This is a genomic window from Streptomyces sp. SID9727, assembly GCF_010550605.1.
In the GTDB taxonomy this organism is placed as follows: Bacteria; Actinomycetota; Actinomycetes; order Streptomycetales; family Streptomycetaceae; genus Streptomyces.
In genome coordinates this window covers 112,444-170,114 of sequence record NZ_JAAGNI010000435.1, presented here as the reverse complement: position 1 = coordinate 170,114, position 57,671 = coordinate 112,444, and the positions used below count along the sequence as shown (strand labels likewise).

The following is a 57,671-nucleotide window of genomic DNA, read 5'->3' as shown; positions in this document are numbered from 1 at the left end:
AGCGCAACGACATGGTGCGGTACTTCGCCGAGCAGCTGACCGGATACCTCGCCACCCGGCACGGCTGGGTGCAGTCGTACGGCACCCGGTACGTGCGTCCGCCGGTCCTCGCCGGGGACATCTCCCGCCCCGAGCCGATGACGGTGCACTGGACCTCGTACGCCCAGTCGCTGAGCGACCGCCCGGTCAAGGGCATGCTCACGGGTCCGGTCACCATGCTCGCCTGGTCGTTCGTCCGCGACGACCTTCCGCTCGGGGACACCGCCCGTCAGGTCGCCCTCGCGCTCCGCGACGAGGTCGACGACCTGGAAGCGAGCGGCACTTCGGTGATCCAGGTGGACGAACCCGCACTGCGCGAGACACTGCCGCTGCGGGCAGCCGACCGCGCGGACTACCTGGCCCGGGCCACCGAGGCGTTCCGGCTCACCACCAGCGGGGTGCGGCCGGCCACCCAGATCCACACCCACATGTGCTACGCGGAGTTCGGCGACATCGTCCAGGCCATCGACGACCTGGACGCCGACGTCATCAGCCTGGAGGCCGCCCGCTCCCACATGCAGGTGGCCCGCGAGCTGGCCGCCCACGGCTACCCCCGCGAGGCGGGTCCGGGGGTCTACGCCATCCACTCGCCCCGCGTCCCGAGCGCCGAGGAAGCCGCCGAGCTGCTGCGTACGGGGCTGAAGGCGATCCCTGCCGAACGGCTCTGGGTGAATCCCGACTGCGGGCTCAAGACCCGCGGCTGGCCCGAGACCCGGGCCTCGCTGGAGAACCTGGTCGCCGCCGCCCGTACCGTCCGGGCGGAACTGGCCTTCCCCTGAACAGTGTTGCCGGGGGCCGGGACGTCACACGCGTCCCGGCCCCCGGCCGGGCGCGCGCTCCGTTCCCTGGTGCGGGACGAACGCGTACAGGTCGAGGATCTCCGGCATCGGGGCCACGCCAGGGCCTCCCGCGCTCACCCAGGCTATGACGTCCTCGGTCGCCTCGGGGTCGTTGACCAGGCCCAGCCACACCGCCCGGGCACCGGCGCGACGGGCTTCGGCCGACGGCTGCACGACGATGACGTTGGCCTGTTCGCACACGTCCAGGCACTCGGAGACGCGCACCGGGACGGCCGAGCGCAGCCGCGCGGTCTGGGCCGTGTGGTCGCCCGGTACCTTGACCGTGCCGCAGCAGCAGTCCCGGCACACCGTCACCCTGCTGGGTGCGGAAGCCGTGGTGGTAGGGCCAGCTGATTCCGGCATGGCGCCGTCCGCCTCTCACCGGGGAGATCCGCCCCGGACGTCGTGAGGAGGCGACGGTGTGAGTGTCTGGCTCCCGGGTCGTGCCCGGTCACAGTGGCGGGACCGCGCCGGATTCACACCGGCTTCCTCAGCTCCCGTCGCCCAGGTCGGCGGCCATCGTCTCATGGCCGCCGGGACGGTCATCCGGCTGAGGTGCGGTGAAGCGGGCCGGGGCGCGGAAGCGGGCCCGGCGGGCGGCGCGGCGGAACGTCGTGAGCACGGCGGGCCCCGCGAGCACGACGCACACGAAGTTCGTCACGGCGCGGCCGGTGTCCCAGCCGAGGGAGGTGGCCAGGTCGAAGGCCACGTAACGGTGCCACTGCTCGGTAAGGGGCAGGCCGGGGAGATAGCCGATGGAGCTGTTCGGGTCGAGGGAGAACGGCCAGAAGGAAAGGTTCGGGAGGAACCCGAAGAGGTAACCGGAAAGCGAGCCGTAGACGGCGAGCAGCAGCACCTCGCGGCGGCCGGTGGCACGCGGCCAGGAACCCGACGAGCATGCCGACGAAGGCGCGACCGGACATCTGGTACGGCATCCAGGGGCCGACGCCCCCGGTGACGAGGGCGGAGGCGAACAGCGAAGTGCAGCCGAGGGTGAAGCCGAAGCCCGGGCCGAAGACCTGGCCGGCGAGAACGAGGACGAAGAAGACGGTCTCGATGCCCGCCGTGCCCGCGCCGAGGGGGGGGCGCAGCGCCGCGTTGACGGCGGACAGCACGCCCAGCATGGCCAGGGCTTTGGAGTCGATGCCGCCCTCGGCGATCTCGGAGAGCACGACGCACAGGATCAGAACGAGCAGCACGCCGAAGATCAGGGGCGGCGCGTAGTTCGACCCGAAGGTGCCCGTGTCACGACGAACGGCCAGAAGAAGGCCACGACTCCCAGAAGCGCCGCCATGCCGATGCCAAGGGAGACGCGCGGGGTGAGACGGATCGCAGCCACCGTGCGTGTGTTCGGCATGGTCACGGTTGATCGCCCTCCGGTCGTGGTGCGGCCAGCGCGGTGGGGACCTGATTGACGATGAGGAAGGGCAGCGGGGCGAGGAGCTTCGCCGTCTGGGGTGCGAAGACCGGGGAGGAGACGATGACGTCCGCGGTGGGCCCGTCGGCGACGATCTCGCCCTCGGCCATGACGACGACCCGGTCGGCGGCGCGGGCGGCGAACTCGACGTCGTGGGTGGAGACGACGATCGCGCGCCCTTCGGCGGCCAGTGCCTCGACCGTCTTCAGTGGCTGGAGCGGCTGGAAGAGCCGGCCACCTGGGCGCAGCTCGCGCCCGAGCAGCAGGAGCGGCTGGCAAAGCTGGGTGCGCAGCCCGCCGCGGCGCCCGCTTCCGTGGCGGGAGCCCCTCCCAGGCCGCCCCAGACAGCCCCTGATCACTCCCAAGTACAGCAGCCATCCCACGGGGTTGTTGTCCACCCGGTCGCCGGCGGACCGCATGGCACGGCCGAGGCTGATTTCCTCCGTTCCGTCGGCCACCTCGAAGCCGACGCGGGGCCCCGATCCCTGCAGATTCCCCGGCCCGCCCACCGACCGGAGCAGTGAACGGTTCTCGCCGTTCCCCGGCCGGCTACAACGTGCCGGGGCAGGACACGTCCGCCCTGACGTCATGCAGGTACGTCTATTTCCTCTGCCAGGTCGGCCGGCGAAACCAGCCGTGGCCTCGCTCTTGCGCGCGGCCATCACTGAGCCGGCCGGACAGAGCAAGGTCCTCGATACGGTACGGCCAGGAGCCGAGGCAGCTTCCCGGGAATGCCGCACGTGCCACCCCAGCGCCGCGGAGGGGCATCAATTTCCGCGGCACAGAGCGGCCCCGGCAGCGTGCCTTGGCACAGTGGATGGAGCACGAAGGCACCGGCCGTCCCGTTCCGCGCGGTGCGGTGGTGGACGTCCTCGTCGAAGGTGAGACGGAGCGGGTGCCCCTGAAGCTCGGGGCGTGGCTTTCCCATGCCGGAGTCTGCACTTGTGCCTGCTGGCCTTGCTCGATCGTGGTGCCCGGGGCAGCCGTCGTTGTGGCGATTTGGCTGAGTGCGCCCATAGCGGCGTGAGCGGATTGGCCCCGTCCCGTCACCTCAAGGCTGTTGCTGCGCCGCGTCTTTGGCTTCGCTCTTCGCGCCGCCTGGTCCGCTGGGAGCGGTGCAGACCGCCCCGCCGGGTGATGAGCCCGGCGGGGCGGGTGCGTGGGTGTGGGTGGTCAGCTGGCTGGTGCTGTGACCAGGTGGTCCGCGATGCCTGCCGCATCCGGCCGGTAGTACTCCTTGATGGCCTCGGTCCAGGCCGGGACCGCCGCCTGCTCAGTGCCAGTCGGTTCGAGACTGTCGAACAGGGCGTGGATATTCGGCTCGTCGAAGCCGATGGCGGTCATGACCGCCGCGAACTCCGACCGCTCGACCAGCCCGTCGCCATCCGGGTCCGCGACCGCGGTGAGGGCGTCGGCGAACTCCCCGACTGCTTCAGAGAACCGCTCCGGTGCGAGGACGACGCTCTGGAACTCGGCGTAGTCGACCCGGCCGTCCCTATTGCTGTCCAGCTCTTCGGCGAGGGTCGCCCAGTAGTTCCGGAAAGCGGCCACCATCGCGGAACGCCTGCCCGCGTCGGCTCCTGGGGCTGCCGCCACCACCCTTTTGGCCATCAGCTCGAAATCGTCTGCCTCGAGAACCCCGTTCTCATCAGCGTCGAACAACTTGAACACCAGTTGGGCCCGAGCGATCGCTTCTTCCCGCATGGACACCTCGCCTCTCCGTCTCTGATATCGCACTGGGCACTCTAGGAAGGGCAGGTCCGGGCCGCGGTGTATCGCAGGGAGTTCATACGCACGAGTGATCCGCACCAACACCGGTGTCGTGCTGAACCGGCGGGTTCGCCCGGGACCTCGGGCGGGCTGTGCGGGTGCAGAAGGCTCGCCCGCGGGCGGGGCGAGGACTGCTGGGTCCGGAAATGCCTCCGAAGCCTTTCCAGCAAGGCGCAGAAGTCCTCTGGCAGTGCATTGGCCGCTACCAGCGGCGCGGGATGGTGACCCAGACCTCCGCCAGGACGAGGCCGGTCGCCGGGTCGCGGTGAACCGGCTCGCACAGGGGCGCACTGTCGCCGACCGTGAACCCGTCGCCGAACCCGGGCCGTGCGAACGGACAAGCTCGCGATTGCCTACCAGGCCGCACTCCACCTCGTGGCCGTTCTCATCCGGGTCCGGAGATGGCCCACAGGAGAAGCTCTAGGGCTGGTCGTCGGAGTCGAGGGCGTGTTCTTTGAGGAATGCGCCCGCGTGGGCTGCTGCCTCTTCCGCGGTCGCGTACGGCGCCCGCTCGGTGGCCGTGCCGGATACTCCATCAGCGCCTCGCCCAGTCCAGCCCCAACCACCTGAAGGCGCCTGCACCAGCTCGGCAGTCCCTCCGAACAGTGCAAGCGCACCCCCTGTCGCGGATGCCGGGCGGCTGACGGCATCGGGCCATTTCTTGCGGGCGCCCTGGCGAGTGATGCCCCAGACAGCTCCCAACTGCTCATAACTCGCGCCGTAGGAGCCGGCGGTCACTGCCGCCCGCTCCGTGAGCCGCTTGACCTCGCCATCCATCACCTTCCACGCGGCCAGGACGGACAGCGCCACTTCGACGGGGCTCGCATCCCACATACGGTCAGCGGGCAACCCGGTCTCCCGGGAGCGGATGGCCGAGGCCAGGGGGTTCAAGGCGTCGTACAGGGCCTTGTCGAGCTCTGCTTGCTCTTCCGGGGCGATCTCAGAGGTCGTCATACGACAACCATAGTTCCCGAAGTTGACGATGGAAACCAAAGTTTCCATTCCGTAGTCACCGCATCAGAGAGACGGGCCCCAACGAGCTCGTGATGGTGGGCGGTAGCGCGTCGAAACCTTGATCGTTGATCATGATCCGCGCGGCGGGGAACCGGACGCGTGCGTCAATCATGGGTAGCCAGCGGATCACCGGGCTGACGCCCGACGTGATCGCAGAACTCGGCACGCCCGTACCGTCCGCAGACGAACGGCAAGGTGGAGAGCCTGAATCGGACCCTGCTCGACGAGTGGGCATACCTATGCCCGCACTCCAGCAACGCTGAACGCACCGACGTCCTGGCGGATTGCGGCGCACACGATGGGCTGACGTTCCGGTCTCCGCCCGACCAACGCTTGACAGACAAATCATCGAACTCGCTTACAGGGGCGGCAAGTTGCTGGAAGACTGGGTGCCAACTGCATCAGGGGGGCCGATGACTGAGGTTGATCTCGTGGTGGCGGCGCTTGCCGCCGGCACGTCGGCGGGTTTGATGGACACTGCTAGCGCTGCTGTGCGGGATGCGTACGACGCGCTCCGTGCCGCGGTGCGCCGTCGGCTTTCTCCACGTGGCGGTCAGGTGCTGGACGCCGAGGAGAGGGAGCCAGGGGTCTGGGAGACCCAGCTTCGTGAGGAGCTGATCGCGTCCGGTGCCGACCGGGACCAGGAACTGCTCGCGGCGGTACAGGAGTTCCGGGCGCTGGTCCACTCGGAGGGCAAGTACCGGATCGACGCCCGCGGCGCCAAGGGCGTGCTGATCGGCGACCACTCCACGCAGTTCAACACGTTCAACTGAAGGCATCGCTGGTGGACAGCCGGGACGGCCGCCCTCGGCCGATCGACGCCCGGGGGGCTTCGGGGGTGCAGATCGGCAACGGCCTGCAGATCAACATTCTGGGCGGCGAATCGCTGCCTGCCCGTTCCGCCTACCTCTACCAAGTCCGGTCGATCGCACCGGAAAGGCTCCTTGGCCGGGAGGCGGAACTCGCCGAGCTGACCGATTTCTGCACCCGTCCCGGCGGCAGCGCCTACCGGTGGTGGCGGGCCAAGGCGTGGGCGGGCAAGTCAGCCTTGCTGTCCTGGTTTGTGCTGCACCCACCGGCGGGCGTGCACGTCGTCTCGTTCTTCGTCACCGCTCGATTTGCGGGGCAGAGCGACCGCGAGGCGTTCATCGACGTCGTCATGGAGCAGCTCGCGGCGCTCCTGGGCAGACGTGTGCCCGCGCACCTGACCGACGCGACCCGCGCCGCGCACCTGCTCGCGCTGCTCGACAGCGCGGCCACCGCCTGCCGGGAACAGGGGTCGCGGCTCGTCCTGGTGGTGGACGGGCTGGACGAGGATCTAGGGGTGACCACCGGTCCCGACGCCTACAGCATCGCCGCCCTGCTGCCCGCCCGCCCTCCCGCGGGGATGCGCGTCATCGTGGCGGGGCGCCTCGCACCACCGCTGCCCGGCGACGTGCCTGGACATCACCCGCTGCGCGAGTCCGATGCCGTACGCCTCCTGGAACCGTCGCCGGACGCCGAGGTCATCCGTGACGCCGCCAAACGGGAGCTCAAACGGCTGCTGATCGGCACACCCACCGAGCAGGACCTGCTGGGTCTGCTGGCGGCAGCCGGCGGCGGTCTGTCCGTCCAGGACCTGGTTGAACTCACCGGCACGCGCGATCCGTGGATGATCACGGAGACCTTGGACACGGTGTCCGGACGCACCTTCCAGCAGCGCCCGGTACTGGGCCGGCGCGGGGTGGAGCGGCCGGGGCACGTCTACCTGCTGGCCCACGAGGACTTGCAGGAGGAGGCTCTGTCCTTCCTTGCCGGTGACCGGTTGGCCGATTACCGTCGGCGCCTGCACGGCTGGGTGGACGGGCACCGGTCGCGGGGCTGGGGCGCGGACACCCCGGGCTACCTGTTGGCCGGATACTTCCGCAGTCTGCGTGCGGAAGGCGACACCCCCAGAATGCTCAGCCTCGCGCTCGACCCGGGCCGCCATGCCTGGCTCCTCGACACCACCGGCGGGGACGCCGCCGCCCTCGCGGAACTCACCGCGACCCGGGACGCCGTCCTCGGCGCCGCGGGCCCGAACCTGCCCGGTCTGGCCAAGGTCGCCCTGTGCCGCATGCGCCTGTCGGAGCGAAACGCCTCGTTGCCGCTGGACGTGCCCGTCGTCTGGGTGTTGCTCGGTCGCGTCGACCGGGCCCGGGCACTGGCCGAGTCGATGCGGGGCGCAAGCTCGGCGAGGGCCCTTGCCGGGGTCGCCAGAGAGACGGCCGCAGCCGGCGAGCGGGAGCTCTCCGAGTCGATCGCCCGGAGCATCACCGAACCGGACGAGAGGGCCAGAGCACTGTCGGCGGTCGCCGCGGCAGCGGCCAGGGACGGGGACGTGCACCGGGCCGCTGAGCTCGCCGACGCTGCCGATCGAGCGGCCGAGCGTATCGACAACGTCTTTATCCGGGCGTCGTGCTGGGCCCTGATGGCGACGGACGCGGGCGGTGATCGGCGGCGCGCCGCCGCACTGGCACGCGCGATCAGGGCGCTTGCGGACGATCCGCAGGCCCCTACCGGTCGGTCGTGGCTCGAAGCCGATCTGGCCGCCGCACTGGCCTCGGCCGGCGAGCACGCCGAGGCCCTGGCGGTGGCCCGCGCCATAGACGACCCCGAGCGGCGGGCGAGGGCCCTGTCCGCCTTGGCACGAACGGTGGCCCGCAGCGGCGACCTGACCTCCGCATACCGGGCGGCTGCCGAGGCCGAAACAGCGGCCCGCGCGGTCAGCGGTGTGTGGCTCCAGCTTCCGATGGCAATGGTGATCGAGGCGATGGCCGCCGCTGGGGCTTCCGATCGTGCGGACGAGCTCTCGAGGGAGGCCGTCGACGGACTCGTGGGCGGTTCCGGCAGCCGCCCTGCGCTCCAGGTGAACGGTGATCTGGCCGTCCTCGCCGGCGCCGTCGCCCGAGCGGGTGACCACGACCGCGCCGAGGCACTGGCCCGGGACAACCCTGACGCGGCGTCCAGGGCGCGGGCACTGGCCGCGGTGGCCGAGGCGGTCGTGCGGTCGGGTGACCACTCACGGGGCCACGACCTGGTGTCGGAGGCCCAGGATGTGGCCAGAGCCGTCCGCTCCCCCGTGCATCACCAGGTGGAACTCGCGGCATTGGCCGGTGTGGTGGCCCGATCCGGAGACATCGACTGGGCCTTGGCCATCGCCGGTACGCTGCACGACCCCGCCCGTGCGGGGGCCGCGCAAGGAGCTGTGGCCAGAGCCGCGGCAAACGCGGGGCACTGGGATCGCGCCGAGACCATCGCCCATTCCGTCGAAGAGGTCAGCGGAGGGCGCGACGCCGCGCTGGCCCTCGTCGCCAGGGCCGCCCTCGACGCGGGTGGCGTGGAGCGGGCCGTGGAGATCATCGCCACGATCGAGACGACGCGTCCTCGGATCCTGGCCTTGGCCGCATTGGCCGGTGCGAGCGAGGCATCGGGTAACCGTGATGATGCGGTCAAAGTGATGGACTGGCTCGTGGCCGGCATGGCCGAAGCCGGCGACGAGCTGGACGAGTCGAGCGTGCTCGCCCTGGCCGAGGCGGTCGCCGACGCCGGGGGCGTCGACCAGTGCGAACGCGTCGCCCGCATGATCCAGGACTTCGCACTCAGGGCCCGGGCACTGGCCGCGGTGGCTCGGGCGGCCGCGCGCGGGGGCCATCTGGGCCGAGCCACTGCGCTCGTCGACGAGGCCGAGGCGACAGCCCGCGGCATCGGCGGCCCCCACGACAGGAAACGTACGCTGGCCTCTCTCATCGAGACGATCAACGGGACGGCGAACCAGGAGCAGGCCGTCGTGGTCCTCGGCGGCGAGACCGCACTGGCCCGACCCGTCGAGGGAACATCAGTGCGGATACGCACCCTGGCGGTGGTTTCCGAGGTCATCGCCTGGACCGGGGATCACGCAAGGGCTGCCGCGCTCGCCGCCGAGATCGAGGAGGCACTTGCGGCGGCGAGCTCGCACGGAAACGAAGAACTGCTCGCGGCGCTCGCCCGGGCAGCAGCCGGGACGGGGCACCCCGAACGCGCGGAGAAGCTGGCGGACCGGATCACCCACCCGGAGATCCGATCCCGGATCCTGGCCCACCTGGCCGGTACCGCCGGTCCCGGGGCGGCCCAACGCCTCACGGCACGGGCTTTCGCCATCGACTTGTGGACGGCCGTGGAGGAGCTGGAACAGCTGGACCTGGACGTGCAGCTCTTGCTCGCGGAAGACTTGGCCGTCGCTGGGCTGCGCACCTCTCCCCCGGGCGCCGGCGCCCCTCCGCCGGTGAAGCCGACGTCGCGCCGCCGCCGGTTGCGCGCCATCCTCCACTGGCTCCGCCGCTCCAGCCGGAGACCGTGATCACACGTGGGACGAGCACCGCAGGCGGCCCCTCGTCGAAGCGGTCGACGGCGTGACGCTTCTCGAAGCACAGCTGCGGCCCGTGGTCCGTGTGGATCTGCCGCGTCGGCCCCGTGTGTCGGCCGGCCGTGGTGGTTGCTGAGGCTACCCGGAGGCGTTGTGACGGCTTCAGCAAGTGCTGACGCCAGATGGGTGGGGCCCGGCGCAGCGGTTGTGATTCCCGCGTATCGGCGATCACTGGCTGCTGATGCGCGCCGGATGTTTCAGTACGTCACTCCGACAGTGGGTGATCGCCGCTTAGGGGCAACTCGGCTGCCGCCGCAGAGCCTGTCGGCGCAGAAGACCCTGCGGGTTGAGCCGATTCCATGGGGTTCTGAGCCAGATGGCGAGGGCTGCGAGGGTGATGGTCCCGAGGTAGATGGAGGCGCGTTTCTCGTAGCGGGTGGCGACAGCCCGGAAGCCATTGAGGCGGTTGATGGTGCGTTCGACGGTGCTGCGCTTCCTGTAGCGCTCGCCGTCGACGCAGGTGGGCCGACCGCCTCGGGAGCCTCGGTTCTTGCGATGTCTTTGCTGGTCGAGGCGCTCGGGGATCGTGTCCGGGATACCGCGTCGCCGCAGGTCGCGGCGGTTTCCGCGCGACGTGTACGCCCTGTCCGCCAGGGCACGGTCAGACGTACGGGGATGTGTGCACCGCTCAGGCGCGTCGGTGTCACCTTCTCTCCTGACCCTGCTCCTGTGCGGACGCGAAAGCGGGCGCAGGGGCAGCGGCCCGGCGGGGCGCTGCCGGTCGACGAGAAGACGACGTCCCCCCGGCATCGGTGTCCAAGACCTTCACGGCCATCGCGTTGATGTGCCTCGTCTCCGAGGGGAGCATGGACCTGGACGCACCAGTCTCGCAGCCGCGGATCGACCAACGACGTTCGGCCGCCCAGGCACTGATCGCCAGCGCCGCCCGACGCGGAACCGAACTCGTGGCCGAAGCACGGAGCAGCGGATTGGATCCAGAGGCCTCGAACGAGACGGCGAGGCGGTCCCTGACCGCCGTGGCCTGGAGCGCGGCAGCCAGGCTGCCTTCAGTTGCGATATCGGAGTACAGGACGGCTGGATCACGGGAGGCGGCCACGAAGGAAGAGAGCGCCCGGTCCCATCCCGTGACACGGTTTCGGGTCCGAGTGCCGCTGTGGCACCAGTATGCGCCACGATGACTCCTCAGCCTCGGCACGGTGGGCCCGCTTGTTGTCACCGGCCGCCCATCCTCGCTTTCAACCATGCTGCCGTACCCGCCCAGCCTCGAAACGGACCATCACTCGCGAACAGCACTCTGAAGGCGTACGGGCCCAGGTCCCTGTGGGCTGAGCGCGTCGTCCGGGTTGAGGAGCAGGCACGCCTTCATGGACAGGCAACCGCATCCGATACATCCGGTCAGTTCGGCCTCGAGAGCTTCGATCGCCCGACGCCTCTCTTCCAGCCGTTGCTTCCACGCCGACGAGAGGCGTTGCCAGTCCCTGTGAGTGGGCGCATGGTGGCTGGGCAGTGTATTGAAGACCGAGGCTACGTCGCTGAGCCTGATGCCGAGGCGCTTGGCCACAACGATCAATGAGATGCGACGGAGCATGTGGCGGGGGTAGCGACGTTGGTTGGTGCCGTCCCGGTCGGAGAAGATCAGGCCTTTGCGTTCGTAGAAGTGCAGGGCGGATGCTGATACGCCGGTGCGCCGGACGACGTCACCGATCGTGAGAAGGTCGTTCGGGTCGACGAGCACATCGGTCTCCTGACGTTCGCGGTGCTGGGTTCAGGCGTGCTGGTGACGCGGGCCATGGTGGCGGATGAGTGCCATGACCGTGAGGGTCAGCAGCAGACAGAGCAGCCCGATACCGAGCTGGGTCATGCGCCACGACCAAGTGAGGGCGGCGAGTTCGGCGTGCCGGTCCGTGTCGGAGAGCTGCCCGGCGCTCACCGCCGCCGCTCGCTCATCGCTGCCGAGACGACTGCCGAGAAAGCCGAGCAGCGCGGCCCCGAACGCGGCGATGACCATGGCCTCGGCAGCTCCGCGCAGCGTGTTGAGGAAGCCGGCGGCCATCCCGACGGACTCGGCCGGTACCAGAGCCATGGCCTGTCCGTCGGTGACCCCGAAGGACGTGCCCATACCGATCCCGATCGCCAGGAGTGGAGCTGTAGCGCCCAGAAGCGTGTTGTCCGGGCTGAGTGTGACGAGGGAGAGATTTCCCAGGGTGACCATCACGAGTGCGAGCACGACCAGTCGGCGTGCTGGGACCCCCCTGTTGACCAGTGCCACCGCGGCCAACGGCGTGACCAGGACCGGGGCGGTCAGGAGCAGCATTGCGGCGCCCGCGGCGGCCGGTGCGAGGTGCGCGGCCGCCTGGAGGTAGGTCGGCAGGAAGACCAGAACGCCGAGGAACCCGACCGAAGTCGTCAATGTGGCCAAGCTCCATCCGATGAAGCCGCGGTTGGTGAGCAGAGCCGGCTCCAGGACGGGGTGGGCGCTGCGCCGCTGCACAGCACCGAAGACGGCGAGCGCTATGACCCCGCTGATGGCCGCAGCGACGACGACCTCATCGGTCCAGCCCAGGGACGGTGCCTCCAGGAGGGCGAACATGAGGAGGCAGAGCGCGACGATGAAGAGAATGCTGCCGGCCCAGTCGGCTCGTCCGGTCGCGGCTCGGGACTCGTGCATCCGGGTGGCGCCCGCTGTGATCAGCGTGCCCAGGGCAGTGAAGACCACGAAGCTCCCACGCCAGCCTGTCGCGGAGATCAGCAGTCCGGACAGGGTGGGGCCGACTGCGATGCCAACTCCCGCCATAGTGCCCATGAACGCGAAGGCGCGATTGCGTGAGGTTCCTTCGTATGAGGCGGCGAGGACCGCGCCTCCGGCGGCCATGATGCCGGCGCCGCCCGCACCGGAGACGATGCGCGCCACGTCGGTGAAGAGGATCGAGGGACTCACCGCGGTAACCAGAAATCCGCAGGAGAAGACGGCCGCCGAGGCAACGAACGTTTTGCGTCGCCCCACCCGGTCCGCAGTCGAGCCCGCGACGAGAGTCATTGCCGCGAAGGCCAGGTTGTATCCGGCCACGACCCAGTTCAGGGGCGAGCCGGAGGCGTCCAGCTCCCGGCCCATGCTGGGTAGTGCCACCGCAGTCCCGGAGATGGACATGGCGACCAGGACGACACCCGTCAGTACCACGGGGAGCGTCAGGGGCGACGGACGTTGCGGCGAAGGAGAAGAGGTCATCGCTTCTGTGACGGCGTCCATGTGGGCTACTCGCTTTCCTCGGTCGAAAGGTCGCGAGCACCCCATCACTTCAACCACGGTTGAGGGCAAGTGGACGGGCACTGAGCTTTCCACCCTCATGTTGAGGCGTGGTGAAGGGCAGGTGCAGCCGTGACGAGGTCGGTGATCCGGTTGGTACTGCAGCGGATTCTCCACAGGAGGCGCCAGCCCTTCAGGACGGCCATGGCCTGCCCGCTGACACACCGGGCCTTGGCGTGACTGTTGTGGCGACATCGCTTCCATCGCTTCACCGGCGGCCGCGGAAGGAGGCTCGGATATGCCGATCGCCGCCTGGCAGAAGGACGAGGTCTTCGACCAGCTCAACGGCCTCCTGCGACGCCTGGTCCGGAAAGCCGAATGCCGAAGGCCGTGACGCCGAGCCGAGCGCCTCCGGCCTGCGAGGTAGGGGGACCCAACACGTCGCGCTGGTCGCGCAGCACGGCCCCCACGCCCGTCCCGCAGCAGCCCGCTGCCGGCGCCGGCCTGACCGCTCCAGCCGACCAGGCGCGGCCCGCTCCAGTTGATGCCGATCTTGACCGTGGCGGCCGTCGGGCACCCGCCAGCCGGTGCGCCACATCGGCCGCTCTTTGCCGTCGACGCCCTTCACCTTGCGCTGGCAGAAGCGCATGTACTTGTCGCTCTTCGCGGCGGGGACCTGAGCGGACTCGAAGCAGTTGTCGATCTCCACGAAGAGCAGCGGCACCCCGTCCTCGGGCGCGGTGATGACGATGTCCGCCTGGGCGCCGCCCTTGCCGGGAGTGAACCAGGTGCCAGTTGCAGGCAGCGCTGCCTCGGTCGCGTAGGAGGCGATGGTGCCCAGCCCGGCGGGCGCGTCGAAGGCGGCCTGGGCGGCGGCGCGGACGTCGGCCGGCTCGCTGGTGAGCTCGGACGGGTTCGGCTTCGGACGCAGCAGCGCGAGCACGGCCTCCTATCGCTTGGGCAGGACCAGCAGGGCGTCTCCGACCGGGCGTTCGCCGCTCGCGTCGGAGGGACGGTTGACAACCTGACCGTCCACGACCATGGTCGTGGAGCCACCGCCGTCGAGGTTGACGGCCTCGCGCAGGCCCAGGGAGCGGGCGACTGCGGCGCTTTCGGGGATGCTCAGGCCGAGGGATTCGGTGCTGCGGCCGTCGGCGGTGACGAGGACGGTACGTCCGGCGGCGTCGACGCCCGCGAGGGTACGCGGGTTGCGCTTGAGGACCCAGCCGTAGTCGAAGCTCGGGTTGCCTGGCTGGACCATGCCGTCGGTGGCGGCGGTGATGTGGACGCGGCCGTCACGGACGAGTTCGGGCCCGCCGTTGACGACGTCAGTGCGCCGCGAGGGAGCATACGGCCGCCCGTCGCCGTCCCGGAGCGTGCCGCGTATGTGGAGCCGTTCGCCGACATGGGCGAACACCGTGAGGTCGGTGACGGCATCGCCCGTGGCCTGAACGGAACTGCCGCCCTTCGGCAGGGCGCCGCCGCGCGGTGAGCGCAGCTCCCGTACCCGTCCCGTGTGGTCCAGGATCGCTTCGAGGCCCTCGCCGTGCGGGGTCGACACGCCGAACTGCGGTGTGAAGGCGATGAGTTCGGCGGGGTCGGTGCACGTGGTGTCGTGCAGGGGGCGGCCGGTGGGCCGGTCGTCAGCGGTGCCGCCGCAGTTGCGGATCAGGCCGGGGACGCGGTTGACGCCGTCGAGGGGGCGCACGGTGCCGTGGCCGGTGACGGTGCCCTTCCAGGTGAGGCGGGTGACGTGACTACCGCTGCCGTCGTCGCGGACGACGAGTGCAGGGCGGCCGTTGACGGCCTCGCTCAGCAGGCGGCCGTCGTAGACGCCGACGCCTGCGGGGTCGCCGGGGGCGCCGGAGCGGGGATCGAGGACGAAGAACCCGGCGTTGACGGCAGCACTCGCGCCTTGGGCGGCGGCGAGTGCGCTGGTCGTCTCGCGGCGCTCCAGATCCGGCCCGTAGGAGGCGGTCAGGGAGCCGTCAAAGGTCCGGGGGTCGATGGTCAGGACGTCGATCCGCCAGCGCCCCTTGTCGTTGCTGGCGCCGTCCCAGCCGGTGTAGACGGCGGTACCGGTGTGTCCGGCAGTCCGCAGTCGGGTGCGTGCGGTGTTCGCGGCGGCCTCGGTGTCGTACGTGCCGACGCGGACACGGCTGCCGAGGGTGCCGCCGGGGTGGTCGGCGACGGCGGGGGCGCGGACCTGCTCCGTGCGGGCGTCGAAGCCCTCGGAGCGCAACGTGGCCGTCAGTTCGCGGGCACTGGCGGTGTCCCTGATGACGGCCGGGGGCGCGTCGGGGTCCGGAGAGGCGGCGCCGCCGGGGATGGAGACTTCGACGGTCCACGGGAGCGCGGCCGTGTCGGCGCCGCGCACGATCCGGGTGAGGGTCACGCCGGGCTGGAGGGTGCGAGTGATGCGGGTCTCGGTCAGCCCCGGCGCACCGAGCGGCAGCCCCTTCCCCCGCGTCGGCCCGGCTGCCGCCCGGTCTTCCCCCGGCTGCGACGCGGCCGGAGTGGGCGCGGAGCCCAGCGTGATGAGCACGGTGAGGACGGCTGCGGCACCGAGCAGTCTGCTGTTCACAAGACCCCCTGGACATGACCTTGGCGCATACGGGCGAAGCAACCGTGCGGGGCCCAGGGCACACCGGTCAAGGCATGCGCACGACATTCACTGCGCCGTCCGGTCAGAGTCATGCGTCGGCCACGTCCCCGTACGGCTCGCGTCGCGGGGAGGATGCGGCGACCTCCGGCCCGGCGGCTCGAGGAACGCGCCGGACCCGTGCCGCGCGCCGGTCGTGCACACCTCTCCGACCCGACGAACGGACCGCAACGGGACGAAGCGTTGACGGCACTAGGTGTTCTCTCCACGGAGGTTGGGGCGGCTCCTTGCCGCCCTGTCCTTCACCTGCCGGCGGAAAAGGCGGGGGTACTTCTCCAGCTTGTCCCCGGCCGGGGCACTGGCAGGCGCGGACACGAGGTCGAGGATCGTCGTCGCGCTCACTCCCCACGGACGGGAGTGGCACGCCGCTCGCCAGTGGGCCGCCCACGCCTGAGGTCCGCCAGCGTGACAAACAGAGGCCGGGGGCCACCGCAGGCATCGGCCGGGCCCGCGCCTCGACGTCATGTGCCCCCGCCTCTTCCGTTGTTCGCCTTTGCCTGCCCCTCCGGAGCGGGTTGACTTCGTCACCTAGTGCAGATTCACTATGTACTGGCTGATGGTCTCGCACTATAGCGTGGTGGGCCGAAAGCCGGGCCCGAGGCGCTGGAAGAACCCTTCCGGGAGACGGTGCGCAGACGCGCCGCAAACACGAGCGACGAGAGATACGGGGGCGCTGTGACCGTGTATCCGTTCACATCACGTGCCGTGACCCAGCTGGATGTCGCGTGCGTGACTCTCGAGGGCGAACTCGACCTGGAGACCGCCGCCTATGTGCGCGAGTCGGTGTCCGTCTGCCTGGAACAGCAGCCGAGGAGTCTGCGTCTCGATGTGAGAGGCCTCTTCTTCTGCGACTGCGCCGGCTTGAGCGCCTTGCTGGAGGCAAGGAGGTCCGCCCTTGGCGCGGGTGTCGGGTTCTCTGTCGAGGGGATCGGTATGCAGTTGGCGCGGCTCCTGCACCTGATCGGGGCGGACGGGATCTTCGCAGAGGGCGACGCGCCGGCGGGCACGACGTCCGGTCGCTGCACCTCGGGTGCGGTCACAGCTCACAGTGACGCGGAGGCAGTGGCGGTCACAGGACGGCCGCTCCCGGATCGTCTGGCATGATCAAGCGGTCCGGCCCTTGTAAGGATCACTGATGCCCTCTCCTTCTCCGCGCGGGCGACCGGTCAGGATCCTCTTGGTTGAGGATCACGACATGGTGGCCGAGGCGATCTGCCTTGCTCTGGAGCGCTCGCCCGATCTGCAGATTGTGGGACGTTCCGCATCGGTGGGGTCGGCTCTGGCCGAAGCCGAGCGCTGCAAGCCGGATGTTGTGCTGATGGACCGGCGGCTGCCGGACGGTGATGGCGTCACCGCCATCACCGACCTGCTGGCGCTCGTGCCGGACGTGCGTGTTCTCATCCTGGCGGGTGAGGGCAGCGGTTCGGTAGCTGCGCGCGTCGCTGAGACGGGTGGGTCGGGCCTGATCCTCAAAGCTCGCGGCCTGTCCGAACTGGAGGATGCCGTTCGCCGGGTAGCGGCCGGTGAGGTGGTGTTCAGCCAGGAATTCCTGGGCGACGTACTGGGGCGTCTGACCGGCAGGACGGCGGTGCTGGGCGCGAATCTGACACCGCGGGAGCGGGAAGTCCTTCATCTGCTCGGGGAAGGGCGTACTACTGCGGAGATCAGCGCTCAGCTGGGTGTAGCCCTCAACACGGGCCGCAATCATGTCCAGCGGGTGCTTGAGAAACTGGGGGCCCGGTCGCAGCTGGAAGCTGTGACCATCGCGCGACGTGAGGGGATCCTCGAATGACGCGGGAGTCCCGGCCAGGTATGCAGCAGGCCCGAAAACACACAGCTCCACTCTCGGACGCGGCCTTCACACTGCTCGTGCAGGGCGTCCTGGACTACGGCATCTTCATGCTCGACCCGCAAGGCCACATCATCAGCTGGAACGCGGGAGCGCAGAGGATCAAGGGTTACAACGCCACCGACATCCTCGGGCAGCACTTCTCGGTCTTCTACCCGCCGGAGGACCAGGCCGCGGGCAAGCCGCAGTGGGAGCTGGAGACCGCCGTGGCCGAGGGCAGGCTCGAGGACGAGGGCTGGCGCGTCCGCCAGGACGGTTCACGGTTCTGGGCGAATGTAGTTATTACTGCCTTGTGGGATGAATCAGGCGTGCTGCAAGGCTTCGGGAAGGTCACACGCGACATGTCCGAACGTCGTGCGGCGCAGAATGCGCTCCACGAGCGGCGGCGGTTGTTCGACCACCTGGTCCAGGCGCAGGAAATGGAACGACGCCGCATCGCGTGGGATGTCCACGACGATTCCATCCAGGCGATGGTAGCTGTCGGGATGCGACTGGAACTGCTGGCGGACCGGGTGCCGGAGTCCTACTCCTCCGAACTGCGGCGTCTTGATGCGTCGGTGGCCGAAGCGATCAGTCGCCTTCGCAGTCTGACCTTCCGGCTGCATCCGCCAGGGATCGACAGGCACGGCCTGGTCGAAGGGCTCTCGGGCCATTTGGACGATGTCGTGGGCTCCTCATGGGGAATGGCCCACTCGTTCAAGCATCACCTGGAACGCACGCCCACGCCCGAAACGGCTATCACGATCTTCCGTATCGTCCAGGAAGCCCTGCTGAACGTGCACAAGCACGCGCGTGCGAGCAGAGTCGACGTCCGGGTCGAATCCGCTGACGATGGCATCCTGACTCGGGTCGTGGACGACGGCATCGGCGCGCCGATGGCCAAGGACGGCGCTCGGGATCATTTCGGGATCATCGAGATGCGGGAGAGAGCGGAGACCGCTGGAGGCTGGTGGTCCATGCACAGCCGGCCCGGAGAAGGAACGAAAGTCGAGTTCTGGGTGCCGAATCCGCTACCACTGCCCGCGTCGGAGGCGGTGCCCCCGAAGGATGCACCGTGACCGCGGCAGCACCGGGCGGCTCCCCCGGCGCCCCCTTCAGAGTGCTTCTGTGTGACGACAACCCGACGCTTCTGGAAGCCCTGCGCGAGGTCGTACAGGCGCAACCCGATCTGAAGGTGGTGGGCACCGCATGCGATGCGAAGCAGGCGGTGCAGCTCGCGGACCACCACCAACCACATCTCGTCGTTCTCGATGTCCGCTTCCCCGGCGGAGGCGACCACGCCGCCCGAGGCATCGCCCGGTGCTCTCCGACCAGCCGCATCGTGGCATTCTCCGCCTACGACGACAAAGCCTCCATTGAGCAGATGATCAGCGCCGGCGCCTGCGAGTATGTACTCAAGGGCACCGGCAACCGAGAACTCCTCGCCGCTCTGCGCCGTGCGACAGCGTCTCGCTAAGGCACTCTTGCATGGTTGGGGTGAGGGTGTATCGAAGCGTCGAGGAAGCGGTAGCGAGCGAAGTGGGGCGGCGGTGCCTGTCGGTGGTGGGGCTGTCGAGCATCGGGGCCTGCCGGGCCCGGCCGAGGGGATTGTGGCGCCGTGGCGGGCGAGGCACAGCCGGGCGAGTTCCTCGGGGGTGAGTGATGTGGTGGCGTCGTGCTCTGGCGTCAGCCGGCTACCGGCGCAGGCGCGAGAGGAGGCGGCTGACCTGGAAAGCCTCACCGCCCTCCCCGACCTCGCCGCCCCCGCCAGCAGTCTCCCGCCCGGCCAGCTGATAGCGGGAGCAGTCCGGGGGCGGGGTGACGTTTCAGGATGCTGCGACCCTCGCCCGCGAGCGGCGGCAGCACCCGCTCGGCCAGATGCTGCCGCTGTGCCCGATACGTCGCGCGCCAGGACGCACCGGAAGGAGATCGCTGGAAACCAGTTTCCCGTTCCGGGAGTGCGGCGAAGTTTCGGGGGGTAGCCGGACCCGGCCAAGGATGGTTCTTGCCGAGCACCTCAGCGAGAGCACGAATCTCGGTCCCTGAGGCCCGGCCAGGAGCGCCCGTACGGACCAGATCCAAAGCCTCCTCCGTTCCGCGGCCCGCTCGGAGCAGGATCTCGGCCTTCGCATACCAGGCGGGCCGCCATCCCGCCGCGACGAACGGCTCCATCACAGATAGCGCGCGCCCGAAGTCCCCCGCTTGGCACAGTCCCTCCAGCGCCCCCTCAGCACAGAACCACTCACCACGATCCATTGCCACCTGGGCCACCGAATTCAGGTGACCGTGCTCCAACAGGAGGCGCACCCTTCTGGGAGGTATTCCGCGATAGTTGCTCGCCTGCCACACAAGATCGTCCCTATCCGTGTCGGAAGCGTAGAAGCACCCACCGACATGTCACCGAGGCGCCGGCCGATCGGTCATCCTCGCTCCCCTCACGACGTGCGCCTGGCCTTTGACGACGACTCCTAGGCCGCCGCCCGTTCCTCGGGCCGTCGGCGCCGGAGGGCTGTACGCAGGAGGGCCGGCGGCTGGTACGCCATGTCGAGGGCGCCCACGTCCGTTCCCGGCGGCACGATCGCGTCGATGCGGTCCAGCAGGTCGTCGTCCAGGACGCGGTCGGCGCCGGCGAGCAGGTCGTCGAGCTGGGCCATGGTGCGCGGGCCGATCAGCGCGGACGTGACGCCGGGGTGGGCGATGGCGAAGGACATCGCGAGGTGGGTCAGCGGCATCCCCGCCTCCTGCGCGAGCGGGATCAGCCGCTCGACCGCGTCGAGGCGCCGGTCGTCCTTGAGGTGCTGGAAGCCGTAGTGGGCACGATGGGTGTCGGCCTCGCGGCCCTTGCGGTAGCGGCCGGTCAGCATGCCGCCGCCGAGCGGCGACCAGACCAGCGTGCCCATCCCGAACTCCTCGGTCACCGGCAGGACTTCGCGTTCGATGCCCCGGTTGAGGATCGAGTAGACCGGCTGTTCGGTGCGCGGCCGGGCCAGTCCGCGGGACTCGGCCACCCAGTGTGCCCGGACGATGTCTGAGGCCGGCAGAGCGGAGGTGCCGAAGGCCCGGATCTTGCCGGCCCGCTGCAGATCGGTCAGCGCCGACAGGGTCTCCTCGATGTCGGTGTCCGGGTCCGGGCGGTGGATCTGGTAGAGGTCGATGTAGTCGGTGCCCAGCCGGCGCAGCGAGTCCTCAACCGCCTTGAACAGCCAACGGCGGGATGCGCCTTGGTGGTTGGGCTCGTCCCCCATGGGGTTTCGCGCCTTGGTGGCGAGTACGACGTCGTCCCGGCGGCCGCCCTGGGCCAGCGCCTTGCCGACGATCTCCTCGGACTCCCCGCGCGAGTACATGTCGGCGGTGTCTACCAGGTTGATACCGGCGTCCAACGCCCGGTGGATGATCCGGATCGACTCCTCGTGGTCGGGGTTGCCGATGGCGCCGAACATCATGGCGCCGAGTGCGTACGGGCTGACCCGGATGCCGGTCCGGCCGAGGGTGCGGTAGCGCATGTCTGCTGTCTCCTGTGGATCGGGGATACCCCCAGCCTCCCCGCGCCGCCTCGTACGATGAATAGTTGTCCGTCCGGATTTTTTTAGCGAGAGTACGGGAGCGTGGGAATATGAGCGGTGGCGAGTGGCTGTCCGAGGTCTTCGACCTGGTCGAGGTGCGCGGGGTGCTGACCGGCGGGGCGGTGGCCCGGGGCGGCTGGCAGTCGCGGGGGCCGCTGTACGACCCGGTCAAGTTCTTCGCGATGGTCAACGGCCGGGCCGCGCTCTCCACCGACGGCGTCGACCGGCCGATCGAGCTGGAGACCGGCGACGTGGCGATCCTCACCGGACGCCGCTGGGTGGCGTTCGAGGCCGGGGACCCACCGCGCCGCGAAGTGCGCCCCGAGTCCGAGTTCACGGCAGCCGCCTTCGCGGGCTCCGACCGCGGCGCCGACGACATCCTGATAGGCGGCTGCATCAACCTCAACGAGGCCGGCCGCACGCTACTCGTCGACTCCCTGCCGCCGCTGGCCCACATCCGCGCCGCACAGACGGGCTCGGACCGGCTGCTCTCCTGCCTGACCCGACTCTTCGACGAGGCGACGGCCGCCCGGATCGGCTCGGCCTTCGCCGTCCGGCAGTACGGCCAACTGGTGCTCCTGGAGGTGCTGCGGGCGTACGTCGGACAGGCGCAACTGCCGCCGGGAGTCCTGCGGTTGCTCGCGGACGAGCGGCTGCGCCCGGCGCTCGACCGGATGCACGCCGACCCCGGCCGGGCCTGGAGTCTGGAGGAACTCGCCCGGGCCGCGGCGATGTCACGGACGACCTTCGCCGAGCGCTTCCGCGAAGTCGCCGGGACGCCGCCGCTGAGCTATCTGGTCCGCTGGCGGATGGTACTCGCGCAGCGCGCGCTGCGGGATGGCGACGCGCGCGTCGGAGCGCTGGCCGGCGAGTTGGGCTACGGCTCGGAGAGCGCGTTCAGCACCGCCTTCAAACGGGTCGTCGGCGAGTCCCCGCTGCGCTATCGGCTGCGCATGCGCGAGGAGTCCACCGAATCCACCGAGCCCAGCGCCACCGTCTGAGGACAACCCGCGGCTTCGCGAGCCGTACGCGCCGTCGAGGGCGAGCGCGGCCAGGTAGCGGTCGATTCGCCGCGGTGGGCTGGCACTTGCCCACCACCAGGTCCGCCGCAACGCCGGCATCGAGGAAGTTGGCCGTCAGCACGGCCAACGGCGTGACACGGTACAGACCCTCGAAGAGGCGGAACGGGCCCATGCTCAGTAAAGTCGCGAAGCGGCTCCAAGTCGTCCAGGGGAGCGGCCGGGTCGAGGTGGGAGAGGGGGGTGGCGTGGTCGTGGAGCCAGTTGGTGAAGCGAGTGCGGTCCGTGGGGCTGTACATGTGGGCAGTTCCCTTTCCGAACGCGGCGTTCAGGCGTGCGGCCGGGGCGGTGCGGCGGCTTCGAGGTCGTCCACCGTGCCGGACATGAGGGTCCGGACGTGGGCGGTGATGTGCTCGGCGGGCCAGTCCCACCAGGCCAGCGCGAGGAGGCGGGTGACGTCCTTCTCCTCGTAGCGGGTGCGCAGCAGCCGGGCCGGGTTGCCGCCGACGATCCCGTAGTCCGGCACGTCCTTGGTGACCACCGAGCCGCTGCCGATGATCGCGCCGTGCCCGATCCGCACCCCGGGCAGCACGGTCGCGCCGTGGCCGAACCAGACATCGTTGCCGACGACCGTGTCACCGCGGTTCGGCAGCCCCGCGAGCAGGTCGACGTGGTCGGCCCAGGAGCCGCCCAGGGTCGGGAACGGGAAGGTGGACGGGCCGTCCATGCGGTGGTTGGCGCCGTTCATCAGGAAGCGCACACCCGTGCCGAGCGCGCAGAACTTTCCGATGACCAACTTCTCCGGGCCGTAGTGGTACAGCACGTTGCGGCTCTCGAACGCGGTGGCGTCGTCCGGGTCGTCGTAGTACGAGTACTCCCCCACCTCGATCAGCGGCGAGGTCACCAGCGGCTTGAGCTGCACCACCCTCGGCTGGCCGGGCATGGGGTGGAGCACGGTCGGGTCTGCGGGTACGGGCATGGCAGGCATCCTCATCGTGTGCGAGTGGGTGATACGCGGTCGGTAACCGGTTGGTCGTGCGGCAGCGGGTGGGACGGCGGGCGTCCGAACCAGGTGCGCAGAGCCAGGCGGAGGGCGGGGAGGAGGGTGTCGGAGGACTCGCCGACAGGTGCGGCCCAGGCGATGTGGGCGTCCGGACGGATCAGGAGGGCGTCGGCCGGCCGGTCGGCGGTCTCTGCCCGGTGGATGTCGATCCGGTGGTGCCATGCGCCGGCGGTCTCCCGTAGTTCGTCACGGCCCGCGAGGTCGAGAAACAAGGGGCGTGCCGGGCGCATGAGTTCCGCGATGCTGGTTCTGCCCCGGCCGGTGTCCAGCGCGAGGTCGGGTGCGAAGGCCCCGGTCAGGACGTGCTCGGCGCCGTCGGTCTGGGGGGAGCGGATGTCGGACCCGGCGACCATGGCTCCGATGCGGCGCAGCGGCGCCTCGTCGCTGAGCAGTTCCTGGAACACTTGGCGGAGCGCCTCCGCGGCAGGGTCGTGTCCGCGGCGCAAGGCTGCCTGCGCGCGGGTGTGCAGCAGCGTCCGTGCCGCCGCCGCGCGCCGTTCGCCGTGGTACGTGTCCAACAGACCGGGCGGCGCCCAGCCGTGGACTTCGGCGGCCAGTTTCCACGCGAGGTTGACCGCGTCGAGCATGCCGGCGTTGAGTGCGACCCCGGTGGCGGGGAACTGGTGGGCTGCGTCGCCCGCCAGCAGGACGCGACCCTGGCGGTAGCTGTCGGCCTGCCGGTCCTGGAACTGGTAGCGCGACAGGCGAAGCGGCTCCCCCAGGGGCAGCTCCGCACCGAGCACGCGGCGGATGCTGTCCTGGAGGTCGGGCAGGGTCATCGGCGCGTCGTCCGTGTACGTCGTGCCCTCGTACTCGGTGGTGGAGATCAGCATCACCTCGGGCGTGAGCCAGCCGAATCCGAACACGCCCCGGTCGGTTCGCGTGAATCCCGTACGCACTCTGCCCAGACCGGGCACGTCGAGGTCGCCGTTCTCCTGCCTTCCGGCTCCCTTGACCGACGTGACCTCGCCCAGGCGGTTGACCTCGGGGCAGGGGGTGCCTGGGAACGGAATGCCCGCCATGTCACGCACACGGCTGTGCGAGCCGTCGCACGCGACCAGAAATGGGGCACGCACGTGGTACGCCTCGCCCGTGCACCGGATTTCTGCGGTCACCCCCTCCCGGTCCTGGTTGATGCCGACGGCCTCGTGCCCCCGGCGGACATGGACGCCGACCTCGCCGGCGCGTGCTTCCAGCAGCCGCTCAAGTCGTGGCTGCGGAATCTGGACGGCGTGCATCGGCGGATCCGTGAGTTGTGTCAGGTCCAGGTGCACGTTCCCGAAGGGGAACCGCGGGGCGGGGCGAGGATCGGTGCAGACCGCTTGCAACTCGCCCAGCAGACCCCGATAGCGCAGCAGTTCCAGGATCTGCCCTCCCAGGCCGTTCGCCCGCGGCGTTTCACGCAGTCGCGGTTGCCGCTCCACGACCAGGGGCCGCACACCGGCGGTCCTCAGCTCAATGGCCAGCATCAGGCCCGTCGGGCCTGCTCCCACGACGATCACGTCCGCGTCCACACGCTCACACTCCCCCAGACAGAACGGCACGGTCCGTGCCGTTCGCTGAAGGGTGCCTAGCTCTCGGAGCAGTTGTCAAGAACGGCACGTGCCGTGCCGCTAGCATGGGAGCATGACTACTGCCCGACGCAACGGCCCCGCCCTGACCGAAGCCATCATGCGAACCACTCTGGAACTGGGACAGGAACTGGGCTACGCGAAGCTCAGCATCGAGGCGATCGCCGCCCGGGCCGGCGTCGGCAAACACACCATCTACCGCCGATGGCCCTCGAAGAGCGCCCTTCTGCTCGACTCGCTGCTGTCGCTCAGCGAGTCGGCCCTGGACTACCCCCACACGGACGATGTCATGGCAGACCTGCGCCAGCAGATCCACGAAGCCATCGACCTCCTGGCCGGACCGACGTTCCGGCCGCTCTTCCAGGCCTTGGTCGGCGAGGCCCAGCACGACCCGGGCGTGGCCACCGCGCTCAACGAACGATTCATCAGCCCTCAGGCGAAGAAGACCGTCGCACGCCTGGAGGCAGCACGGAGCGAGGGTCGGCTCTCACCGGACTTCGACCTGGACTTGGCGATGGCCCTCCTCTCCGGCCCGCTGTACTTCCGGCTGCTGATCACGCAGGAACCACTCACCCACGCGTACGTCGACCGGATCCTCGACGCCCTCTTCACAGGGATGGCCAAGCGACAATGATCCGGGCAGACTGCGGGCCGCCCGGCCGCAGTCGCGGGCCGTCGCTGTTCCCGTACACGCCGGACAGGCGCCGAGCCGTAGCTCCAGCAGAACGAGACTGGCGACGCCCACCCGGCCCCCTCTGCCCATGGCCGCTGAAGCGGCAGCGCCGACTACGGGTACTCGACGCCGACGGCCACCTGACCCCCCGTATCGCCTCGGGCCTCACGTTCGAGGCATTACAGCCGTAAGCGCACTGTGCAGGAGAAAGAGCGCCAGGACAGCGAAAGTGGCGGCAGTGACCAGGCTCATCGTCGTCGCCGCGCGGCACCCACGCGCCAACCCTTGGCCCAGCCGGCCGGCGAACAAGCCGATCAGGCAGTCCCAGACCAGTCCCATGACAAGGAAGATCAGCCCGAGAATGAGCAGTTGAGCCCACAGAGGGCCGTTCCCGGTGCCCGTGAAGCGGGGCAGAAAGGCTGCGAAGAACAGCAGGGTCTTCGGGTTGAGCACATTGGTGAGGACGGCTCGGCGGAGCACCTGGCCTCCGGAGGGCGTCCTCGTCACCACGGTCTGCGGCTTCCTTGCCGACCGTGCGGTGGTCACCGCCAGCCATCCGAGGTAGAGCCCGCCGGCCAGCTCCATCACATGCTGAGCGGCAGGGATCGAGCGGAGCAGAGCAGCCAGCCCGAGTGCGGCTGCTGTCACGTGCGCGAGCATCCCCAGGGCCATTCCGGTGGCCGAGAGCAGGCCGGCTCGCGGGCCGCGCGCCAGTGCTGTGGCCACGATGAACGCGGAATCGGGCCCGGGAGCGACGGTAATGATCGCAACTGCCGCCAGATAGGCCGGCAGCATTGTGAGGTCTGGCATGACTACCTCCTCGCTCGAACGCCACCATCACACGTAACGCCTTATCGAGTTTGTGTACGTTACACCCCCTGGCGGGTCGCCGCAACGCTCAACTGCCGCTCTACGCGTTACTCTTGAGAGATGCCAGTCACCTTCACCGAGCTCCCGCTGGTGGCACTGACGGAACTCGTCAACGCGTGGGGCACGCTGCCACGCGAAGCGGCCGGCCGCGGAAACGCCCCAACCCGGCCTGAACATCTCGCCACACACCTCGGCCTGCCAACGGACGTCGAAGCCGAGCTGACGCCCGAGGAATGCACCCGGGCTGCTGACCTCCTGCACCAGATCTTTTCCGCCCAGAACACGCAAACGTGCGCGCAACGGCTGGCCCACCTGCTCGTCGACGTGGGCGCCCGCCCCGCCTTGGAGGCCACCGCCAACGACTCGCTGAGTGCCGTATGGCGCGTCGACGACCCCGGACAAGTACTCCTCGCGGCATCGGCCCTCGCCCTGCGCCAGTACGTCACCACCCACGGGATCGAACGCATCGGCACCTGCACCGGTGATCACTGCGCCGACGTCTACATCGATCGCTCACCAGGCGGCCGGCGCCGCTTCTGCTCGATCACCTGCCAAAACCGCACACGCGTGGCCACGTTCCGCAGACGCAAAGCAGCCGGCACCGACTGAGCCGAGCTCAGTCCGGCGAACAGCACATCTGGGCGCACAGGGTGGCGACATACTTGCGTACCTCCGCGGTCCTTCCGTCGCAGATCGTGAAGGTCGCCCGGCCCTGCTGGTTGTGGACACGGTATCGCTGATCGTCCCTGACGACGAGCAGCGATCTGCGGTGCGCGGACGGCCGTCGGTTCCAGCCGATCGCCGAGTACCAGTTCTTCACCCCGACCATCGAGACCTCGCACGGACTGCTCGTGGCAACCGAGATCGACGACAACTGGTGGATCGAGCCGGCCTGGTGCGAGGACCTGACCGTCCCCGGCCACCGCTGGTCCAAAGGTCAGTTCAACGGCGGGCCGAAGGAGCCAGCCCAGCATGGAGTGCAGCGGGACGAACGCGCCGGAGATCAGCGGCGGCAGGATCAACGGGTGGCGTTGTCGCTGCCCGCTTCGGCGTTGGGGCTGCCCAGGCCCATCCCGACAGTGCTCCAGTGAACGCGAGAGCGAACAGCGTCGGCATCCCGAAGGCGGCCGCCCATGCCCGTTGCCATCGCCGTCGGCACCCCCGGCCATGCTCCCCACTCCGAGCCGCGGCCCTCGAAGTCCTTGGGGGTGGTCCGGTTGCCAGTGTTCAGGACGTACACGTTGAGGAACGACAGGCCCGCGTCCTACTGGTGCAGGTAGCACGGGACCGGGCACTGGGACGGGCACCGGTTCTGGCGCAGCAACCGCCTTCTCGGCATCGGCGGCGTTACATCGGCGGCGCCACCGACTGCACCGTTCTCGGCAAGCTCGAGAACGCCACCGACTGCAAGATGTACGCCATGGCCACTGCGAGCCGCGACGGGGCCTTTCGCACCTGTCGGCAACATCCGTCCGGGCGGCTCGGCAACAGGTGAGGCTCCTGGCAGGAAGCGTCACGAGCAAGGACCGCCGTGCTCCACCAGGAGACTCGTGTGCTCGCCCACCAGTCGTCGACCGATCTGCTCAGCCGCACCCTCTCGGTACCCGAGCGCTCGGCTGCATGCCCTACGGCAGGAGAACGCGACGCGCCAGCGGTCTCTTCCCGCAGGCCGAAGGAGAACGGAGACGTCGGTATCTGCCATGCAGGGCACACCACATCAACCCTGAACTGCACTTATGCCCTCGTGGTCTGGGTCTGGAACGAGCAGATCTTTCCCTTCCCCCATGGCGGCTTCCTAGTGTTCTGGCCGGCTCGCAGAGCTGACCCGCACCGCGCGGCGGCGGCCCGCACCAGGGTCGCCGCCGCGCGGGGGATCAGTACAGGGCCTTGTACTTGTTGAAGTCGGAGTCGATCAGTACGCGCTTGCTCAGCTCACCCGTCCCGGTCGACGCGTAGCGGTAGAGATCGCCGTAGCCGTTGACCCCGACCAGGCCCGTTCTGCCGTCCCCGTTGAGGTTGTCCACGGCGGCGAACTTGTTGTAGATGTCGAAGCCGGAACCGATCTTGACGCGCGCCTTCAGCGGTGCGGACGCCTTCCCCGTGCCCTCGTACCGGTACAGCGTGCCGTCCTTGGCGATCGCCACCACGTCCGCCCGGCCGTCACCGGTGAGGTCCCCGGCGCCGACGATGAAGCGGTAGGTGCCGTAGCCGTAGCCCACCTTGACCTTCGCCGCGAGCGCGGTGCCCTGCCCGTTCCCCTGGTACAGGAACAGGTCGCCCTTGGTGTCGCGGGCGAGGAGGTCACCCGCGCCGTCACCGCTCAGGTCGCCCGGGCCGACGATGTCGTCGTAGACGCCCCAACCGGCACTGATCTTGTTGTACCCGAGGTACAGGTCGTCGTCCTCCACCCGGAGGACGTCGGATTTCCCGTCGTCGTTGAGGGAGGAGGCGTTCCGACTGAGGCCGTCGCGGGAGAGGGACGGCCCCTCACTCGCCCCGTAGAGCTCGCCGTTGTTCAGGGATTCGTACACATACCCGGTGCCCTCGGGAGCGGCGGCTATGACGTTGCGCTTGCCGGAGTCCGGGTTACCGCCCGCCCCGGCGAACAGGGACGCCTTCTGCCACCCCGACTTGCCGGTGATCCTCGCCTGTACCCGGCCGTCGCCCAGGGAGTGGTAGATGTACGTGTCACCGTTCGTCTTGCGGCCCATGAGGTCACCGCGGCCATCGCCGTTGACGTCGTCCAGTCCCACGAGTTGGTTGTACGTGTCGTACCCGTAGCCGATTTTGAACGGTGCCTTGAAGGGCTCCGACGGGTCCCCGGTGCCCTCGTGGAAATAGAGATCGCCGGCGGGCGTCCGAGTGACGACGTCGCCGATGCCGTCGTCGGTGGCGTCATTCATGCCGACGATCTGGTCGTAGGCCTGCCAGCCCGAGGCCACCTTGACGCCGGGCTCGAAGGGCTGGCCCTCGATGCGCCCGGTGGAGACGTAGAGATAGAGGTCGCCGGAGGGTGTGCGCGCGACCAGGTCGTTGTGACCGTCACCGGTCAGGTCGCCGGGCGCAACGACCTTGTTGTACTTCTGCCAGCCGTTGCCGGACCAGGTGGGAGGACCGGCGTTCCTGTCCGGGCTGAAGCAGGTGCGCAGCGTGAGTGTCCCGGAGGCCGTCAGCGTAAGGATCTCGGGCTCACCATCGCCTTGCAGGTCGCCTGGCGCGATGACGTCCTTGTAGACGACGTAGTTGGCCGGATCATCGGGGTTGTTGATCACGAAGGGGTAGTCCGGCGCCTTCGTACCCGGCGACAGATACAGATAGCCTTCCCGGTTCTGGTAGAGGATGTTGTCGCTGGAGATGTTGCGCGGCGTCGAACCGACGGCCTTCGGCGCGTCGGCGCCCTTCGCGTCGTCGGCCGAGGCCGGGGCCGCCAGCAGTATGCCGGCGGAGAGGGCGAGCGCGGTGCAGGCCGCGAGCCGGCGCGCGCGCTTCGCGTGCGCGCGGCCGGTGTGGCCGGATTTCAGTGCAAACGGGTGCAAAGCCCCCCCCAGGGGTAGTCCATGAGTAGGTGACCAGCGGCACGGAAGTGGTTCAGTCGTACATCAGCTGGCGTTCATATGACTGGCACTGGACCCCTTTGGAGGGGTCTGGTTTGAGCCATCGAATCCGTGACTTACAGGCCAGTCATGCCGCTTCGGTACGTTCCACCACCCGTCCGCCGTCCAGTTCCAGCCGCCTGCCGCCTGCCGCCTGCCGCGGAGACGGTCCCGCAGCCGCCGGTCGTGCGTGACGACGACCACCGCACCGCCGAACCCGGCCAGCGCGCCCTCCAGCTCCTCCACCAGTGCCGGGGAGAGGTGGTTCGTCGGCTCGTCCAGCAGCAGCAGGTCGACGGGTTCGCCGACCAGGCGGGCCAGTGCGATCCGGCGCTTCCGTAGTGCCCTCTGCACCGAGGCGGGCGGGGTCGTCGTCCGTGTGCGCCTCCGGGGCCAGACCGTCGTGTGGACCGATCTCCAGTTCCCGCATCCCAGGGCAGGCTCGTGGACGAAGTCCGGTTCGATCTCGGGCAGTACCTCGGTGAGATCGAGAGGGCCTACCGGGAGTGGGGTAACTGCTGACGGCCAGGCCGACCCGACGGGAGATGACCGTCGCGATCCGTGGTCCGGTTGAACAGGCGCATGAGAAGCGCCCAGGGTCATCGGCGCGCATCGTGCCGACGGCGCCTACGTGATGGCGCGGCCCCCAACGCGTACCCCGGCAACAGGCGAGGCAGTGGCTGGGCCATCGGCTTGACTGAGCGAGCCAGGAACCCTGGCTCGAGGATGAGCATGGCCGGCTGTTGGCAATGGTCACCAACGGCACACACGCGATGGTGCTGTTGATGCACGACGACGCGGACCCCACGTCCCACTGCCCGTGGGTGCGTGGCCAACAGCGTCTCGCCGCTGGAGTCGGCGACGGTGGAGTGAAGCATGACCTGTGACTTCGTGCCCCTGATCTCCGCCGGGGGCTCCGGGCGAGGAGAAGCCACCCGCAACGACCGGACGCACAGGGCGGCGCCGCCCCTCCCCCCGGCCTTCGTCGCCCCGTACCGTACGGGGCGACGAAGGAGAGGATCATCATGACGGGACTGCACCTGGGCCCACTGCTGAGGTACACCGACGGTTCGTGCGCGACGGTCTGGGTCGAGACGAGCGGCCCCTGCACCGCCGAGGTGCGCTGCGCCGACGGGGCGCGGGGCGCGGCCGGCACCTTCCTCGTGGCCGGCCACCACTACGCCTTGGTCCCGGTGGAGGGCCTGACCCCCGGCACGTCGACGCCGTACGAGGTACTCCTCGACGGTGCGAGCGTGTGGCCGCCGCCCGACTCGCCCTTCCCGCCCTCGGTGATCGCCACGCCCGCCGACGACGACGGCCTGCACGTCGCCTTCGGCTCCTGCCGCTGGGCCGCGCCGCCGGCGGGCGGCAAGGACCCGGTGGGCCCGGACGCCCTGGACACCCTCGCCGCCCGGATGGCGGCCGACCCCGGGGGCGCCCGCCCCGACGTCCTGCTGCTGCTCGGCGACCAGGTGTACGCCGACGAGGTGTCCGACGCCACCCGCCGCTGGATCGGCGACCGTCGCGACCTGGACGAACCGCCCGGCGACCAGGTCGCCGACTACGAGGAGTACACCCGCCTCTACTTCGAGTCCTGGCTCGACCCGGAGGTGCGCTGGCTGCTGTCCACCGTGCCGAGCTGCATGATCTTCGACGACCACGACGTCATCGACGACTGGAACACCTCCGCCGCCTGGCTCACCGACATGCGGGCCACCGACTGGTGGCAGGAGCGGCTGCTGAGCGGGCTCATGTCGTACTGGGTGTACCAGCAGCTGGGCAACCTCTCTCCGGCCGAGCTGGCCGCCGACCCGCTGTACGCGGCCGTCCGCGAGGCCCCCGACGGCACCGCCGCCCTGCGCGCGTTCGCCACCCGGGCCGACGCCGACGCGGCCTCCGTCCGCTGGAGCTACCGGCGCGACTTCGGCCGCACCCGGCTTCTCATGGTGGACTCCCGCGCGGCCCGCGTCCTGGCGGAGGACCGCCGCTCGATGCTCGACCCGGAGGAGGCCGCCTGGGTACGCGAGCAGATCCTGGACGGGCGGGGCTCGTACGACCACCTGCTGATCGGCACATCCCTGCCCTGGCTGCTGCCCCACCTGGTGCACGACGTCGAAGCCTGGAACGCCGCGATGTGCGGCGGCGAGCGCGGCGAGCGCTGGGCCGAGCGCGGGGAACGGATCCGGCGCGGGGCCGACCTGGAGCACTGGGCCGCCTTCCCCTCCTCCTTCGACGCGCTGGGCGAACTGATCGCCGAGGCCGGTACGGGACCGGAAGCGCCCGCGACGGTGAGCGTGCTGTCGGGCGACGTGCACCACGCCTACATCGCCGAGCCGTCCTGGCCGGGGCGTGAGCCCGACGCGCGGGTGACCCAGCTGACCTGCTCGCCCGTCCACAACTCCGTGCCGCTCTCCATGCGCCTCGGCTTCCGCTTCGGCTGGAGCGCCCTGGCACGGGCCCTCGGCCGGCGCATCGCCCGGCACGGACGCTGCGCGCCGCCGGCGGTGAGCTGGCGCAGGACCGGCGGCCCCTGGTTCGGCAACCAGATCATGACGCTGACATTCCGGGGCCGGTCGGCGCGACTGCGCCTGGAACAGGCCCGGGCGGATCGTGCCGGGGCGAGCGGCCTGCGGACGATCACGGACCGGGAGCTCGCTTAGCGCGGGTAGCACACCAGCCCGGACCGCCCTCCCCCGGCCGGGGGCTTCACCCCTCGTCGAGGGCGGCGCGCAGGCGTTTCCCCAGGGTCGCTGCCTCGACGTCCGTGTAGAAGAGCGTGCCGTTCTCGGTCATCAGGGCGTGGAACCGCTGTTTCCTGTACGGCGTTCCCGGGGGCGGATCGGCGATGTGGCCGGCCATCCAGGCGTTGACGGCGACGTTGGCGGCATACAGGCCGCCACCGGTCTGAGCGAGGGAGTCCTGCGCGGAGACGTCGACATCGGCGACCTGGCCCCGCTCCGGGCCGCCATCGCGCTCGCCCAGCACGGTGCCGATTGCTCGCCGCCGTCACGGTGGAGACCGTACAAGGCGAGGGGGGATCAATACGGCCCGTCCGGCCTGGCTGAGGGCGCCCGCTGCCTGGACTCGGGCGCACGGCGCCCTGCTGGTGGTCCACGACAGCCAGTTGGGCTGCGGGCGCACCGGCCCGTTCTTCTCCTTCGAGATTTCTGGCATCGTCCCCGACGTCGTCTGCCTGTCCCAGTCCATCAGCGGGTACGGGGCACCCATGGCACTCACCCTGATGCGTCCCGAGTACGACGTGTGGGCGGCCCCGCGAACACAACGGCACCTTCCGCGGGTACAGCCCAGTTCGTCACGGCCGCACGCGCCCTGGAGGTGTTCTGGTCGGACGGCGCGTTCCAAGCCGGAACCACATCGATGGGCGAACGAGTACGCCGTTCCCTCACCAGGACGGCCGACCGTCACCGGCTTCCCGCCCCGCGCGGCCGGGGTTTTGCCTGGGGCCTTCCCTTCGACCGCCCGAGCGCGGCCCGCGAGGTCTGCGACGCCGCCTACCGGTAGGGGCTGCCGCTGGAGACGGTGGGCCCCGGGGACGAAGTGGTGAGACTCCCGCCGCCCACCGTGGCGGAAGAGCAGATGGAGCGGGGCCTGACGGTACTCGACGAGGCCGTCGGGGCGGTGGCCGGAACCCGGGCCCTCGCGGCCTGACCGCGAGCCGGCCAGAAGCAGTCGCCAACCTCGGTGACACGTTCCCCGGGGCAACGAACGGAGAACGCGGATGTCAGTCGATCTCATCGGCTTCCTCGGCGTGGTGCTGGTGGCGTACGTGGTGCCCGGGCCGGACTTCCTGGTGGTGTTCCGGTCAGCCGTCGAGCATCCGACCAAGGGGCGAGCCGCGGCATTGGGCGCCCAGGCAGGACTGTGCGTGCATATGCTCGCCGCCGCCATCGGGCTGTCGGTGATCGCCGCCCGCTCCCCGGCGGTCTACGACGCGATCAGGCTCCTGGGCGCCGCCTACCTTGTCTACCTGGGGGTACGGGCAGTCCTCGCCGCCCGGAAGACCTCAGCCGGCCACGAGACGGAGGAGAGCCCGGACGTCGCCCCGCAATCGACGCGGGAGGCGACGCTGTCCACCGGCGCCCAGTGGCGCTCCGGCTTCGCCCAAGGATTTCTCACCAACGTGCTCAACCCCAAGGCGGCGCTGTTCTTCCTCAGCATCCTGCCGCAGTTCGTCCACGGCGGCGGCTCGGTGACCCGGCAGATCTTCTTCCTCGGTGTCCTGGACGTTCTGATCGGCCTCGCCTACTGGTTCGCCCTCGTCGCGGTCGCCACCAGGCTGCGTGCCGTGCTGGCCCGGCCGAAGATCAGGCACCGCTGGGAACTGACCACCGGGTGGCTGTTCATCGCCATCGGCATCGGTGTCGCGGCAGTCGCCTGATACAGGACGCTCCCGTCGAGAATCCTGGCTCCGCCCTTTCGGGGAGGGGGCGAGGTGGTTGTGGCGGAGCCGGCCGAGTGGTCACAGCCAGCCTTGCGCGCCCACAGCCCGCACGGTCAGACCTTCGGTCACTCCGGCCCTCAGTGTCCGGTCGACGTGATCGGTGATCCTGGCCACCGGGCCGTCCGGGAACGCCGCTGGGCTGAACAGAGGACCCGTGACAGCGTGGGGCCCGGGAACGCGAGCGCCCAGAGGCCGCATCTCCTCGGGAAGTTCATGGAGAGGCGTTGATCAAGCTGCTACAGGCTCAGAACCCCGCTGTGGATACCTAGAGGTATTCCTGCGTCGCGGTGACACGACCGAAGCGCGGGAAAGTCTTCGCCACCGCGAAGTCGTGTTCCTCCGCGGCCGTGCCCGACATGGCGTCGGCGACGAACTCGACCTCGTAACCGAGATCGCTCGCGGCCCTGGCTGTGGACTCCACGCCCATCGTGGTGACCAGTCCGCCCAGAACGACCGTTTCCACGCCCAGTTTACGCAGCTGAGCGTCGAGGTCCGTGGTCGCGAACGCGCCGACGCTGCACTTCACCAGTACGACGTCCCCATGCTGCACCAAGCCGGGCGCGAAGTCGCTGCCCGGTGGCTGCTCGGCGACATGGGGCCGGTCGACGCGGACCTGGATCACCGGCCGACCCTGCACACGGAAGGCGTTGGCCAGATCCAGGCATCGTTTCAGCACCTCGTCGCCCGTGTACGGGGCGAGTGGTAGCGCGATGATGTGCGGCGTCAGATCGATCAGCACCAGAGCGGTTGTCATACTGCTTGACCCTGGCCTCGCCGTTTCGGTTGAGATGAGGCCGCAAGCGGGGAGAACATACGAAAGGGCCTTCTGAGCTGGGATGATGAACCCTTTCGAGGGGTTGTGTCGCTCACGCGGGCGCACGTTTGCTGACGGACCTTGCCGATGCCACCGGTCCGACCACCGCCTACTCCACTGCGCTCAGGCCGCTGCGACCGTGAGGCACCGGGCACGATCCAGGTCGGGCCGCCACCGATCTCACCGCGTTCCTCGCCAACAGCAGCCCAGCAGATCAAACCAACATGTTGATTCTCTGCAGGCCCTCAGACGAGTTGGGTGCGTGATACCGGGGCTTCATCTTCGGCGGGTGGGGCCGAACCAGTCCAGGCACAGAACCGTGGCGTCGTCCCGCACGTCACCCCCGCAGGCTTCGGTGACCGCGGCGACCATGGCGCGCACGGCTTCACGGGGATGATCCTTGGCAGTGTCGCGCAGCAGGCCGGACAGGTCGACGGCTTGCGCTTGGCGTTCCTGCATGCCGTCGGTGTAGAGGAGGATGCGGTCGCCGGGGCGCAGGTCGAGGTCCTGTACCTGATAGGTGCCCTGCGCGGAGACGCCGAAGGGGAGATTGATATGCAGGCGGATCTCCTCGACTGTGCCGTCACGCAGTCGCAGCGGCCAGAGGTGGCCGGCGTTGACCAGTTGGGTGCTGGTGCCGTCCAGGGCGATACGCAGGAGCTGGCCGGTGGCGAAGGTGCGGTGGCCGTGATCGAGGAGCGCCTGGTGCGTCTGGCGGGCCTGTTCGGCCAGGTCCAGGCCCGCGCGGCGGGCGCCGCGGGAGGCGTTGACGGCCAGGGTGGCCATGAGGGAAGCGTCGACGTCGTGACCCATCGCGTCAGTGATCGACAGGTGCAGAGTGTCCTCGTCGAGGCTGTAGTCGTAGGTGTCCCCGGCGATGTCGGAGGCGGGGACCAGGGCGCCGGCGAGAGTGAACTCGGGCGCCTCGCACGACGGCGCCGAGGGCAGGAGCTGGCGCTGGATCTCCGCAGCCAGGGTGACCGAGGTGGTGCGGTTGCCCCAGTGATAGAGATCGGTGAAGCGTCGATCGGTGACGATGACATACGCCAGCGCGTGCGCCACGTCCGCGACCTGCTCCAGCACGTCCTCGGTGGCATCGTCGAGATAGAGCTCCAGCACACCGATGGCGTCTCCGCGGTTGGTGACCGGTGCGAGCACCCGTCGTCCCTGTCCGCCCTCCAGCACCACAACCGGCTTCTGGGTGCGCAGGACATCGTCGTACATGCTGCCGGCCAGTATCACCTGGCCGGCGCCGTGCTCCCGTGTTGCCGCCTTCTCCTCATGGACTCGCAGCAGTCGCCGGCCCACGACGTCGACGAACAAGAACGACACGTGCCGCGCCCCGAACCGCTCACGCAGAATGTGCGCCACCACATCGAGTGAGCGCACCGGCGCGGCCGCCTCGGCCGCAGCGAGCACCTCTGCCAGTCCGACCCGATCCCGCTCCACAACAGCCTCCCAAGCTTGCGGACCTTCCTTCCTTCCCCCTGTAGGCCCAGGCATGACCGTATGTCTCAATCTCACAAGCCTCGGCGACGCGGGCCGGACGAGGGACGTCGGCTCGGCACGGACCGGAGGCGAGGGCCCGACTGCGGCGGCCCGAGGAGCGCGGACCGGGGCGCCGGGCGCGGGACGCGCCCCGCGTGCCAGGCCACCCGTGAGCCGCGGCACCAAGCCGCGTTGCCGGCCGCCTAGGTGCCGGCCGGGGGTGCGTGGACCTCGGCCGACGTCGGCCAAGCCGGCCCCCGATTCGATTGAGATCACGTGCGTACCGCGATGGTGGGACCGCGAAGCGAGCTTCCGTACGTGGACGGCGATGCGCCACCCGGTTCGCGGCTACCGGGTCGATGCCCTCCCGCTCGCACATCAGTAGGTGCTCGGCCAGTCCACGGCCGTAGGCATCGATCAGGCGCGGGGCAACATGATCAACGACCAAGCCCTCGACGCGCTACCGCCAACCACGCACGAGCTCGCTAGTTTCGTATGCACGTGCGATGGTCTGGTGATCATCTCTCTGTCCGTCGACGCCATCTCCGCGGCGCGCGAAAGCCGGAGGGCCGTCAGCTTCCTCCTTGGCGCTGCCCTGCTGATGGTCGTGCTCCGGTTCGCCACCGCGTCATGGCGGCGGGTCAGCCCCCTGCATTTCGGTGAGGCCGCCGACGGCATTCTCTACATCGACACCACCCAGTGGTCGCAGAAGCTGGCTGCGGAAAAACGCAGGGACTCGATCACGCAGGAGTTACGGAACTTCTTCGCCGGAGCCAGGAGCAGCGACTCCGCGAAGTACCCTGCCGGCCCGCTGGGCAGCCGTCTGGCCTGCGGGCACTGCGAGAACAAGGCCACCATGTCCCTATGTGCCTGAAGCGACGCGGGCGCCCTCGGCACGTTCGCGCAGGATGGAGTCGGAGAGCTTTCCGGGGCAGCCAGGACAACGCTCGATTGCAGGAACGCATCCGCCCAGCGCAGCTGAAGCCGCACAGGCAGACACTCCGTCGAACGCCCCGCACAGCAGCAACGAAGCTGTCGTCCCCGGCTCGTCCCCCAGCAGGCGCAGGTATGCGAGCGGCGGCGGAGACAGACGCTGCGCGTCATCGAGACACCGCTGGCCCGGCCACGGCGCCGGGTAGGGGCGGGGTCCGTCGTACACGAACCGGGAAACGCTGAGGCGGAACCGGTGCGGCGAGCCGGGAGCGGGTAGGGGTAGCACAACGATTCCACGACAGACCTTGGAAAGTAACCCACCATGACCGACGACGCCTATCTCTTCCTCGCCGACGACATCCCCGGTCCAGGCCGGCCGGGCACGCCAGTCTCCGTCGCCGGAGAGCTGGAGTGTCTGCAGACACCGGCCGTGCGCGCCTGGCTCGATGCCCACCGGACCGACGCCGCGTCTCCGGCGCTGCGCGTCGTGCCGCCCGAAGAGACCGGGATGATCCCCGAGGGAGCGGAACGGCTTCCGGTGCCGCTGACCGCCGAGGAGCTGGACGGGGTACGCCGGGCCGGGGCCACCGACCAGGTGGCAGCCGTCGAACAAGAACTGCTCTCCTACCGTGACAGCGAGGAGGGACGCGACGCCCTGCTGCACCGAGCCCTGGCCGCCGGCGTACCGGCGCACCGCATCGTGGAGCTCTCCGGAGTGGACCCCACGGTTCTGCCCACCACACCGCACTCCTGACGGACAGATCCCACACACCGGCACTGTGGGCCCCGGACCCCCGTGTTGACCGGTCACCGCAGAGCCACGGGGTGGAACAGCAACGTGGCTCAGCGAGCGGGGCGAGTGCTCCTTGGCGCACTCCGGCACGATCCGCGAGCGCCGAGCCGGTCGGACGCGCTCGCACCGCTGTCCCGGAGCTAGGCTGGCGGAGGGGCAGTCGCCTGGCCCGACAGCAAACCGAAGCGCGATCACCGGAGCACCCGTTGCCGAGGGGTGCAACCGCAGGACGCGGTCTGTCCGTCGGTATGGCCGCTGGAGGGCCGCCCCGGGTTCTTCGTGCAGGAAAGTGTCGAGGTGCGACAGGTGAGTACGTACGAGACGGCGCCCGACACGTCGTCGAGTGCGTCGCCGGCGGTAGGCCGGGCGCTGGACATGCTGGTATATCTGGCCGCGCGTCCCGGACTGGTACAGGCCGCGACCCTCGCCCGCGATCTGGGCATCCCGCGCTCCTCGGCCTACCACATCCTCACCGTGCTGGCCGACCGGGGTTTCGTCACCTACGTACCGGCAGAGAAGGCGTACGGACTCGGCGTCACCTCCTTCGAGGTGGGCTCCGCCTATCTGCGTCACGAGCCGCTGGAACGGCTCGCCAGGCCCATCCTGCGGGCCCTGGCCGGTCGGCTGGGCCAGACGACGCACCTGGGCATCCTGCACGGCGCGGAGACGGTCTACCTGCTCAAGGAACGCCCGCCCGCGGGTCGGACGGGAGCGGTGGACATCGCCCTGGTCACCGACATCGGTGTCCGTCTGCCGGCGCATCTCACGGCCAACGGCCGCGCCATCCTCGCCCACACCTCCGAGGCACAACTGCGGGCGCTCTTCCCCCGGCCAGGCGATCTGACCACGCGTACCGGGAGGGGCCCCCGCACGCTGCGTGGGCTCGTCGAAGACCTTGCCGCTGAGCGTGCGCGCGGCTGGTCGCAGGAAGTCGAGCTGGTGACCCGCGGGTTCTGCTCGATGGGAGTGGCGGCGTTCGATCACCACGGGCGTCCCATCGCCGCCATCAGTACGACGTGGCGCCTGCACCACGGCCGGCATGACAGCGACGCGGTGCGCGAAGCCCTTCGGCAGGCCGCGGCCCGTCTTACGGCGGCCGTCTCGGGCCAGGTGCCGGAATCCGGCTGAGTGCCGGCGCACGGTGAGATCCCGGCTCCGGGGTGGACGGGCGGGCAGGAAGAGTTCGGCGCCGCGCTCGCCGTGAGCGAGGAGGTGTCTCGGATACGAGAAAGCGCGCTGATGTCGCTGTTCGTGCGTCCGTCGCTGCCGTGTCATGGCAGGGAAGTTGTGCCAACCCCTTCTAAGGACCGCATATGACCAGCGTTTCTCCCGACGCGCCCGGCGCCGTCCGCGCTCCCCGCGGCACCGAACTGAACTGCCTTGGATGGCAGCAGGAAGGCGCTCTGCGCATGCTCATGAACAACCTCGACCCCGAGGTCGCCGAGCGCCCCGAGGACCTCGTCGTCTACGGCGGCACCGGCAAGGCGGCCCGCAACCGCGAGTCGTACGACGCCATCGTCCGTACGCTCAAGACGCTCAAGGACGACGAGACGCTGATGGTGCAGTCCGGCAAGCCGGTGGGTGTCATGCGGACCAACGAGTGGGCGCCTCGCGTGCTGCTGGCCAACTCCAATCTGGTCGGCGACTGGGCGAACTGGGAGGAGTTCCGTTCGCTGGAGTCCCGGGGGCTGATGATGTACGGCCAGATGACGGCCGGGTCGTGGATCTACATCGGCAGCCAGGGCATCCTCCAGGGCACCTACGAGACTTTCGGAGCCGTCGCCCGCAAGAAGTTCGGCGGCAGCCTGGCCGGCACCATCACCCTGACCGCCGGTCTCGGCGGCATGGGCGGCGCGCAGCCGCTCGCCGTCACGATGAACGACGGTGTGGCCATGTGTGTGGACGTGGACCCCACGCGCATCGAGCGCCGCATTGCCCACCGCTACCTGGATGTGGTGGCGGACGACCTCGACCACGCCCTCCGGCTCGCCGTGGAGGCCCGCGACGCCCGCGAGCCGCTTTCCATCGGCCTGTGCGGCAACGCCGCCGAAATCTACCCCGAGCTGCTTCGGCGGGGAGCACCCATCGATATCGTCACCGACCAGACGAGCGCCCACGACCCGCTCTCCTACCTGCCCGTCGGCGTGAGCCTGGAGGAGTGGCACCAGCAGGCGGACAAGGACCCGGCCGACTTCACCGAGCGTTCCCGCTCCTCCATGGCCCAGCACGTCGAGGCGATGGTCGGTTTCCTCGACGGCGGTGCCGAGGTCTTCGACTACGGCAACTCGATCCGTGACGAGGCACGCAAGGCGGGCTACCAGCGGGCGTTCGACTTCCCCGGCTTCGTGCCGGCTTACATACGCCCGCTGTTCGAGGAGGGCCTCGGCCCGTTCCGGTGGGCCGCCCTGTCCGGGGACCCGAAGGACATCGAGGCCACCGACAAGGCCGTCATGGAGCTGTTCCCCGAGAACGAGCACCTGCACCGCTGGTTGAAGATGGCGGGTGAGAGGGTGGCGTTCGAGGGCCTGCCCGCGCGCATCTGCTGGCTCGGCTACGGCGAGCGCCACAGAGCCGGTCTGCGCTTCAACGAGATGGTCGCCTCCGGTGAGCTGTCCGCCCCGGTCGCCATCGGACGCGATCATCTGGACTCCGGTTCGGTGGCCTCGCCCTACCGGGAGACCGAGGCCATGCTCGACGGCTCCGACGCCATCGCGGACTGGCCCCTGCTCAATGCCCTGGTCAACACCTCGTCCGGCGCCTCCTGGGTGTCCGTCCATCACGGCGGAGGCGTCGGCATGGGACGGTCCATCCACGCCGGTCAGGTCTGCATCGCGGACGGCACCGAGCGCGCCGCCCGCAAGCTGGAGCGCGTGCTGACCAACGACCCCGGAATGGGTGTCATCCGGCACGTGGACGCCGGTTACCAGCACGCCACGGCGGTCGCCAAGGAGCGCGGCGTACGGATTCCGATGGCGGAAGGCGGCGCCGCATGAGGTCCCCCATGTCCGAGCAGGAGGTCCGCGCGGACATACCGCCCGTCGCATGGACCGGCCGGGACGACGGCCCCGGTGCCGAGGACCTGCGCTGGCACCACGCCGTCCACCTCGACCTGGAGCGGGCGGCGCCCGACGAGATCGCCTTCGTCGGCTTCCGCAGTGACGAGGGGGTCCGCCGCAACAAGGGCCGGGCGGGCGCCGCCGACGGCCCGGCAGCCCTGCGCCGCGCCCTCGCGTCGATGGCGCTGCCGGAGCGGCTTCGAGCACTGGACGTCGGGGACGTGGAGGTTGCCGGGGGCGGCGAGGACGTTCTCGAGGCGGGGCAGGAACGGCTGGGGCGCGCGGTCGCCGCGCTTGTCGACCGCGGGCACCCGGTGATGGTGCTGGGCGGCGGGCACGAGGTGGCCTACGGCAGTTACCTCGGGCTGGCGCAGACCCGCGCCCTGCGCGAGGGCGGTCGGCTCGGGGTGCTCAACCTCGACGCGCACTTCGACCTGCGCGACGATGCCCGGCCCAGCTCCGGCACGCCCTTCCTCCAGATGGCGCGCAGCGAGGAGCGGCAGGGCCGCGGGCTCGACTACCGGGTGCTGGGCATCAGCCAGCCGAGCAACACCCAGCGGCTGTTCTCCACCGCGTCCCGGCTCGGTGTGCGCTGGCTGGCGGACACCGACTGCGGCCCGTCGGACCTTGAGCGCACCCTGGCGTTCGTGGACGACTTCTTGGCGAGCCGCGACGTCGTGCACTTGAGCATCGACCTCGACGTCCTGCCCGCCGCGGTCGCCCCGGGTGTCAGCGCGCCGGCCGCCTACGGGGTGCCGATGGAGGTCGTCGAGCGGGTCTGCGCCCGAGTGGCCGCCAGTGGCAAGCTCGCGGTCTGCGACATCGCGGAGCTGAACCCGGAGTTCGACGTGGACCAGCGCACGGCGAGAGCGGGTGCCCGCCTGATCCACCGGGTGGCGACCACCCGCGCCTGACGGCCCCCCGGGTGGGTCCGGCCGACGGCACGCCCCGGCCGCCCCTGCGGGCCCCGTAGCAGGCTGCCGGGCCGTGCGGAGAGCGGCACGAGCTGCGGCCCGGCGGCCGCGGCTCGTGCCATGGGCGGCGTCCGGTCAGCGGCCGGCTCACCACGGCCGGATCGGGCAGGTTCCCACCCGCCGTCCCTCGCCGTCCAGCAGATGCCCCATCCTCTTTTCCGTCCGCACGCCAAGGACGCGGTCGGTCACGTCGAGGCTGGGGAGCTGGGCGCAGGCTGCCGTTTCGCGTTGCTGAACGGAGCCGATGTCCCGGAGCCAGTAGGTGACCAGCACGTTGGCGGATCCTGTGACGGCGGCGAGCAGGCGGCACTCGGGCAACGTGGCCAGAGTGCGGTGCAGGCGGTTGACCTCACCCACCGGGGCACGGCCGCGGAAGGTGACGGACACCGGCAGTCCCGAAACGGCAGGGGCCATGTCGCAGCGGAACGCCAGTATTCCGCTCGCGGTGAGGCGGCCGAGCCTTCGCCGGACGGTGGCGGCGCTGCTGCCGGTGAGAGCGGCCAGGTCCGCGAGCCGGGTGCGGCCGTCCCGCACCAGCGCGTCGAGGAGCGCGTGGTCCGCCGGGCCCAGGTCGAGGGCGCTGCCGCCCGCTGCGGCCCCGCTCTCCGACCGCCCCAGCGCCGAGAGCTGGGACGGATCGAGCGACCCCAGCCGCCACCGCGTGCCCTCCGCGTACAGGGAGGTGGCGACCACCCATTCCACGTCGACGACCCCGGGCAGGGGGATCAGCTCCTCGCTCACGAACCGGTGCACACCCACGAGATCCGCAGCCAGTACGTCCAGCATGAGATCGGTGCGTGACGCGGCGACCAGTTCGACCGTCACCGCCTCGCGCAGTCGTCCGATCCGCTCAGCCAGGCGCTGCCGGGCGGCGGGAGCGCAACGGACGAAGACGAAGGCGGTGCAGCCGCCACGGGAGAACGCCGGACCGGGCACCGCCGTGACCCAGGCCAGCCCCAGTGCGGACAGCCGGTCCCAGCGCCGGGCCAGCGTGACCGGCGTGGCGCCGAGCGGAGACGCGAGATCCGTCCAGGAGGCCCGAGGACGAATCTGCAGCGCATGCACGAGCGCCAGATCCAGTTCGCTCACGATGCCCGAATCCAACAAGGGGGCCTCTCAAAATGAAGGTTCTCATCATTATTGCGCCCCCTTGGTTCTCCGGTCGCACTCTAGCCACCACGTCGTGTTCCAGCCAAGGGAAAGAAGGTGGGTCGTGAGGCAAGCCGTCAGCCAGGGCCGTGGCCTGATAGCGACGATGATCCTCGTCGTGGTCTGCAGCGGTGTCGTCCAGGGGTATCTGACTCCGTTGCTGCCTGTCGTGGGCGCCCACGTCGGCATCGGCGGAGTAGGCCAGAACAATCTGTACCTGTTGTCACAGGTCGCCTTTGCCGTGCTGACGCCATTGCTCTCGCGTTGGGGCGACATGTGGGGCCACCGGCGGCTGCTGCTGGTTGCCGTCGCCCTGGTCGCCGTCGGATCGTTGCTGATAGCCGCCAGGCCCACCACCGCCACGCTCGCGGTCGGCATGGTGCTCCAGAGCGCGGTGGTGGGCTTCTTCCCGCTGCTGGCCGGAATCCTGCGCTCCCGCGCGCCCGAACACAGCCGTGTCGGCATGTCGGTCCTGGTAGGCGCGCTGCTCCTGTCCATCGGCACCGGCGGTTTCGTGGCCGGGACGCTCAGCGACGAGCACGCCCTCGCCGGTCTGTGGACCGCTGTTCCCTTCTGCGCCCTGGCGCTCGCCGCTGCCTTCGCCCTCCCGACGAGCACCACCCCCCGGGCCGGCCGGTTCAACACCCCCGCAGCCCTGCTGCTGACCATCGGACTCGGCGCCCTGATCCTCGTACTCACCGAGGGCGGCTCCTGGGGCTGGGCGTCGGCGTCCACCCTGCTCACGCTGGTGGCCTCGCTCCTGGTACTGACCGTATGGGTGCGGGTGGAACGGAACTCCTCTCATCCGCTGGTGAACATCCGCCTGCTGAGCAACCCGCGGCTCGCGGCGGTCAGCGCGCACACCTTCTGCATCGCCTTCGGCGCCATCGGCTTCCTCGGCGCGAACGCCGTATACCTCGGCACAGAGCCGGACGGAGACGGGCTCGGACTGGGACTAGGGGCACGGGCCATCTCCCTGGTCTCCCTCGCCATGGTGGCCCTCGGCTTCATCGGTTCCACCATGACGCCCCGCCTGGCCAGGACTGTCGGCGACCGCGCCGTGCTCGTCACCGGCGGCTGTACCGGTGCCCTCGGCTTCCTCAGTCTGTGCCTCTTCCACTCGTCACTGCCGCAGTACCTGGTCGGCGCCCTGATCGTCGGCCTGTCCACCGGCATGTTCGAAGCCTCCACCCGGTCGCTGTCCGTCGAGGTGGTCCACGAGGAGGAGACCGCACTGTCGGTCGGCGTCAACGAGATGGCCCTCTCCCTCGGTGCGGCGATCGGTGCCGCCGTGATCGGCTCCCTGTGGGCCGGCAACACCACCGCCCAGGGCGCCGTCACGGGGGCGGGATACCAGTGGGCCTGGGCAGCCTGTGCGCTCGTCGCGCTCGCCGGAGCGGCGGTGGGTCTCCTCTTCCGCCAGTCGCCCCAGGCGCCCGCGCCCGAAGCCGGCACCGTCACTGTCGGGAGGACGGCATGACCAGCACAGCCGCCTCGTCGCGGGAACGCGCGCTCATCCTCTCGGCCGACGCGGTGCGCGACAGTGGCCGGACGCTCATCGAACTCAGCCACAGCCTGCACGCCGAACCCGAGACCGCCATGCGGGAGTTCCGGTCGGCCGCGAAGATCGCGCGCGTCGCCGAGGACGCCGGATTCGACGTCACCACCGGCGTCGCGGACCTGCCCACCGCCCTCGTAGCCACCTACGGCACAGGCGACCTGGTGATCGCCTTGTGCGCCGAATACGACGCGCTGCCCGGCATCGGACACGCCTGCGGACACAATGTGAACGGTGCGGCGTCCGTCGGAGCGGCCCTCGGCCTCGCAGCCGTCGCCGACCTCATCGGCATCACCGTCAAACTCATCGGCACCCCCGCCGAGGAGGACATCGGCGGCAAGGCCCTGCTCCTGGAGGCCGGGGTTTTCGACGACGTGGCCGCCGCGTTCATGGCCCACGCCGCGGGCGAGGACTCCATCGGCGGTTCCTCCCTCGCCATCGGCGCCTGGGACGTCACCTACCGGGGAAAGCCGGCCCACGCCGCACTCGCCCCGTGGGAAGGGATCAACGCCCTGGACGCGCTCACCCTCGCCCGCACCGCCGTAGGGCTGCTGCGCCAGCAACTCCCCCCGGGCACCATGGTCCACGACATCGTCTTCGGGGCCGGCGACGCGGTCAACGTCATCCCCGACACCGCGCGGGCCCGCTACGAGCTTCGCGCCCGCACCGCCGAGGACCTGGCCGGTGCCCGCACCCGGGTGCGCGCCTGTCTGGAGGCGGCGGCGCTGGCAACCGGTGCCGAGCTGGAAATCAAGCCGCACGGAGCGGACTTCGACGACCTGCGGCAGGACGGCTTCCTCACAGACGCCTACGCACGGGCGATCAGATCCCTGGGCCGCGAGCCCGTGGACCGCCGGGGCAGCGTCATGGCCTCCACCGACATGGGCAACGTCTCCCGCCGTCTGCCCGCCCTCCACCCGACCATCGGCTACGAGACCGAAGGCGCCCATCACCACACGGCTCCCTTCGCGGAGTACGGCGCCTCGCCCGGCGCGGACCGCGCCGTACTGGACGCCGGGATCGCCCTCGCCCACGTCGGGGTGATCCTGGCGACCAACCCTCAACAGCGGGAGCGGTGTCTGCAACTGCTCGCGCACCGGTAGGCGGCAGTCGGACCCCGGCGAGACGACCACGGGGGCCCGAGCGCCTGCGCGGTCGTCCTGTGGGCCGCTCCCCGAGTATCCGATCCGATCTCGCGGCCAGGAAATTCACCGGACCCCACTACCTCTCCTGAATCAGCCCTCGACGTTGACTCCGGTCGTCGCGCAGCGTCCGGGACGGGGATCTCTCCCCTTGGGCGGCATGTCATGGTCGGTGCGCGGGCTCTGTCCACAGGGCCGCGACGGGAGGTACGTGCGGCGGATACCTCCGGCGCTGCCCCTGCTGTCCGGCGTCGACCATGGCTCCGGGTAGGGCGCGAAGCGCGACCACCGCACGTCCGAGGGGCAGCGGGTTCTCGCTCTCCGCAGCGGGCGCGGAATGAGAAGGGATCCTTCTCCACTGTGCGCTATGACCGGTGAGCGTTGGCATCAGCCGTTGGCGAGTTTGGGGTCGGCCGGGCTCGAGAGCGCCTGGTGAGCGTGGGGGCAGGGCGTGGCAGAGGTGTTTGTGGGAATGCGCATCCGGCGTAGGAGATCACGGGTGGTGCGCTTGCGCAGTGTGCTGCGCCAGGTCAGTCCCGGGTGGCGGGACCGTAGGTGTGACAGCGCACGGGTGCCCAGGCCGGTGCTGTGGAAGCGCTCGTCTATAACGACGGTGGTGATGACGCCCTGGGCGCAGTCAGTGCAGATCCGGTAGCGGACCTGCCCGACGACCTGGCGGGTGTGCACGAGGAGCAGGCATTCGTCGCCCGGACCCGAGTCGGCCGGGATGTGCGTGGACAGGAGATCGATTGCCCGGTAAGCGAGGACACGGCGGCGCAGGCGGCCGGTGCGCCGGCCTCGGCGTGAATGCTTGGCGCCGTCATGCCCTGGCGGCGATGTCTTGGCGGAGGCCTGGCCGATGAGACTGCCGCTGGTGGGACGCGCATGTTGTCCGTGCATGACATCTCGTATGCCCGAACAGCCGACGGATACCGTTCCAGTGCGCCGAGCACCCCGCCCAGGCGCACCTCGGCTTCCCCGGCCGGGACCCCGAGGGCGCGCTTGCGCCGCGAACCCGCCTCGACGAGCCACGAGACGCGGTCCACGCCCAGGTGGCGGACGTTCTACCTGACGGCGTCGCAGGACGGTGCACACGCTACGCCGTTCCGCACGGCCGACCGCGGGCTGCGGGCTACGGGCTGCGGGCTACGGGCTACGGGCTACGGGCTGCGGGCTGCGGGCTGCGGGCTGCGGGCTGCGGGCTGCGGCAGATGACTTCCCGCCCCTGATGGGGCAAGCCGCAGGAGGCTGATCAACAAGCTGAAGGTTTGGCCAACCATCGCCGCGATCTCGTACGTCAGCCCTCGGACGGGAGGGGCTGCCTGCGGCACGAAGGACTGCTGCCGCCTGGGCCGTGCCGGTTTCAGGGGGCGTGGGCATCCAACGGAGCGAGGTAGACGCGCATGTGCGCGACGCGCCCATCGACTGTCGTCCAGTCGGCTGCAAAGCTGCCGACGCAGCGCCATCCAGCTCGTTCATAGAGGCCGATGGCTGGCGATGCGTCGGTTTCGACCTGGAGAACGGGCCTGAGTCCGACGGCTGTGGCTACTTCGCTCACCTTGGCCAGATGCGCCTACGCCGGTCTCGCCCCGGCCACTCGCAGCTCGGGCTCCTCGATCCGCGGCGAACAACCGTCCAGGGGAGGGAACAAGCAGCTCAAACGGGCCTTCCTCCTCTCCGTGTTCGCCTCCCCGAGCGACTCGGCATCGCGGGCCTCCTCCGACAAGAAGATCGCCCAGGGGAATCACCACACCCAGGCCCTGCTCCGCCTAGCCAGACGCCGGGCCGACGTGCTGTTCGCGATGCTCCGCGACGGCGCCTTCTACGAACCGCAGCCGTCGGCCGCGGTCACCTGACCTGCGGGTCTGTCAGGAGCACGACTCGATCGGCCTCGGCATCGAAGCCGAGCACGGGATGGCCGTCGTCGCCTTCCGGGTCCATCGGACCGGCTTGCCCGGCCGCCGCATGGAAACGAAAGATGGCCGGCACATCGGCAGACAGCCAGACCCGCAGCTCAGAGCGCTCGGCATCCGCCGGGCGGGACAGCACAGTCTCCGCCCGAGGCACCGGAAGCGCCGTGTCTGCCTCGGAGTACTGGCACTCCCTGGCAGTCGGTCCTCGCCTTGATCGCAGAAAAGGGCTGCTGGCGTCGCTCAGCAGTCATCAGGCCGATGAGTTCAGTATCCGTGCTCCCGGAGTGCAGCCTCCCCCCACTCCGAGATCTCTTCACCGTCTCCTGGGCGTGACTCGAGCGCTCCTGCCACAGCCGCGAGCGCGGGCCCCGGGAGTGTCTCCCCAAGCCCGCGCTCGTGAAAACGACGTCCCGCAAGGGGGTCAGTCCAGGAGGGCGGTCGCCTCGACCTCCACGAGCACATCCGGCTCGAAGAGGTAGTCGACGCCGATGAGCGAGGCCGGAGGCAGCGGGACCGGGAGGCCGATCTCCTCGGCGACGGCCTCCACCCCGGCCATGAAGTCGCCGATCTTCTCCGGCACCCACCCCGTCACGTAGAACGTCAGACGCAGCACATCCGCGAAGGTCGCATCCGCACCCGCCAGTCCGATGGCGGTGTTGCGAAGCGCCTGGGCGACCTGACCGGCCAGGTCGCCGGGCGCGACGGGGGTTCCGTCGGGACGGCGGGCGATCTGGCCGCTGACGTGTACGTGCTTGGTCCCGGCACCCACGGCTACGTGGTGGTAGGGAACCGGCTGGAGCATGCCGTGGGGGGTGAAGTGGTGAACGGTCATGAGTCTCTGGGCCTCTCTCGACTAGGTATCGTTAAGCTACCTAGTGACTGGAAGACACTTCAACGAGACCAGGTTTCGCCATGGATACCGCCCACGAAGTCCGCATCGATGCCCCGCACCGCGAACTGCTCGACCAGATCCTCGACAAGTGGTCACTCGCCGTCCTCCACGAACTCTGTGAGTCCCCGCGCCGCTTCAACGAACTCCGCCGGGCCATCCCCCAGGTCACCCAGAAGTCCCTGACCGCGACACTCCGGCGCCTCGAACGAAACGGTGTGATCGAGCGCGAGGTCGTCTCCACCCGCCCCGTGGCCGTCAGGTACCGGATCACACGACTCGGCAAGACGCTGCGAGAGCCCATCGATGTACTGCTGGCCTGGACTTCGCAGCACATGTCCGCCATCGAGCGCGCACGCGAGGACTTCGACGAACGCGAAGACACTCGACTGTGACGACAGCGGGCGGCCGAAGGACGATCGGCTTCCGGGCTGAATGCCTGGAGTAACGCTACTGGTCACAGGTGTGCGGGGCGGTGAACAGGTCCTGAAGTGAAGCTACCCCTTGATCGTGGGCGCCTGGGGACTGGAAGCTTGAGGTGCCGGACGAAGTAGCACCAGGTGGGAAGCAAGTACACGAAGCGAGACACCGAGCAGGTCAGGCGGGGCGGGCCAGTTGCGCCAGCGCGATGAGGACCCGAGCCTTCCAGCGTGACGGGTCGGACCGTACGGCAGGTTGGACATGACGAAAACGTCGAGTCCTTCGAGGCCGCCTTCGCAGCCCAGGCCGGACTGCTTTTAACCGCCGAAGGGGAGGCTGCCGGTGCTCATCCCTGCCCGGGTGTTGATCCGGACGGTGCCGGCCTCGATGGCTGCATCCATGCGGTGTGCGGTGGTGGTTGGTGGTCCACACGCAGGCGGCCAGTCCGTAGTCGGTGTCGTTGGCCTGGGCGATGGCGTCGTCGATGTCAGTGAAGGTGGTGATCACGCCGACGTGGCCGAAGATCTCTGGATACCCGACGGCGGCGGCCACAAGGCGCACGGCCGCGAAGCCAACTGCCCGAGCCGCAGCATGATGGGCTTCGACGACGCTCTACGCAATGGACCGGCAGTGCCGCCCGGCCCCCCGCCCATCAACCTGCGCTTCCGCCCCTCCCTCTCAGACAGCTCCGCCGCAGTCCGCATAGTCACCGTCCCCTGAAGTGGGCCATACGCATCGGGAGCAGCGACGGGCCGCTTCCAGCGATCAAGGAAGCCCCAGGACACGGCGATCGCGCTCCGGCCCGGAACGCGCCCGCTGAACGATCCGCACAGCGGCGACGGGGGCGGGTGGTCGGAGCCCTCGCCGGGGCGCCCCCGACTTATGCCATGTCCTCCTGGCCTGTGCAGCTTCCGTCGTCGGTCGCGACAGCACACTCGGCCGGTGCGGTGAGGTGCGAGGTGGCGTCCACGGTTGCTCGAATGTGCTGGGCGAGGGCGCGCCGGCCGGGGTCGTCGATCCAGCGCTCGAAGGCGACCTTGAAGGCGGCGATGCCGATTTCAGCCGCGAGTGCCGCGGTGGTGGCCTCCAAGCCGCGTTCGAGCAGCGCCTGGGCGAACGCGGAGACGACAGCGGCGAGTTTGGCCAGTTCGCGTTCCTGGAGCTCGGGATTGGCGGCGATGACGGCCTGCCGCTGCCGCACCAGGTCTTCGCGTTCTTCGAAGACGGAAGCGGCCTCGGTCAGTGCGTAGGCGACCAGCTCCAACGGTGCGAGCGGGGCGGGGGCGGTGGACGCGGCGCTCGCGAGGGTGTCGGCAAGTGGATTGGCGCCAGGGAAGAGGACTTCCCGCTTGTCGGCGAAGTGCCGGTAGAAGGTGCGGTCGGTGACCTCGGCCCGGGCCGCGATCTCCGCCACGGTGGTGGCGTCGAAGCCCTGGTGATTGAAGAGCTCCAGCGCCGCCTTCTCCAGGCGGCCTCGTGCGTCCGGTTTCCATCGGCTCATGCTCCGATCCTACACGACGATGACAGAATCTGACATCAGAGTGACGACAGGGACTGACATCAGTGCTACGGTGATGTCATGCACTGACATCACGGCTCTTCGCCCAGGGGGAGCTCACTCCCCCGTACACAGCCCCCTCGACCACAAACGGCTTCTCAACGCGGCGCGCCTGTGCCGGCTGGCGCTGGAATCTGCCCCGTCAGAGTCACGGCTGCACGCCGTCGACGACTCGGCCAAGGCCACTGCTTCGACACCGGCGCCACCGCGCGCCGAGTCCGCCCCCTTCTCCGTCACGGTCCGGTCCCCACGCCCGTCCAGACGGCCTGAGGAAACGGACCACACGATCCACCCTCCCCTGCACGACCGGCTGCTGGCGCAGCCTGAAGGAGACGCACGACATGAACACCAAGAACGCACACGAGCGGATCGACCCGGAACTGGCCGAGGTCCTGAAGCAGGTGCCGATGACGGAGGCCGGCGTGTTCGACCTCAGTGACCTGGAGGGCACGCGCGTCGGCGTCCGCGCCTTCGCCGAGGCGATCGCGGCCCAGATCCCGGACGAGCCGTCCGTCTCGGTCGAGGAGGTCCAGGCGCCCCGCTCGGACGGATCCACCCTCGCCATCCGACTGCTGCGGCCCACCGAGGCGGCCGGGCCGCTGCCGGTGCTGCTCTGGTTCCACGGCGGCGGGCAGGTCCTCGGGTACGCGGCCCAGGACGACCCCACCCTCAAGCACCTGGTTCTGGAGGTCGGCTGCATCGTCGCCTCCGTCGACTACCGGCTGGCCCCGGAGGCCCCCGCCCCGGCCGCCGCGGAGGACGGCCTGCTCGCCTACCGCTGGGTTCGCAGCCGGGCCGCCGCGCTCGGCATGGACACGGGACGCGTCGCCCTGGCCGGACAGAGCGGTGGCGGCGGCATCGCCGCAGCCACCGCGCTTCTCATCCGCGACCAGGGCGGGCCGGCGCCCCTGTTCCAGGCGCTGAGCTACCCGATGCTCGACGACCGCAACACCACCGCGTCCAGTCACGAGGTCACCGATATCGGCATCTGGGACCGCGCGACCAACATCCGTGCCTGGAACCTGATCCTCGGCGACCGCGCCGGGACCGACGAGGTGCCGCCGTACTGCGTGCCTGCGCGCGCGACGGACCTCACCGGCCTGCCGCCCACCTTCATCGCGGTCGGCGAACTCGACGTCTTCCGCGACGAGGACCTGGGCTACGCAACGCGGCTGCAGGCCAGCGGCGTTCCCGTCGAACTGCACCTGTACCCCGGCGCCTTCCACGCCTTCGACCTCTTCGCCCCCGCAACCGCGGTCAGTGCCGCCTACGCCCACGCCTGGTACGGATACCTGCGCCGCCAGTTCGGCACCCGCCAGCCCTGAGCGCCCCCCTTTGACGGCCGCCCGCCAACACGCCGTCACCTGACCCGGCCGACGCCCGGCGTCCAGTCGAGGAAGCGGACACCTGCTTCCGCTTCCTCGGCCCCACGGCGCCACCCCGGCAACCCGATGCGGAGCCCGCGGCCCAAGGCCCGCGCGGACCAAGCCCCACCGCCGCGGCCCGCGAACGGCAATGCCACAGCTTCACGTTGATGCCCGCCCCGGTCCCGGGACCGGGCCCCGCTCCTGCTCTCCCTGATGAGGACCCCATGACGACTCCCACGGCCATACGGCCGCTCCCCCCGGTCCAAAGACCCGCTTGGCTGACCGCCCTGCTGCTCCCTGTGCTGTGCGGGGTGCAGTTCATCGACGCCTTCGACGTGGCAGCGATGGGCCCGGCGCTGCCCGAGATCCAGCACGCTCTCGGCCTGAGCCCGCAGACCCTCCAGTGGGTGGTGACCGCCTACGTCCTGGGATATGGCGGGTTTCTGCTCCTGGGCGGCCGGCTCGCCGACCTGTTCGACCGCAAGCGGCTGCTGATGGTCGCGCTCGCGGTCTTCGTCCTGGCCAGCATTGTCGGCGGACTCGCCACCAGTGACACCGTCCTGATCGCGGCCCGCTTCGTGAAGGGCGTCACCGCTGCCTTCACCGCCCCCGCGGCCCTGTCGATCCTGCTGCACACCTACGACGACGAATCCAAGCGGCACAGGGCCCTCGGGGCGTTCCTGTCGATCTCGTCGATCGGTTTCACCGGCGGGCTCGTGCTCGGCGGCCTCATGGCCGCCGGCACCTGGCGTCTGGTCCTGCTCGTGCCGGCCGCGCTCGCAATGATCCTGCTGGCACTCACACCCGCCGTCATCCCGCCCCCCAAGACGAACGACGAGCGCCAGCGCGTCGACGTACTCGGGGCACTGACTGTCACCACGGCCCTGCTGGCACTCGTCTACGGCGTCTCCACCAGCTCGGACCATGGCTGGGGCAGCGGGTCCACGATCGCCTCGCTCACGACGGCCGCCATCCTGGTAACCGCCTTCGTTCACATCCAACGGGTGCGCCGCGCGCCGCTCGTACCCTTGACGATCTTCCGCAGGCCCGGACTCGCCCGCGGCAACGTCACCATCTTTTTGCTCCAAGGCAGCTACATCGCCTGGCAGTTCGTCGCCACCCTCTACCTCCAGAACGCCCACGGCTGGTCACCCCTGGAAGTAGGCCTGATCTTCACACCGGGCGGACTCCTGACCCTGCTGACCGCGCAGCGCTGGGCCGGTCAGGTCATGCGGCGCGGCTCGTGGCCGATCGCGACCATGGGCATGGTCCTCATGCTCTCCGGCACACTGTGGACGGAGACGCTCGGATCGCTCGACAACATCCTCGTCTTCGGCGTCGCCACCGTCGTCATGGGGCTGGGGTTCCCCATGAGCTACGTCGGCGCGAACATCAGCGCCATCGCCGGCGCCCGGCCCCAGGAACACGGACTGGCCTCCGGCCTGTTCATCGCCTCCGCCCAGGTCGGCAGCGGAGTGATCCTCGGTCTCGTGGCCACCGTCCTCGGCCGCTCCGTCCACCCCGACGTGGCTGACTACCGCGCCGGTCTCGCCGTCGCCCTCACAGCCGCCGTCCTAGCCACCGTGACCTGCCTGACCGGACTGCGCCGAGGGGCCGCCCCCAGACATCCGAAGCCCTGGACGCCTGACAGCCGCGCCTTCCACTCATACACTCAGCGGACGGTTTTCAGGCCATGGCCTGGCACCCGTCCGCTGTACGTGCCGCGTACGTACCGCCGGGTCTTCGAAAGTCACACCCGAGCGTTTCCATGCCTGACGCATCCGGGCCTCGAAGATCGCTTCGCAGGCTGGTGTGCCGAAAAACGATGGCGTGCTCAAGCGGTCAGCGCATCACCGCCGATCGGCCGGCACCTTAAGCAGCGCGGGATCTCATACACGGAAGCGGGGCGGCGCCGCCTGCCCGGGCGGGAGGCCGTCGGCTTGGTCGGGACTTCGCCCTGACAGCCCTCTCGGGCTGCTCCGCACATCCTGGCGTTGACTACGGTGGGGCCGCGCTGCGACGACGGCAGAATGCGGCGGCGAACTCCCGGCCTCTCGGTGACCGGCCCGGGAGTTCGCCGCCGAGGCTCTCGCGGATGCCGGTCCAGACGGGCTCAGGCCGATGACCTCGATCCGCTTGCCGCGCTCGGCGCATTCTTCGGCACCACCCCGATGTACGTGAACGAGTGCGGCGCCGGCCGCGTCTTCGCCCGTTCCGGGCGCGAGCGGGCGCGTTCTGCCCCCGCCGGCAGACTCGGCAGCGGCGACCACGTCTCCGCGTGGAGGGAGATCACGTGCCTGATCGAGAACGGAGGCCTGCGCCCGGCCGGACCGTCGCACTGCCACCCGCTGCTCTCTCCGGAGCGCATCTTCGCCCCATCGCCCAGACAGGTCCCCTCCTATCCGTGACCAAGCCGCCGAGAGATCACCCGGACTTCGCCACCCGCGATGGCGCCGCGTACCGGACAGGGGCGCCGCCCGGGCCTTTCCTGCCGTGGCTCCGGCGGGCCGGCGTACGGCGCTGCGGGCGATCGCGTGGTGACCGTCCCGGCGACCGTCGGACCATCGTGTCAGCATGCCGGCGTCGGCGCGGAGCGCCGCTCCGTTGGTGGCCGATGAGTGGGGGCCGGCCAGGTAGAGCGCGAGGTGCGCGATCCCGGCGGGCTCGATGAACCGCTGCGGCAGCGTGGTCCGGCTGGCGCCGGTGATCGCGGCCTTCATCTCCTCGGCCGTCAGGGCCTGGTCCTGGACGATCCTGGTGACCGTGTCCGCGACGCCGTCCGAGTACGTGGCGCCTCCGAGGTCGCGTTGACCGTCACATCGGTTCTTCGAACACCGAACCCCTACTGAAGCCAACATTCCGCTCTTCGCACGGTGCGTCATCAACGACCACCAAGCGTCACAGCATGGTCAGAGCCGTTGACAAATCTTTAACATGCCAGAAATCTGCCTCCAAGTACCCGCAAAAATTCGACTCCTTCACTCAAAAACTCGCCACCACCCGTCCGGGGTGCGGGCGCCTTCGTCCCACCTGAGCCCACCTGCTCCACGCGCCATCACGGTCTCCCGCTCCGGAGGCCGCCGCCCGGCCGGGTCCGTCCGGTCGGGCGGACCATCCCGCCTCTACCCCCACCCCTCACCGAACAGAGGACAACATGAGACGGAAGTCATCCGCCCGACGGCTGGTCACCGGGCTGCTCGCGGCCTGTCTGACCCCCCTCGGGCTCCTCCCCGCCACGGCTCACGCCGCCGAGCCCCAGACCGTTGCAGCCGGGCCCAACCTCGCTCTGGGCCGCCCGGCCGTCGCCAGCGGTGCCAACGGCGAGTACGGCGCGGGCAACGTCACCGACGGGAACCAGGCCAGCTACTGGGAGGGGCCCGCCGGCTCCTTCCCGCAGTGGGTCCGTGTCGATCTCGGCGTCAGGACCTCCGTCAACGAGGTGACCCTCAAGCTCCCCACGACGTGGGAGGCGCGCGACGAGACACTCACCGTGCAGGGCAGCACCGACGGCGACACCTGGAGCACCCTTTCCGGCTCCGCCAAGCGCACCTTCACTTCCGCCGCCGCCGGCGCCGTGGCCCTCGGCTTCAGCCCCGCCGACATCCGGTACGTCCGGGTGCAGATCACCGCCAACACCGGATGGCAGGCCGCCCAGCTCTCGGAGCTGGAGGTCCGCGGTGCGGGCGGCGGAAGCGACCCGGGCGATCCCGGCACCCCGCCCACCGGCACCAACCTCGCCAAGGGCAGGCCCGTCGAGGCCAACGGCTACGTCCACACCTTCGTCCCGGCCAACGCCAACGACGGCGACGTGAACACGTACTGGGAGTCCGCCGGACTGCCGGGGCAGCTCACCGTGAAGCTCGGCGCCGACGCGGACCTCTCCGCCGTCGTCGTCAAGCTCAACCCCGACGCCTCGTGGGGCCCACGGTCACAGGCGATCGAGGTGAGCGGACGCGGCCAGAGCGCGTCCGCCTTCACCACGCTCAAGGCACGCGCGAACTACGACTTCAGCCCGGCGGGGAACAAGAACACCGTGACCATCCCGGTCTCCGGCCGCGCCGCCGACCTCCGGCTCGCGTTCAACACCAACTCCGGTGCGCCCGGCGGTCAGATCGCCGAGGTCGAGGTCGTCGGCACTGCCGCGCCCAACCCCGACCTCACGCTCACCGACCTGAGCTGGACGCCCACCTCCCCGTCCGAGAAGGACGCGGTGAGCGTCGAGGCCACCGTCCGTAACGCCGGCACGGCCGCCTCCCCGGCCACCAACGTCGCCGTCAGTCTGGACGGCACGGTCGCGGGCACCGCCGCCGTCGGCGCGCTCGCCGCCGGCGCCTCGGCGACCGTCACGGTGGACACCGGCAAGCACCCGCAGGGCTCCTACGCGCTCTCCGCCGCCGTGGACCCCAACAACACCGTCATCGAGCAGGACGACAGCAACAACAGCCGGGCGGGCGCCACGCCGCTCGTCGTCACGCAGAGCCCCGGGCCCGACCTGCAGGTCACCGGTATCGCCACCAACCCGGAGAGCCCGGCGAGCGGAGCGAGCGTCAGCTTCACCGTCACCGTGAAGAACCGCGGCACGAGCGCCGTCGCGGCCGGCACCGTCACCCGGCTGACGGCCGGGGCGACCACGCTCGACGGCACCACCCCCGCCGTCGCGGCGGGCGCCTCCGTGCAGGTACCGATCTCGGGCACCTGGACGGCGGCCAACGGCGGCGCGACGCTCAGCGCGAGCGCCGACGCGACGAACACCGTCGCCGAGACCGACGAGAACAACAACACCTTCGTCCGCTCGATCGTCGTGGGCCGGGGCGCCGCAGTGCCGTACACCGAGTACGAGGCCGAGAACGGCACGTACACCGGCAAGCTCCTCACGACCGACGCCAAGCGCACCTTCGGCCACACCAACTTCGCCACCGAGTCCAGCGGGCGCAAGTCGGTGCGGCTCGACAACACCGGTGAGTACGTCGAGTTCACCTCCACCAACCCGACCAACTCGATCGTGGTGCGCAACTCCATCCCGGACGCCGCCGGGGGCGGCGGACAGGCCGCGACGCTCAGCCTCTACGCGGACGGGAAGTTCGTCCGCAAGCTCGACCTCTCCTCGAAGCACTCGTGGCTCTACGGCTCGACCGATGCCCCCGAGGGCCTCACCAACACCCCCGGCGGGGACGCGCGGCGCCTCTTCGACGAGTCGAACGCGCTGCTCGCCCAGACCTATCCGGTGGGCACAAAGTTCCGGTTGCAGCGTGATGCCGGGGACTCAGCGGCCTTCTACGTCGTGGACCTCGTAGACCTGGAGCAGGTCGCTCCGGCGAAGACGAAGCCCTCCGAGTGCACCTCGATCACCGAGTACGGTGCCGTCCCCAATGACGGCATCGACGACACCGACGCCCTTCAGCGAGCCGTGATGGCGGACCAGGCCGGGCAGATCTCCTGCGTCTGGATCCCGGCCGGGCAGTGGCGCCAGGAGCAGAAGATACTCACACCCGACCCACAGCACCGCGGCCAGTACAACCAGGTCGGCATCAAGAACGTGAAGATCGTCGGCGCCGGCATGTGGCATTCGCAGCTCTACACCCTCACCCAGCCGCAGGACGCCGGTG

43 protein-coding genes, 10 pseudogenes and 1 riboswitch (2 of these 54 only partly in view) are annotated in these 57,671 nt (G+C 69.9%); of the genes and pseudogenes, 30 read left to right on the top strand and 23 right to left on the bottom strand.

The genetic code is table 11. The features are described from left to right. Positions 1 to 818 (top strand): annotated as a pseudogene (gene metE, locus G3I41_RS30510) (5-methyltetrahydropteroyltriglutamate--homocysteine S-methyltransferase) (its annotated part extends 1,048 nt beyond the left edge of the window); the annotation flags it as partial. Between the two features lie 24 nt (positions 819 to 842). Here the strand turns inward: metE and G3I41_RS30505 are convergent. The 5 genes and pseudogenes from G3I41_RS30505 to G3I41_RS30485 form a co-directional block, all read right to left on the bottom strand. Further along, positions 843 to 1,241 (bottom strand): hypothetical protein, encoded by a 399-nt coding sequence (locus G3I41_RS30505; RefSeq protein ID WP_164403761.1) that lies wholly within the window; start codon positions 1,239 to 1,241, stop codon positions 843 to 845. Positions 1,242 to 1,301: 60 nt separating this feature from the next. After that, positions 1,302 to 1,370: riboswitch (cobalamin riboswitch) on the bottom strand. Then, positions 1,369 to 2,235, bottom strand: a pseudogene (locus tag G3I41_RS30500) (ECF transporter S component). Its footprint overlaps the riboswitch before it by 2 nt. Positions 2,236 to 2,237: 2 nt before the next feature. Next, positions 2,238 to 2,495 (bottom strand): annotated as a pseudogene (locus G3I41_RS30495) (cobalt ABC transporter ATP-binding protein); the annotation flags it as partial. A gap of 973 nt (positions 2,496 to 3,468) precedes the next feature. After that, a complete protein-coding gene (locus G3I41_RS30490) occupies positions 3,469 to 3,999 on the bottom strand; it encodes an EF-hand domain-containing protein (RefSeq protein WP_164403785.1) in 531 nt (176 codons plus the stop codon). A 486-nt stretch (positions 4,000 to 4,485) separates the two neighbouring features. Continuing rightward, positions 4,486 to 5,019, bottom strand: coding sequence for a hypothetical protein (locus G3I41_RS30485; protein WP_239081906.1), 534 nt, complete (start codon positions 5,017 to 5,019; stop codon positions 4,486 to 4,488). A gap of 225 nt (positions 5,020 to 5,244) precedes the next feature. Between G3I41_RS30485 and G3I41_RS30480 the strand changes: the two are divergent. From G3I41_RS30480 to G3I41_RS30470, 3 genes and pseudogenes are all read left to right on the top strand, one after another. Further along, positions 5,245 to 5,352: pseudogene (locus tag G3I41_RS30480) on the top strand (integrase core domain-containing protein); the annotation flags it as partial. Positions 5,353 to 5,492: 140 nt separating this feature from the next. Continuing rightward, positions 5,493 to 5,852, top strand: a complete 360-nt coding sequence (locus G3I41_RS30475) for a hypothetical protein (protein ID WP_164403760.1) — start codon at positions 5,493 to 5,495, stop codon at positions 5,850 to 5,852. 11 nt (positions 5,853 to 5,863) lie between these two features. Further along, positions 5,864 to 9,436: a hypothetical protein gene (locus G3I41_RS30470; RefSeq protein ID WP_164403759.1), complete on the top strand. Its 3,573-nt coding sequence runs from the start codon at positions 5,864 to 5,866 to the stop codon at positions 9,434 to 9,436. 372 nt (positions 9,437 to 9,808) lie between these two features. Here the strand turns inward: G3I41_RS30470 and G3I41_RS37560 are convergent. The 3 genes and pseudogenes from G3I41_RS37560 to G3I41_RS30450 all read right to left on the bottom strand — a co-directional run. Then, positions 9,809 to 10,252: pseudogene (locus G3I41_RS37560) on the bottom strand (transposase); the annotation flags it as partial. A 487-nt stretch (positions 10,253 to 10,739) separates the two neighbouring features. Beyond that, complete coding sequence (soxR, locus tag G3I41_RS30455; RefSeq protein WP_164403756.1) at positions 10,740 to 11,198, bottom strand: redox-sensitive transcriptional activator SoxR; 459 nt, start codon at positions 11,196 to 11,198, stop codon at positions 10,740 to 10,742. Between the two features lie 30 nt (positions 11,199 to 11,228). Next, positions 11,229 to 12,710, bottom strand: a complete 1,482-nt coding sequence (locus G3I41_RS30450; protein ID WP_203601862.1) for an MFS transporter — start codon at positions 12,708 to 12,710, stop codon at positions 11,229 to 11,231. A 304-nt stretch (positions 12,711 to 13,014) separates the two neighbouring features. Here G3I41_RS30450 and G3I41_RS37730 point away from each other — a divergent pair. Continuing rightward, positions 13,015 to 13,117 (top strand): annotated as a pseudogene (locus G3I41_RS37730) (IS5/IS1182 family transposase); the annotation flags it as partial. 539 nt (positions 13,118 to 13,656) lie between these two features. On the opposite strand, the gene G3I41_RS30435 reads toward G3I41_RS37730, so the two are convergent. Further along, positions 13,657 to 15,291: a phosphodiester glycosidase family protein gene (locus G3I41_RS30435; RefSeq protein ID WP_164403755.1), complete on the bottom strand. Its 1,635-nt coding sequence runs from the start codon at positions 15,289 to 15,291 to the stop codon at positions 13,657 to 13,659. A gap of 783 nt (positions 15,292 to 16,074) precedes the next feature. On the opposite strand from G3I41_RS30435, the gene G3I41_RS30430 reads away from it, so the two are divergent. Genes G3I41_RS30430 through G3I41_RS30415 form a run of 4 tightly spaced genes read left to right on the top strand, consistent with a single transcriptional unit; the run spans position 16,075 to position 18,674 of the window. Next, positions 16,075 to 16,473: an STAS domain-containing protein gene (locus G3I41_RS30430; RefSeq protein WP_164403754.1), complete on the top strand. Its 399-nt coding sequence runs from the start codon at positions 16,075 to 16,077 to the stop codon at positions 16,471 to 16,473. Positions 16,474 to 16,504: 31 nt separating this feature from the next. Continuing rightward, positions 16,505 to 17,161, top strand: a complete 657-nt coding sequence (locus tag G3I41_RS30425) for a response regulator transcription factor (protein WP_164403753.1) — start codon at positions 16,505 to 16,507, stop codon at positions 17,159 to 17,161. Between the two features lie 20 nt (positions 17,162 to 17,181). Then, a complete protein-coding gene (locus tag G3I41_RS30420; protein WP_203601859.1) occupies positions 17,182 to 18,276 on the top strand; it encodes a sensor histidine kinase in 1,095 nt (364 codons plus the stop codon). Continuing rightward, positions 18,273 to 18,674: a response regulator transcription factor gene (locus tag G3I41_RS30415; protein ID WP_203601858.1), complete on the top strand. Its 402-nt coding sequence runs from the start codon at positions 18,273 to 18,275 to the stop codon at positions 18,672 to 18,674. Before G3I41_RS30420 ends, G3I41_RS30415 begins: the two co-directional genes overlap by 4 nt. 991 nt (positions 18,675 to 19,665) lie before the next feature. Here the strand turns inward: G3I41_RS30415 and G3I41_RS30410 are convergent. After that, positions 19,666 to 20,700: an aldo/keto reductase gene (locus G3I41_RS30410; RefSeq protein ID WP_164403751.1), complete on the bottom strand. Its 1,035-nt coding sequence runs from the start codon at positions 20,698 to 20,700 to the stop codon at positions 19,666 to 19,668. A 110-nt stretch (positions 20,701 to 20,810) separates the two neighbouring features. Here G3I41_RS30410 and G3I41_RS30405 point away from each other — a divergent pair, with 110 nt between their 5' ends. Next, complete coding sequence (locus G3I41_RS30405) at positions 20,811 to 21,761, top strand: AraC family transcriptional regulator (RefSeq protein WP_164403750.1); 951 nt, start codon at positions 20,811 to 20,813, stop codon at positions 21,759 to 21,761. 346 nt (positions 21,762 to 22,107) lie between these two features. Here the strand turns inward: G3I41_RS30405 and G3I41_RS30400 are convergent, their stop codons facing one another. Both G3I41_RS30400 and G3I41_RS30395 read right to left on the bottom strand, forming a co-directional pair. Then, a complete protein-coding gene (locus G3I41_RS30400) occupies positions 22,108 to 22,758 on the bottom strand; it encodes a CatB-related O-acetyltransferase (RefSeq protein ID WP_164403749.1) in 651 nt (216 codons plus the stop codon). 11 nt (positions 22,759 to 22,769) lie between these two features. After that, positions 22,770 to 24,356, bottom strand: coding sequence for an FAD-dependent monooxygenase (locus G3I41_RS30395; RefSeq protein WP_164403748.1), 1,587 nt, complete (start codon positions 24,354 to 24,356; stop codon positions 22,770 to 22,772). 112 nt (positions 24,357 to 24,468) lie between these two features. Between G3I41_RS30395 and G3I41_RS30390 the strand changes: the two genes are divergently transcribed. Further along, a complete protein-coding gene (locus G3I41_RS30390) occupies positions 24,469 to 25,047 on the top strand; it encodes a TetR/AcrR family transcriptional regulator (RefSeq protein ID WP_164403747.1) in 579 nt (192 codons plus the stop codon). 204 nt (positions 25,048 to 25,251) lie between these two features. Here G3I41_RS30390 and G3I41_RS30385 read toward each other — a convergent pair whose 3' ends face one another. Further along, positions 25,252 to 25,896: a LysE family translocator gene (locus tag G3I41_RS30385; protein WP_164403746.1), complete on the bottom strand. Its 645-nt coding sequence runs from the start codon at positions 25,894 to 25,896 to the stop codon at positions 25,252 to 25,254. Positions 25,897 to 26,016: 120 nt separating this feature from the next. On the opposite strand from G3I41_RS30385, the gene G3I41_RS30380 reads away from it, so the two are divergent. Then, on the top strand, positions 26,017 to 26,565 hold the full coding sequence (locus tag G3I41_RS30380; RefSeq protein WP_164403745.1) for a CGNR zinc finger domain-containing protein: 549 nt from the start codon (positions 26,017 to 26,019) through the stop codon (positions 26,563 to 26,565). A gap of 7 nt (positions 26,566 to 26,572) precedes the next feature. On the opposite strand, the gene G3I41_RS30375 is transcribed toward G3I41_RS30380, so the two are convergent. Further along, positions 26,573 to 26,776, bottom strand: a complete 204-nt coding sequence (locus G3I41_RS30375; protein WP_164403744.1) for a hypothetical protein — start codon at positions 26,774 to 26,776, stop codon at positions 26,573 to 26,575. Between G3I41_RS30375 and G3I41_RS37190 the strand changes: the two are divergent. Continuing rightward, positions 26,745 to 26,915: pseudogene (locus tag G3I41_RS37190) on the top strand (ABC transporter permease); the annotation flags it as partial. The gene G3I41_RS30375 and the pseudogene G3I41_RS37190 overlap by 32 nt on opposite strands. A gap of 915 nt (positions 26,916 to 27,830) precedes the next feature. Here G3I41_RS37190 and G3I41_RS30365 read toward each other — a convergent pair. Both G3I41_RS30365 and G3I41_RS37185 read right to left on the bottom strand, forming a co-directional pair. Beyond that, positions 27,831 to 29,492 (bottom strand): VCBS repeat-containing protein, encoded by a 1,662-nt coding sequence (locus G3I41_RS30365; protein WP_164403743.1) that lies wholly within the window; start codon positions 29,490 to 29,492, stop codon positions 27,831 to 27,833. A gap of 63 nt (positions 29,493 to 29,555) precedes the next feature. Next, positions 29,556 to 29,885: pseudogene (locus G3I41_RS37185) on the bottom strand (hypothetical protein); the annotation flags it as partial. Between the two features lie 689 nt (positions 29,886 to 30,574). Between G3I41_RS37185 and G3I41_RS30355 the strand changes: the two are divergent. Then, a complete protein-coding gene (locus tag G3I41_RS30355; RefSeq protein WP_164403742.1) occupies positions 30,575 to 32,209 on the top strand; it encodes an alkaline phosphatase D family protein in 1,635 nt (544 codons plus the stop codon). A gap of 46 nt (positions 32,210 to 32,255) precedes the next feature. Here G3I41_RS30355 and G3I41_RS37180 read toward each other — a convergent pair whose 3' ends face one another. Beyond that, positions 32,256 to 32,534, bottom strand: coding sequence for a hypothetical protein (locus G3I41_RS37180; RefSeq protein ID WP_239081904.1), 279 nt, complete (start codon positions 32,532 to 32,534; stop codon positions 32,256 to 32,258). 754 nt (positions 32,535 to 33,288) lie between these two features. Between G3I41_RS37180 and G3I41_RS30340 the strand changes: the two genes are divergently transcribed. Next, positions 33,289 to 33,948 carry a LysE family translocator gene (locus G3I41_RS30340; protein WP_164403740.1) on the top strand — a complete coding sequence of 220 codons (660 nt, stop codon included), beginning with the start codon at positions 33,289 to 33,291 and terminating at the stop codon, positions 33,946 to 33,948. A gap of 328 nt (positions 33,949 to 34,276) precedes the next feature. On the opposite strand, the gene G3I41_RS30335 is transcribed toward G3I41_RS30340, so the two are convergent. Then, a complete protein-coding gene (locus tag G3I41_RS30335) occupies positions 34,277 to 34,750 on the bottom strand; it encodes an isochorismatase family protein (RefSeq protein WP_343242259.1) in 474 nt (157 codons plus the stop codon). Between the two features lie 351 nt (positions 34,751 to 35,101). After that, on the bottom strand, positions 35,102 to 36,274 hold the full coding sequence (locus tag G3I41_RS30330; RefSeq protein WP_164403738.1) for a PP2C family protein-serine/threonine phosphatase: 1,173 nt from the start codon (positions 36,272 to 36,274) through the stop codon (positions 35,102 to 35,104). A 553-nt stretch (positions 36,275 to 36,827) separates the two neighbouring features. On the opposite strand from G3I41_RS30330, the gene G3I41_RS30325 reads away from it, so the two are divergent. The 5 genes from G3I41_RS30325 to hutG all read left to right on the top strand — a co-directional run bounded on the left by G3I41_RS30325 (position 36,828) and on the right by hutG (position 42,009). Further along, entirely contained in the window at positions 36,828 to 37,187 is a 360-nt protein-coding gene (locus tag G3I41_RS30325) for a hypothetical protein (RefSeq protein WP_164403737.1), read from the top strand. A 381-nt stretch (positions 37,188 to 37,568) separates the two neighbouring features. Then, positions 37,569 to 38,000, top strand: a complete 432-nt coding sequence (locus G3I41_RS30320; protein WP_164403736.1) for a DUF6003 family protein — start codon at positions 37,569 to 37,571, stop codon at positions 37,998 to 38,000. Positions 38,001 to 38,345: 345 nt separating this feature from the next. Further along, positions 38,346 to 39,167, top strand: a complete 822-nt coding sequence (locus G3I41_RS30315) for an IclR family transcriptional regulator (protein WP_343242258.1) — start codon at positions 38,346 to 38,348, stop codon at positions 39,165 to 39,167. Positions 39,168 to 39,352: 185 nt separating this feature from the next. After that, positions 39,353 to 41,032 carry a urocanate hydratase gene (hutU, locus tag G3I41_RS30310; RefSeq protein WP_164403735.1) on the top strand — a complete coding sequence of 560 codons (1,680 nt, stop codon included), beginning with the start codon at positions 39,353 to 39,355 and terminating at the stop codon, positions 41,030 to 41,032. A gap of 8 nt (positions 41,033 to 41,040) precedes the next feature. Continuing rightward, positions 41,041 to 42,009 carry a formimidoylglutamase gene (gene hutG, locus G3I41_RS30305; RefSeq protein WP_164403734.1) on the top strand — a complete coding sequence of 323 codons (969 nt, stop codon included), beginning with the start codon at positions 41,041 to 41,043 and terminating at the stop codon, positions 42,007 to 42,009. 147 nt (positions 42,010 to 42,156) lie between these two features. Here the strand turns inward: hutG and G3I41_RS30300 are convergent, their stop codons facing one another. Beyond that, positions 42,157 to 43,158 (bottom strand): Lrp/AsnC family transcriptional regulator, encoded by a 1,002-nt coding sequence (locus tag G3I41_RS30300; RefSeq protein ID WP_164403733.1) that lies wholly within the window; start codon positions 43,156 to 43,158, stop codon positions 42,157 to 42,159. 124 nt (positions 43,159 to 43,282) lie between these two features. Here G3I41_RS30300 and G3I41_RS30295 point away from each other — a divergent pair, with 124 nt between their 5' ends. From G3I41_RS30295 to G3I41_RS30280, 4 genes and pseudogenes are all read left to right on the top strand, one after another. Beyond that, positions 43,283 to 44,698: an MFS transporter gene (locus G3I41_RS30295; RefSeq protein ID WP_343242257.1), complete on the top strand. Its 1,416-nt coding sequence runs from the start codon at positions 43,283 to 43,285 to the stop codon at positions 44,696 to 44,698. Next, the gene (locus G3I41_RS30290; RefSeq protein WP_164403732.1) at positions 44,695 to 45,879 is read left to right on the top strand and encodes a M20 family metallopeptidase; all 1,185 of its coding nucleotides are present in this window, start codon (positions 44,695 to 44,697) and stop codon (positions 45,877 to 45,879) included. Before G3I41_RS30295 ends, G3I41_RS30290 begins: the two co-directional genes overlap by 4 nt. A 627-nt stretch (positions 45,880 to 46,506) precedes the next feature. Beyond that, positions 46,507 to 46,725 (top strand): hypothetical protein, encoded by a 219-nt coding sequence (locus tag G3I41_RS30285; protein WP_164403731.1) that lies wholly within the window; start codon positions 46,507 to 46,509, stop codon positions 46,723 to 46,725. A 752-nt stretch (positions 46,726 to 47,477) separates the two neighbouring features. Further along, positions 47,478 to 47,774 (top strand): annotated as a pseudogene (locus tag G3I41_RS30280) (transposase); the annotation flags it as partial. Here G3I41_RS30280 and G3I41_RS30275 read toward each other — a convergent pair. Then, positions 47,767 to 48,021, bottom strand: a pseudogene (locus tag G3I41_RS30275) (hypothetical protein); the annotation flags it as partial. The pseudogenes G3I41_RS30280 and G3I41_RS30275 sit on opposite strands and share 8 nt — an antisense overlap. Before the next feature lie 231 nt (positions 48,022 to 48,252). Next, positions 48,253 to 48,663, bottom strand: coding sequence for a RidA family protein (locus G3I41_RS30270; protein WP_164403730.1), 411 nt, complete (start codon positions 48,661 to 48,663; stop codon positions 48,253 to 48,255). 80 nt (positions 48,664 to 48,743) lie between these two features. Between G3I41_RS30270 and G3I41_RS30265 the strand changes: the two genes are divergently transcribed. Both G3I41_RS30265 and G3I41_RS37175 read left to right on the top strand, forming a co-directional pair. Continuing rightward, positions 48,744 to 49,115, top strand: a complete 372-nt coding sequence (locus tag G3I41_RS30265) for a helix-turn-helix domain-containing protein (RefSeq protein WP_164403729.1) — start codon at positions 48,744 to 48,746, stop codon at positions 49,113 to 49,115. Between the two features lie 367 nt (positions 49,116 to 49,482). Next, the gene (locus G3I41_RS37175) at positions 49,483 to 49,860 is read left to right on the top strand and encodes a hypothetical protein (protein ID WP_239081903.1); all 378 of its coding nucleotides are present in this window, start codon (positions 49,483 to 49,485) and stop codon (positions 49,858 to 49,860) included. A gap of 160 nt (positions 49,861 to 50,020) precedes the next feature. Here the strand turns inward: G3I41_RS37175 and G3I41_RS30255 are convergent, their stop codons facing one another. Then, positions 50,021 to 50,641 carry a TetR family transcriptional regulator gene (locus G3I41_RS30255; protein WP_164403727.1) on the bottom strand — a complete coding sequence of 207 codons (621 nt, stop codon included), beginning with the start codon at positions 50,639 to 50,641 and terminating at the stop codon, positions 50,021 to 50,023. Positions 50,642 to 51,039: 398 nt separating this feature from the next. Between G3I41_RS30255 and G3I41_RS30250 the strand changes: the two genes are divergently transcribed. The 4 genes from G3I41_RS30250 to G3I41_RS30235 form a co-directional block, all read left to right on the top strand. Beyond that, complete coding sequence (locus tag G3I41_RS30250; RefSeq protein WP_164403726.1) at positions 51,040 to 52,023, top strand: alpha/beta hydrolase; 984 nt, start codon at positions 51,040 to 51,042, stop codon at positions 52,021 to 52,023. 266 nt (positions 52,024 to 52,289) lie between these two features. Next, a complete protein-coding gene (locus G3I41_RS30245) occupies positions 52,290 to 54,026 on the top strand; it encodes an MFS transporter (protein ID WP_164403725.1) in 1,737 nt (578 codons plus the stop codon). A gap of 706 nt (positions 54,027 to 54,732) precedes the next feature. Continuing rightward, on the top strand, positions 54,733 to 54,876 hold the full coding sequence (locus tag G3I41_RS30240) for a hypothetical protein (RefSeq protein WP_164403724.1): 144 nt from the start codon (positions 54,733 to 54,735) through the stop codon (positions 54,874 to 54,876). A 343-nt stretch (positions 54,877 to 55,219) separates the two neighbouring features. Beyond that, positions 55,220 to 57,671 carry the 5' portion of a CARDB domain-containing protein gene (locus tag G3I41_RS30235; RefSeq protein ID WP_164403723.1) on the top strand. 971 nt of this gene lie beyond the right edge of the window, so only the first 2,452 of its 3,423 coding nucleotides appear in the window; it begins with the start codon at positions 55,220 to 55,222; its stop codon lies off the right edge, out of view.

Excerpts from the sequence above, each read along its gene's own strand:
- G3I41_RS30505 (WP_164403761.1), bottom strand. The coding sequence starts at position 1,241 with ATGCCGGAATCAGCTGGCCCTACCACCACGGCTTCCGCACCCAGCAGG.
- G3I41_RS30405 (WP_164403750.1), top strand. The coding sequence starts at position 20,811 with ATGAGCGGTGGCGAGTGGCTGTCCGAGGTCTTCGACCTGGTCGAGGTG.
- hutU (WP_164403735.1), top strand. The coding sequence starts at position 39,353 with ATGACCAGCGTTTCTCCCGACGCGCCCGGCGCCGTCCGCGCTCCCCGC.
- G3I41_RS30390 (WP_164403747.1), top strand. The coding sequence starts at position 24,469 with ATGACTACTGCCCGACGCAACGGCCCCGCCCTGACCGAAGCCATCATG.
- hutG (WP_164403734.1), top strand. The coding sequence starts at position 41,041 with ATGTCCGAGCAGGAGGTCCGCGCGGACATACCGCCCGTCGCATGGACC.
- G3I41_RS30320 (WP_164403736.1), top strand. The coding sequence starts at position 37,569 with ATGACCGACGACGCCTATCTCTTCCTCGCCGACGACATCCCCGGTCCA.
- G3I41_RS30425 (WP_164403753.1), top strand. The coding sequence starts at position 16,505 with ATGCCCTCTCCTTCTCCGCGCGGGCGACCGGTCAGGATCCTCTTGGTT.
- G3I41_RS30420 (WP_203601859.1), top strand. The coding sequence starts at position 17,182 with ATGCAGCAGGCCCGAAAACACACAGCTCCACTCTCGGACGCGGCCTTC.
- G3I41_RS30385 (WP_164403746.1), bottom strand. The coding sequence starts at position 25,896 with ATGCCAGACCTCACAATGCTGCCGGCCTATCTGGCGGCAGTTGCGATC.
- G3I41_RS30270 (WP_164403730.1), bottom strand. The coding sequence starts at position 48,663 with ATGACCGTTCACCACTTCACCCCCCACGGCATGCTCCAGCCGGTTCCC.
- G3I41_RS30265 (WP_164403729.1), top strand. The coding sequence starts at position 48,744 with ATGGATACCGCCCACGAAGTCCGCATCGATGCCCCGCACCGCGAACTG.
- G3I41_RS30250 (WP_164403726.1), top strand. The coding sequence starts at position 51,040 with ATGAACACCAAGAACGCACACGAGCGGATCGACCCGGAACTGGCCGAG.
- G3I41_RS30240 (WP_164403724.1), top strand. The coding sequence starts at position 54,733 with ATGAACCGCTGCGGCAGCGTGGTCCGGCTGGCGCCGGTGATCGCGGCC.
- G3I41_RS30475 (WP_164403760.1), top strand. The coding sequence starts at position 5,493 with ATGACTGAGGTTGATCTCGTGGTGGCGGCGCTTGCCGCCGGCACGTCG.
- G3I41_RS30355 (WP_164403742.1), top strand. The coding sequence starts at position 30,575 with ATGACGGGACTGCACCTGGGCCCACTGCTGAGGTACACCGACGGTTCG.
- G3I41_RS30490 (WP_164403785.1), bottom strand. The coding sequence starts at position 3,999 with ATGCGGGAAGAAGCGATCGCTCGGGCCCAACTGGTGTTCAAGTTGTTC.
- G3I41_RS30290 (WP_164403732.1), top strand. The coding sequence starts at position 44,695 with ATGACCAGCACAGCCGCCTCGTCGCGGGAACGCGCGCTCATCCTCTCG.
- G3I41_RS30400 (WP_164403749.1), bottom strand. The coding sequence starts at position 22,758 with ATGCCCGTACCCGCAGACCCGACCGTGCTCCACCCCATGCCCGGCCAG.
- G3I41_RS30255 (WP_164403727.1), bottom strand. The coding sequence starts at position 50,641 with ATGAGCCGATGGAAACCGGACGCACGAGGCCGCCTGGAGAAGGCGGCG.
- G3I41_RS30485 (WP_239081906.1), bottom strand. The coding sequence starts at position 5,019 with ATGACGACCTCTGAGATCGCCCCGGAAGAGCAAGCAGAGCTCGACAAG.
- G3I41_RS30340 (WP_164403740.1), top strand. The coding sequence starts at position 33,289 with ATGTCAGTCGATCTCATCGGCTTCCTCGGCGTGGTGCTGGTGGCGTAC.
- G3I41_RS30245 (WP_164403725.1), top strand. The coding sequence starts at position 52,290 with ATGACGACTCCCACGGCCATACGGCCGCTCCCCCCGGTCCAAAGACCC.
- G3I41_RS30450 (WP_203601862.1), bottom strand. The coding sequence starts at position 12,710 with ATGGACGCCGTCACAGAAGCGATGACCTCTTCTCCTTCGCCGCAACGT.
- G3I41_RS30380 (WP_164403745.1), top strand. The coding sequence starts at position 26,017 with ATGCCAGTCACCTTCACCGAGCTCCCGCTGGTGGCACTGACGGAACTC.
- G3I41_RS30410 (WP_164403751.1), bottom strand. The coding sequence starts at position 20,700 with ATGCGCTACCGCACCCTCGGCCGGACCGGCATCCGGGTCAGCCCGTAC.